Source organism: Rugamonas brunnea (assembly GCF_014042345.1).
Taxonomy (GTDB): Bacteria; Pseudomonadota; Gammaproteobacteria; order Burkholderiales; family Burkholderiaceae_D; genus Rugamonas; species Rugamonas brunnea.
The window spans coordinates 170,803-214,486 of record NZ_JACEZT010000011.1 but is presented as its reverse complement, the minus strand read 5'-3'; the positions used below and the strand labels follow the sequence as shown (position 1 = coordinate 214,486).

At 65.9% G+C, this 43,684-nt stretch carries 35 protein-coding genes and 2 tRNA genes (1 of these 37 cut by a window edge); 26 read left to right on the top strand and 11 right to left on the bottom strand.

Translation table 11 applies throughout. From position 1 onward, the window contains the following. Positions 1-137 precede the first annotated feature (137 nt). Positions 138-1,292, top strand: a complete 1,155-nt coding sequence (locus tag H3H37_RS17515) for an MFS transporter (protein ID WP_182164810.1) — start codon at positions 138-140, stop codon at positions 1,290-1,292. Positions 1,293-1,311: 19 nt separating this feature from the next. Here the strand turns inward: H3H37_RS17515 and H3H37_RS17510 are convergent, their stop codons facing one another. After that, complete coding sequence (locus H3H37_RS17510; protein WP_182164808.1) at positions 1,312-2,814, bottom strand: HDOD domain-containing protein; 1,503 nt, start codon at positions 2,812-2,814, stop codon at positions 1,312-1,314. Next, positions 2,811-4,484, bottom strand: coding sequence for a putative bifunctional diguanylate cyclase/phosphodiesterase (locus tag H3H37_RS17505; protein WP_182164806.1), 1,674 nt, complete (start codon positions 4,482-4,484; stop codon positions 2,811-2,813). The genes H3H37_RS17510 and H3H37_RS17505 overlap by 4 nt, the downstream gene beginning before the upstream one ends. Positions 4,485-4,951: 467 nt before the next feature. Between H3H37_RS17505 and H3H37_RS17500 the strand changes: the two genes are divergently transcribed. The 4 genes from H3H37_RS17500 to H3H37_RS17485 all read left to right on the top strand — a co-directional run bounded on the left by H3H37_RS17500 (position 4,952) and on the right by H3H37_RS17485 (position 8,348). Further along, positions 4,952-6,637 (top strand): isovaleryl-CoA dehydrogenase, encoded by a 1,686-nt coding sequence (locus H3H37_RS17500; protein WP_182164804.1) that lies wholly within the window; start codon positions 4,952-4,954, stop codon positions 6,635-6,637. A 155-nt stretch (positions 6,638-6,792) separates the two neighbouring features. After that, complete coding sequence (gene upp / locus H3H37_RS17495; RefSeq protein ID WP_182164802.1) at positions 6,793-7,446, top strand: uracil phosphoribosyltransferase; 654 nt, start codon at positions 6,793-6,795, stop codon at positions 7,444-7,446. A 10-nt stretch (positions 7,447-7,456) separates the two neighbouring features. Continuing rightward, the gene (locus H3H37_RS17490; RefSeq protein ID WP_182164800.1) at positions 7,457-7,810 is read left to right on the top strand and encodes an Hpt domain-containing protein; all 354 of its coding nucleotides are present in this window, start codon (positions 7,457-7,459) and stop codon (positions 7,808-7,810) included. Positions 7,811-8,144: 334 nt separating this feature from the next. Continuing rightward, positions 8,145-8,348 (top strand): cold-shock protein, encoded by a 204-nt coding sequence (locus H3H37_RS17485; RefSeq protein WP_107142119.1) that lies wholly within the window; start codon positions 8,145-8,147, stop codon positions 8,346-8,348. A 76-nt stretch (positions 8,349-8,424) separates the two neighbouring features. Here H3H37_RS17485 and H3H37_RS17480 read toward each other — a convergent pair whose 3' ends face one another. Then, positions 8,425-9,336, bottom strand: a complete 912-nt coding sequence (locus H3H37_RS17480; RefSeq protein WP_182164798.1) for a LysR family transcriptional regulator — start codon at positions 9,334-9,336, stop codon at positions 8,425-8,427. A 204-nt stretch (positions 9,337-9,540) separates the two neighbouring features. Here H3H37_RS17480 and aceB point away from each other — a divergent pair, with 204 nt between their 5' ends. After that, entirely contained in the window at positions 9,541-11,133 is a 1,593-nt protein-coding gene (gene aceB, locus H3H37_RS17475) for a malate synthase A (RefSeq protein WP_182164796.1), read from the top strand. A 140-nt stretch (positions 11,134-11,273) separates the two neighbouring features. On the opposite strand, the gene gloB is transcribed toward aceB, so the two are convergent. Then, entirely contained in the window at positions 11,274-12,080 is an 807-nt protein-coding gene (gene gloB / locus H3H37_RS17470) for a hydroxyacylglutathione hydrolase (protein ID WP_182164794.1), read from the bottom strand. Positions 12,081-12,100: 20 nt separating this feature from the next. On the opposite strand from gloB, the gene H3H37_RS17465 reads away from it, so the two are divergent. From H3H37_RS17465 to H3H37_RS17440, 6 genes are all read left to right on the top strand, one after another. After that, positions 12,101-12,895, top strand: coding sequence for a class I SAM-dependent methyltransferase (locus H3H37_RS17465; RefSeq protein WP_182164838.1), 795 nt, complete (start codon positions 12,101-12,103; stop codon positions 12,893-12,895). Then, a complete protein-coding gene (gene rnhA / locus H3H37_RS17460) occupies positions 12,888-13,331 on the top strand; it encodes a ribonuclease HI (protein ID WP_182164792.1) in 444 nt (147 codons plus the stop codon). Before H3H37_RS17465 ends, rnhA begins: the two co-directional genes overlap by 8 nt. 83 nt (positions 13,332-13,414) lie before the next feature. Beyond that, a complete protein-coding gene (dnaQ, locus tag H3H37_RS17455; RefSeq protein WP_182164790.1) occupies positions 13,415-14,131 on the top strand; it encodes a DNA polymerase III subunit epsilon in 717 nt (238 codons plus the stop codon). Positions 14,132-14,200: 69 nt separating this feature from the next. Continuing rightward, positions 14,201-14,275 (top strand) — tRNA-Val (locus tag H3H37_RS17450). 167 nt (positions 14,276-14,442) lie between these two features. Next, positions 14,443-16,032, top strand: a complete 1,590-nt coding sequence (locus H3H37_RS17445) for a hypothetical protein (RefSeq protein ID WP_182164788.1) — start codon at positions 14,443-14,445, stop codon at positions 16,030-16,032. A gap of 84 nt (positions 16,033-16,116) precedes the next feature. After that, positions 16,117-16,191: transfer RNA gene (locus H3H37_RS17440), tRNA-Val, on the top strand. An 81-nt stretch (positions 16,192-16,272) separates the two neighbouring features. On the opposite strand, the gene H3H37_RS17435 is transcribed toward H3H37_RS17440, so the two are convergent. Genes H3H37_RS17435 through nirK form a run of 3 tightly spaced genes read right to left on the bottom strand, consistent with a single transcriptional unit; the run spans position 16,273 to position 19,203 of the window. Continuing rightward, a complete protein-coding gene (locus H3H37_RS17435) occupies positions 16,273-16,896 on the bottom strand; it encodes an SCO family protein (protein ID WP_182164786.1) in 624 nt (207 codons plus the stop codon). Then, the gene (locus tag H3H37_RS17430) at positions 16,893-17,660 is read right to left on the bottom strand and encodes a formylglycine-generating enzyme family protein (protein WP_182164837.1); all 768 of its coding nucleotides are present in this window, start codon (positions 17,658-17,660) and stop codon (positions 16,893-16,895) included. Before H3H37_RS17430 ends, H3H37_RS17435 begins: the two co-directional genes overlap by 4 nt. Positions 17,661-17,706: 46 nt before the next feature. Further along, entirely contained in the window at positions 17,707-19,203 is a 1,497-nt protein-coding gene (gene nirK / locus H3H37_RS17425; RefSeq protein WP_182164784.1) for a copper-containing nitrite reductase, read from the bottom strand. 137 nt (positions 19,204-19,340) lie between these two features. On the opposite strand from nirK, the gene H3H37_RS17420 reads away from it, so the two are divergent. The 6 genes from H3H37_RS17420 (at position 19,341) to fabG (ending at position 24,903) form a co-directional block, all read left to right on the top strand. Continuing rightward, the gene (locus tag H3H37_RS17420) at positions 19,341-19,535 is read left to right on the top strand and encodes a hypothetical protein (protein ID WP_182164782.1); all 195 of its coding nucleotides are present in this window, start codon (positions 19,341-19,343) and stop codon (positions 19,533-19,535) included. Positions 19,536-19,549: 14 nt separating this feature from the next. After that, on the top strand, positions 19,550-20,602 hold the full coding sequence (locus tag H3H37_RS17415; protein WP_182164780.1) for an OmpA family protein: 1,053 nt from the start codon (positions 19,550-19,552) through the stop codon (positions 20,600-20,602). 67 nt (positions 20,603-20,669) lie between these two features. Next, on the top strand, positions 20,670-21,242 hold the full coding sequence (locus tag H3H37_RS17410) for a glycine zipper 2TM domain-containing protein (RefSeq protein WP_182164779.1): 573 nt from the start codon (positions 20,670-20,672) through the stop codon (positions 21,240-21,242). A gap of 135 nt (positions 21,243-21,377) precedes the next feature. Beyond that, on the top strand, positions 21,378-22,511 hold the full coding sequence (locus H3H37_RS17405) for a CaiB/BaiF CoA transferase family protein (protein ID WP_182164777.1): 1,134 nt from the start codon (positions 21,378-21,380) through the stop codon (positions 22,509-22,511). Positions 22,512-22,816: 305 nt separating this feature from the next. Beyond that, a complete protein-coding gene (locus H3H37_RS17400; protein ID WP_182164775.1) occupies positions 22,817-23,998 on the top strand; it encodes an acetyl-CoA C-acyltransferase family protein in 1,182 nt (393 codons plus the stop codon). A gap of 161 nt (positions 23,999-24,159) precedes the next feature. Next, a complete protein-coding gene (gene fabG, locus H3H37_RS17395; protein WP_182164773.1) occupies positions 24,160-24,903 on the top strand; it encodes a 3-oxoacyl-ACP reductase FabG in 744 nt (247 codons plus the stop codon). A gap of 28 nt (positions 24,904-24,931) precedes the next feature. Here the strand turns inward: fabG and H3H37_RS17390 are convergent, their stop codons facing one another. Together H3H37_RS17390 and H3H37_RS17385 are read right to left on the bottom strand one after the other, a co-directional pair. Beyond that, positions 24,932-25,633 (bottom strand): hypothetical protein, encoded by a 702-nt coding sequence (locus H3H37_RS17390; RefSeq protein WP_182164771.1) that lies wholly within the window; start codon positions 25,631-25,633, stop codon positions 24,932-24,934. An 18-nt stretch (positions 25,634-25,651) separates the two neighbouring features. Further along, on the bottom strand, positions 25,652-28,015 hold the full coding sequence (locus H3H37_RS17385; protein ID WP_182164769.1) for a bifunctional serine/threonine-protein kinase/formylglycine-generating enzyme family protein: 2,364 nt from the start codon (positions 28,013-28,015) through the stop codon (positions 25,652-25,654). Positions 28,016-28,293: 278 nt separating this feature from the next. Here H3H37_RS17385 and tagH point away from each other — a divergent pair, with 278 nt between their 5' ends. The 3 genes from tagH to tssM are packed head-to-tail and all read left to right on the top strand — an operon-like array spanning position 28,294 to position 35,080. Continuing rightward, positions 28,294-30,105: a type VI secretion system-associated FHA domain protein TagH gene (gene tagH / locus H3H37_RS17380; protein ID WP_182164767.1), complete on the top strand. Its 1,812-nt coding sequence runs from the start codon at positions 28,294-28,296 to the stop codon at positions 30,103-30,105. Between the two features lie 52 nt (positions 30,106-30,157). Then, positions 30,158-31,504 (top strand): type IVB secretion system protein IcmH/DotU, encoded by a 1,347-nt coding sequence (gene icmH / locus H3H37_RS17375; RefSeq protein ID WP_311197533.1) that lies wholly within the window; start codon positions 30,158-30,160, stop codon positions 31,502-31,504. A gap of 45 nt (positions 31,505-31,549) precedes the next feature. Next, entirely contained in the window at positions 31,550-35,080 is a 3,531-nt protein-coding gene (tssM, locus tag H3H37_RS17370) for a type VI secretion system membrane subunit TssM (RefSeq protein ID WP_182164763.1), read from the top strand. Between the two features lie 79 nt (positions 35,081-35,159). Here tssM and H3H37_RS17365 read toward each other — a convergent pair whose 3' ends face one another. Next, positions 35,160-36,434: a putative glycoside hydrolase gene (locus H3H37_RS17365; RefSeq protein WP_182164762.1), complete on the bottom strand. Its 1,275-nt coding sequence runs from the start codon at positions 36,432-36,434 to the stop codon at positions 35,160-35,162. Further along, the gene (gene ftsH, locus H3H37_RS17360) at positions 36,431-38,377 is read right to left on the bottom strand and encodes an ATP-dependent zinc metalloprotease FtsH (protein ID WP_375540012.1); all 1,947 of its coding nucleotides are present in this window, start codon (positions 38,375-38,377) and stop codon (positions 36,431-36,433) included. Before ftsH ends, H3H37_RS17365 begins: the two co-directional genes overlap by 4 nt. A gap of 296 nt (positions 38,378-38,673) precedes the next feature. Between ftsH and H3H37_RS17355 the strand changes: the two genes are divergently transcribed. The 5 genes in view from H3H37_RS17355 to H3H37_RS17335 are tightly spaced (each overlapping or abutting the next) and all read left to right on the top strand, a layout consistent with a single transcriptional unit that may run on beyond the window. Beyond that, positions 38,674-40,176, top strand: coding sequence for a wax ester/triacylglycerol synthase family O-acyltransferase (locus H3H37_RS17355; RefSeq protein WP_182164760.1), 1,503 nt, complete (start codon positions 38,674-38,676; stop codon positions 40,174-40,176). Continuing rightward, positions 40,173-41,147, top strand: a complete 975-nt coding sequence (locus H3H37_RS17350) for an HlyD family secretion protein (protein WP_182164758.1) — start codon at positions 40,173-40,175, stop codon at positions 41,145-41,147. Before H3H37_RS17355 ends, H3H37_RS17350 begins: the two co-directional genes overlap by 4 nt. Further along, positions 41,144-42,109 (top strand): ABC transporter ATP-binding protein, encoded by a 966-nt coding sequence (locus tag H3H37_RS17345; RefSeq protein ID WP_229218892.1) that lies wholly within the window; start codon positions 41,144-41,146, stop codon positions 42,107-42,109. The genes H3H37_RS17350 and H3H37_RS17345 overlap by 4 nt, the downstream gene beginning before the upstream one ends. Continuing rightward, on the top strand, positions 42,106-43,089 hold the full coding sequence (locus H3H37_RS17340; RefSeq protein WP_182164756.1) for an ABC transporter ATP-binding protein: 984 nt from the start codon (positions 42,106-42,108) through the stop codon (positions 43,087-43,089). The genes H3H37_RS17345 and H3H37_RS17340 overlap by 4 nt, the downstream gene beginning before the upstream one ends. Then, positions 43,086-43,684, top strand: the 5' portion of a protein-coding gene (locus tag H3H37_RS17335; RefSeq protein WP_182164754.1) for an ABC transporter permease. Its footprint extends 538 nt past the window's final position; the window shows 599 of its 1,137 coding nt (coding positions 1-599); its start codon is at positions 43,086-43,088; its stop codon lies beyond the right edge, outside the window. Before H3H37_RS17340 ends, H3H37_RS17335 begins: the two co-directional genes overlap by 4 nt.

Below are 43,684 nucleotides of genomic sequence, written 5' to 3'. Positions count from 1 at the left end.
GACCGACAGGCGCGACTCTCATCGTGGCGCGGAGTACATCTCCAATTAGACGCCGGATAGATTTAAGCGAGCCTTCTTACAGCATACAAAAAATCAGCTTGCAAAAAAGAGGGTGACCATAGATTTTATTGCACTCTATGCCAGCCCAAGCCATCAGCTTCGCCCTGTTCCTGTGCGCCTACTATGCGCACGCGGGCACCTTCTCGACCTACGCCACGCTGTTTTTCGCCGGCAAAGGCATGAGCGTGGGCCAGATCGGCGTGCTGATGTCGATGATCCAGGTGCTGCGCATCGTCGGCCCGAACGTGTGGGGCTACGTGGCCGACCACAGCGAGCGGCGGGTGTGGGTGCTGCGCATGACGGGTGTGGCGGCGCTGACGGCGTTTTCCGGTTTCTTCTTCGGCCAGACCTTCGTCCAGTTCCTGCTGGCGATGGTGCTGCTGAACCTGTTCACCAGCGCCCAGGGGCCCTTATGCGAGGCGTTGATGCTATCGGAAATGCGGGGCGACCTGACTTACTATGGCCGCATCCGGCTGTGGGGATCGATCGGCTTCATCGCCAGCGTGATGGCGGCCGCCTACGCGCTCGACGCCTTTGGCATCATGGCCCTGCCGTGGATCGCGGGCGGGCTGCTGGTGTGCGTGGTGCTGGCCAGCCTGCGCCTGAAGGAGGTGAAGCGGCTGGAGCACAAGACGGCGCCGCCGCCGTTGTGGACGCTGCTGCGCCGGCGCGAGGTGATCGCGTTCTTCTGCTCCACGGCGCTGATGGTGTCGGCCCACACGGCGCTGTACACCTTCTACTCGCTGTACCTGGAACGCCATGGCTACAGCAAGGCCTTCATCGGGACAATGTGGTCGCTGGGGGTGACGGCGGAAGTACTGCTGTTCTATTTCCAGGCGCCGCTGTTCCGGCGCTGGGGCGCGCGGCGGCTGATGTATGCGGCGCTGGGCGTGGGCGTGCTGCGGTTCGCGCTGATCGGCGCCGCGCCGCAGCAGGTGGCGCTGCTGGCGGGCGCCCAGTTGCTGCACGCGGCCACGTTCGCGCTCCATCACTCGGCCTCGGTCACCACCTTGCAGCGCTGGTTCTCCGGACCGCTGCAGGCGCGCGGCCAGGCCTTGTTCATCAGCTTGTCGTATGGGATAGGGGGCTCGCTCGGAGGCCTGTTCCTGGCCCAGTGCTGGCAGCGCCTGGGGCCGCAGTCCGTGTATTACGTGGCGTCGATGATGGTGGCCGGCGCCGCCGTGGCGGCGGGCCTGTCGTTCCGCTGGCAGCGTGAGGATGGCCCGCGCTAGCGCGCCGCTGGTCCGTCGCTTAGCCGCCGCGGTTGACCACCACCGCTTCCAGCCGGTGCCGCCGTTCGACGGCCTTCACCACCAGCGCCCGCATGTCGTTAAGCAGCGCGAATTCCGTCTGGCTCAACTGGATCGGCGGGAAGCTCTCGTCCCAGTCGCCGTACAGGAAGCCGGCCGGCTGGCCGTTCGATGACAGCGGCAGGATCACGAAGCTGCGCGCGTCGGCCAGGGTATTCTTCCACCACAGGGGCAGCTTGGCGGCGAACTTGGCGTCCTTGGCGTTTTCGATGAAGATCACGCGGTCGCTGTTGAGGGCCGCGTGGAACACGTTGGGTTCATAGCTGTCGGAGAAGGTCATGTCCGGCAGGCGTTCCTTCACGCCTTCGCCAAAGCAGATCTTGGCCGCGTACTGGCCTTCCTTGCGGTTGCGCACAAAGGCCACGGCGCGCGAGAAGTCCAGGCCCTGGTACACGGTTTCGAGCGCGATCGACACCATCTGGCCGGGGCTGGCCGTATCGAGCACGTCGCGCATGTCGGCCAGGCCGGACAGCAGGATCTTGTTGCCCTCGGCGCGCTGGCGGGTGGTGGCCAGCGCCTTGGCGCGCCGTTCGGCCGGGCGCGACAGCGGGGCGATGGTGAGGTCTTCGGCGGCCACGATCTTGGCTTGCTCGATGGCGGCCATCAGGTTGTCCGGCTCCACGCCCAGCATGCCGGAATAGCGTTCCGTCAGTTTCTGCACGGCGGCCGCGCCGGCCGCGTCGTCGTGCCACAGCGAGTCGGCGCACAGGGCCGACATGGTCGACAGCCCGGCGATCCAGTCCGTGGGGCTCACTTCCTCGCCCGGTTCCACCGGCTCCAGCTTGCGCATGCCGTTGATCAGGCTTTGCGGCAGGCCCCAATGGCGGGCGGCGGCGTGGCCGATGTCTTCCAGGCTCAGGCCCAGCACTTCCGGCGCGATGTCGTCCACCGTCAGGCCTTCCGCGTCGGCCCGCTGTTGCAGGTCGTGCCAGCGTTCGGGCATGTAGAAGGTCAGCATCATGCGGCCCAGCGTGTGCAGCATCGAGCACACCACGGCTTCCTCGGCATGGCGGCTCTCGGCGCTGGTGGCAATCTGCTGGGCCACGATCCCGGCCAGCACCGCCTTTTCCATTTCGATGTGGGCGATGCCCGTGTCGGGCGAGGAGGCCGACAATTCTTCGATCAGCTTCAGGCCCAGGGCCAGGTGGCCGATGGCTTCCGTGCCCAGCACCAGCACCGCCTTGGAGACCGTATTGACGTGCTGGCCGAAGGCCGAATACATGCCGCTGTTGGCTAGCCGCAGCACCTTCTGGGTCAGGACGGGGTCCGACAGCACGGTGCGCGCCATGTCGAATTCCTGCTCGTCCTCGCCGCGCATGGCGCCCAGGATGGCGGTGATGGCCTTGGCGAAACCGGGCATGTCTCCCTGGCGGCGGGTGCAGTCCCACATCTCGGACAGGGTTTTGTCGCCCAGCGGGGTGGGGGCCTTGAAGCCGGCGTTCATTGGTGCACCTGGCGCAGTTCTTCCGGCAGCAGGTTGGCGTAGGTGCTCTCCTTGAGCGCCGTCATCGCCACATTGGCCGGCATGGGTTTGCCCGTCAGGTAGCCCTGGATGTACTGGCAGCCGCGGTCATCGAGGTAGCGCAGCTGTTCTTCCGTCTCCACCCCTTCTGCCACCACCGACAGGTCCAGGTGCTTGGCCAGGTCCAGTACGGCGTTGCAGATGGCGCCGTCCTTCTGTGAACCGGGCAGGTCGCGGATGAAGGTGCGGTCGATCTTGAGCACGGAGATGGGGAAGCGCTTGAGGTAAGCCAGCGACGAATAGCCGGTGCCGAAATCGTCGATCGCGATGCGCGCCTTGCGCAGCGCCATTTTCGACAGGATGGTCTCGGCATGGACCGGATCGACCATCAGGGTGCCTTCTGTAATTTCTAGAACCAATTGCTCACCAGATAAGCCAGAGAATGCGAGCGCGTCATCGAGCACGTCAAGGAATTTGTCGTTGCGGAATTGGCGCGGGCTGATATTAACGGAGATGTACAGGCGCCGCTTGCACACTTCTTCGAACTGTTTGAGCTGCACGCTGGCCGCCTTCAGCGCCCACGCGCCGAGCAGGTTGATCAGGCCATTGGTCTCGGCGATCGGAATGAAGCGCGCCGGCGGCACCATGCCCAGCGTGGGGTGCTTCCAGCGCATCAGGGTCTCGAAGCCCTGGATCTCGCGCGTGCGCGCGTCCACGATGGGCTGGTAATAGAGCAGGAACTCGCCTTCGCGCACGGCCTGGAACATGGCCGCTTCCAGCGAAATATCGTGTTCGGGCGGGCCGCTGTGCTTGGGGCTGTAGACCACGCAGCGGGCCTTGCCGGTTTCCTTGGCGCGCGACATGGCGGCGTCGGCCAGCGCCACCAGCCGCACTTCATCCTCGGCATGGTGGGGGTAGACCGACACGCCGACCGAGGCGCCCACATAGATGGTGTGGCTGTCGACTTCGAACGGCGATTGCAGGGTGGCGATCAGGCGCCCCGTGACCAGCTTGATCTGCGCTTCCGTGCTGGTGCCGGGCAGTACGGCCACGAATTCGTCGCCGCCCACGCGGGCCAGGGTGTCGCTGTCGCGCAGCGTCTTGCGCAGGCGCGCGGCGGCCATGCGCAGCACGGCGTCGCCGACCGGGTGGCCGAGGCCATCGTTGACTTTCTTGAAACCGTCGAGACCCACTGTGGCCACGGCGAAGCCCTGGCCGGAGCGGCGTGCGTTGGCGATCACCATCCGGATGCGGTCCGACAGCAGCAGGCGGTTGGGCAGTTCCGTCAGGCCGTCGTGGGTGGCCATGTGGCGCAGGCGCTCCTCGGTCGCGTGCTGGACCGACATGTCGCGGCCCACCACGAGGAATTCCGGCGCCTGTTCCAGATTGAGGAAGCACGATACGCGCAGTTCGAACCACACTTCATGTTCCGGGGTCTTCAGGCGCACTTCGACCAGGCTGGGCGCGAGCGATTGCAGTACCTCGGCCAACGCCGCCTTGAGCGCCGGCTGGTCGGCGGCCGCCACGTGGGCCGTCAGCAGGTCGCCGTGCAAGTCATGGGGGCTGGCGAGCAGGGCCACGGCGCGCTTGCTGGCGAACAGCAGCTGGCCTGGCTGGTTGAGTCTGAAGACAACATCGCCTGCCTCTTCCATGAGGTGATCTAATTCATGCCGCGAATCGCGCTGAGGCAGGGATGGGGAACTGGAAAGCATTGTAACGATCTAATCTCTCATTTTGTCGCGTAACAAATTTTACAACGTTTGGTGGCGGTCCATCAGGGCTGCGGCACGGCTGACTTGCAAAACCAGAACGAAATGTATCACTGATGGGAATGGATTTACATGAAAAAAGACAACATCTGCGCATGTTTTGATGAAATCGCGCCAGTTCTGCAGAAAAATCAGGCGCCAGAGGGGAAACGGCGGAATATTTCTTGAATTTCCGTCTACTTGACGAGCAATTGCTCGGTATTTGCGGCCGGGCCACGCTTGTCTAAAATCAAGGCAACAGGTGGACGTCGCGCCATATTCAAGCATTTGCTTGATTATGAAAAAATTCTCGATTAGGCTGTCAGCATCGCCACCCCGGCCCTGGACACTTTCCGCTTATGGAGTCAATGATGAATGCCTTCGATACCCACGCCGTCAGCAACACGGTCCCGCCGTTCGAGAACGTCAACCTGTTTGCCTGCGATCCCGCCTTGCGGGAAGCGCTGGAACGGGAGGGCGGCGCCAGCCAGGCTGCGTCGCTGCGTGCGCTGGGCGAGCGCCTGGGCCGCGCCGAGGTGCTGGACCTGGCCCGGCTGGCCAATCTGCACACGCCGCGCCTGCACAATTTCGACCGCGGGGGCCACCGCATCGATGAAGTGGAATTCCACCCGTCCTGGCACAGCCTGATGGCGCTGCTGATTGAAAACGGCGCCCACGCATCGCCGTGGGAGGAGCAGGGCGCGGGCGCACAAGTGGCGCGGGCGGCCCGCTACATGCTGTTTGGCCAGCTTGAGAACGGTTCCCAATGCCCGGTGACGATGACCTACGCCTCGGTGCCGGCCTTGCGCCAGGCGCCCCGGATCGCCGCCCGGTGGCTGCCCAAGATCTTGTCGCGCGAATATGATCCGCGTTCGCTGCCGGTTGAACAGAAGCGCGGCGCGCTGGTCGGCATGGGCATGACGGAAAAGCAGGGCGGCTCCGACGTGCGGGCCAATACCACGATGGCCGAGGCGCTGTCGCCCGACGAAGGCCGGCGCCTGTTCGGCGACGATGGCGAGGACGCGTGGCGCATCGTCGGCCACAAATGGTTCTTCTCGGCGCCCCAGAGCGACGCCCACCTGATCCTGGCGCAGACCGAGGCGCAGGGCAGTGCCGGCCTGAGCTGCTTCTTTGTGCCGCGCTTTTTGCCCAACGGCCAGCGCAACGCCATCCGTGTGCAGCGCCTGAAGGACAAGCTGGGCAACCGCTCCAACGCCTCGTCGGAAGTGGAATTCACGGGCGCCTACGGCTGGCTGGTGGGCAAGCTGGGACGCGGCATCCCCACCATCCTGGAGATGGGCAGCCATACCCGGCTCGACTGCGTGCTGGGCAGCGCCGGCACCATGCGCGCCGCGCTGACCCATGCGCTGCACCACGCGCGCCGCCGCCACGCGTTCGGCAAGGCGCTGTCCGAGCAGCCGCTGATGCAGAATGTACTGGCCGACCTGGCGCTGGAATCGGAGGCGGCCACCGCGTTTGCGCTGCGCCTGGCGCGCTGCTACGACGAGAGCGCCGAGCCGGCCCAGGCGCTGCTGGCGCGCGTGCTTACGCCGGCCGGCAAATACTGGATCTGCAAGCGCGGTCCGGCTTTCGGCGCCGAAGCGATGGAAGTGATCGGCGGCAGCGGCTACGTGGAAGACAGCCCGCTGGCGCGGCTGTACCGCGAACTGCCCGTCAATTCGATCTGGGAAGGCTCGGGCAACGTCATGTGCCTGGACTTGCTGCGCGCGCTGGGCAAGACGCCGGCCGCGCGCGACGCGCTGGCGGCCGAACTGGCGCTGGCCGGCGACGCCCATCCCGACTACGCGCGCTACACCGGCGCGCTGCTGGCCGACCTTAGCCAGCCGCAGACGGACGAATACGGCGCGCGCCGGCTGGCCGAACGCATCGTGCTGGCGGTGCAGGCCGGGCTGCTGCTGCGCCACGCGCCGGCGTACGTGTCGCAGGCGTTCGTCGCCTCGCGCCTGGCGCAGGGCGTGGCCGGCGCCTTCGGCCACCTGCCGGACGGCGTCGATTGCGCCGCCATCCTGGCGCGGGCACTGGTGGAGCCGGCATGATCTGAATTAATTTTCGTGAAACAGTTCCATCGCGGCGTGCGGGCTGGGATAATGCGGCTTACCCCCGTGCGGCTGACCACCGATAAAACGGCAACGCGCCCCGTCCCGTACCCCTGGGAGTGGCGGCGCCGTCCTGACACTGCGAGCTCATCACGATGAAACAAGATCCGCGTTTTCCCAACCTCTACATCACCAACCATCCCCTGATCCAGCACAAACTGAGCCACATGCGGGCCAAGGACACGTCCACCCGCACGTTCCGCGAGCTGCTGAAGGAAATCACGCTGTTGATGGGCTATGAGATCACGCGCGACCTGCCGCTGACCACCCGCACCATCGAAACCCCGCTGATGACGCTGGACGCGCCCGTGATCGCCGGCAAGAAGCTGGCCATCGTGCCCGTGCTGCGCGCCGGCATCGGCATGAGCGACGGCCTGCTGAACCTGATCCCGTCGGCCCGCGTGGGCCACATCGGCGTCTACCGCGATCCGGAAACCCATCAGCCGGTGGAATACCTGGTGCGCCTGCCCGACCTGGCCGAGCGCACCTTCATCCTGTGCGATCCGATGGTGGCGACCGGCAATTCGGCCGTGCACGCGGTGGACGTGCTCAAGTCGCGCGGCGTGAAGGACGAGCAGATCATCTTCCTGGCCCTGGTGGCCGCGCCGGAAGGCATCACCGTGTTCCAGAACGCCCATCCGGGCGTGAAGATCTATTGCGCCGCGCTGGACTCGCACCTGAACGACCATGCCTACATCGTGCCGGGCCTGGGCGACGCGGGTGATCGCATCTTCGGCACCAAGGGCTGACGGACGCGCCATGGCCACACTGAGCGACCAGGAATTCCATGCGCGCATGCAGGCGCTGAGCGACAAGTTCGCCGCCACCGTCCCCGTCACGCTGGACAAGATCACGGCCGCGCTGGCCGCCTGCCGCGCCGACGGGCCGGCCGGTCCCAGCCCGGACCACTTGCACGTTCTGCATGAGCTGCTGCATGGGGTGGCCGGTTCCGCCGGCACCTTCGGCTATGGCACGCTGGGCCAGTATTGCCGCGTCGTCGAGCAGCAGTTGCGGGCCGTGCTGGGCGGGCAGGCCGAGTGGCCGGTGGTGGCGCCCCAGGTGGATGCGCTGCTGCGCTGGGCGGCCCGCGATCCGCGTGCGCCGTCGTGGTAAGAAGAACAGCAAGTGTGGCGCGCTTGCTATTCTTTTTGACGCATCTCAAACCTAACGCTGTTTTTCAGGCTATAGTGACATCGTTACCTGTTAAAAGAGCAAGGTTGAGGTCGCTAAACGGTGCTAAAAGGCATGTCAGAATGCTGTAAGTGTCGGTTTTTACAGCTATTTTCAGCCTCTCGCATTTATTTTTGCGAAAACGTGCTTTTCTCTTGTAATTGGGTATAATGCGGCATCGTTTAGATTCAAGAGTAGTGCAGTTTGTCTGTCATTTCTTTCTTGCCTCAAACGATATCACGGGCGCAAGCCCAACTTAACTGAAATAGGAATTGTAATGGCAACTGGTATCGTAAAATGGTTCAATGACTCGAAGGGTTTCGGCTTTATCACCCCTGACGAAGGCGGCGAAGATCTGTTCGCTCACTTCTCGGCGATTCAGACGACCGGCTTCAAGTCGCTGCAAGAGAACCAACGTGTTTCTTTTGAAGTGACCGCTGGCCCTAAGGGCAAGCAAGCTTCGAACATTCAGCCACTGTAATACGCTGAGTCAAACGACATAAAGAAATCCTCGGTATCCGAGGATTTTTTTTCGTCTCAAGCTTTTGTTTTTGCCATTATTTCCATGCCTTGCGCCAATAATCGGGCTGGGCATAGGTGTGGCGCAGGAAGTCCACGAAGGCGCGGATGCGCAGCGGCAGGTGGCGGCGTTGCGCGAACACGGCGTAGATATCGTTGCCCGGCGCTGAATGCTGGTCCAGCACCGTCTGCAGCTGGCCCGACTCGATCTCGCTGCCCACTTCCCACATCGAACGCCAGGCCAGGCCCTTGCCAGCCAGCGCCCAGTCGTGCAGCACCTGGCCGTCATTGCAGCCCATATTGCCCGTCACTTTCAAGGTTACGATCTTGCCGCCGTCGCGGAAGGTCCAGCCGCGCTGGCTGCCTTCGCTGCTGATGGCCAGGCAGTTGTGCTTGGACAGGTCGGCCAGCGTCTTCGGTTCGCCGTAGCGTTTTAAATAGGCGGGCGCGGCCACCAGTACCCGCTCGTTGTCGGCCAGCTTGACGCTGACCAGGTTGGAGTCCGACAGGCTGGCGATGCGGATCGCCACGTCCACGCCTTCGCCGATCAGGTCCACCACGCGGTCGTTCAGGTTCAGCGTGCATTGCACGTCGCGGTGCTCGGCCAGGAAGGAGGGCAGCAGCGGCGCCACGTGCTGGCGGCCGAAGCCGGCCGGCGCCGAGATCATCAGGTGGCCGCTGGCGCGGGCGCTGCGCTCGGCCACGGCCGATTCCGCATCCTCCAGTTCGGCCAGGATGCGCTGGCAATCTTCAAGAAAGGCGGCGCCTTCGTTGGTCAGGGCCAGCTTGCGCGTCGTGCGTTGTAAAAGCTTCACACCGAGGCGCGCCTCCAATGCATCGAGCCGACGGCCTATCATGGCCGGCGCGATGCCCTCGGCACGGGCGGCGGCCGACAGGCTGCCCTTGGAAACGACTTCGACGAAGGTGGAGATTTGCCTGAACTGACCCATGGATGCCTGTTGCCCGTCACTTGTGTGAAAAACGCAAAGATGAAGTGATTTTTAGTCTTGTTTGCATAACTAAATAGTGAATATACTTGAAAACAGATCGTGATGTAACCGAGTCTGGACACTAAAAGATTCGGTTAGCAACAAGATTAGCAACGCTTATACTTTCGGATAGCAGTTCACTTTACCTTATACGGAGAGACATCCATGACGACCATCAACGTACCGGCTGGTATGCAAATTACGGGCGAGATCAAGCCCGGCTACGAACAGATTTTGACGCCGGACGCGCTCGCCCTGGTGGTCAAGCTGTCGCGCGCGTTCGAGTCGCGCCGCCAGGAACTGCTGGCCGTGCGCGTTGAGCGCGCCAAGCGCCTGGACGCCGGCGAGCGTCCTGACTTCCTGCCAGAGACGGCCCACATCCGTAACGGCGACTGGAAGATCGCCCCGATTCCGAAGGCGCTGGAATGCCGCCGCGTGGAAATCACCGGCCCGGTCGAGCGCAAGATGGTCATCAACGCCTTCAACTCGGGCGCCGACAGCTACATGACCGACTTCGAAGATTCGAACACCCCGAACTGGGACAACCAGATCACCGGCCAGATCAACATGTTCGACGCCGTGCGCCGCACCATCTCGCTGGAGCAGAACGGCAAGTCGTACAAGCTGAACGACAAGATCGCCACCCTGGTCGTGCGTCCACGCGGCTGGCACCTGGATGAGAAGCACGTGCTGGTTGACGGCAAGCGCATCTCCGGCGGTATCTTCGACTTCGCCCTGTTCATGTTCCACAACGCCAAGGAACAGCTGGCCCGCGGCGCCGGCCCATACTTCTACCTGCCGAAGATGGAATCGCACCTGGAAGCCCGTCTGTGGAACGACATCTTCGTCATGACCCAGAACGAACTGGGCCTGGCGCAAGGCACCATCAAGGCCACCGTGCTGATCGAAACCATCCTGGCTGCGTTCGAGATGGACGAGATCCTGTACGAACTGCGTGAACACAGCTCGGGCCTGAACGCCGGCCGTTGGGACTACATCTTCTCCTGCATCAAGAAGTTCAAGCTGGACAAGGACTTCTGCCTGGCCGACCGCGCCAAGGTGACGATGACCTCGCCGTTCATGCGCGCTTACGCCTTGCTGCTGCTGAAGACCTGCCACAAGCGCAATGCACCTGCCATCGGCGGTATGGCCGCGCTGATCCCGATCAAGAACGATCCGGAAAAGAACGAAGTGGCGATGGGCGGCGTGCGCAACGACAAGGCACGCGACGCGACCGACGGCTACGACGGCGGCTGGGTGGCGCACCCAGGCCTGGTGGACCTGGCCATGGCCGAGTTCAAGAAAGTGCTGGGCGACAAGCCTAACCAGATCGAGAAGCAGCGTCCTGACGTGAACGTCACGGCCGCCGAACTGCTGGACTTCAAGCCAGAAACGCCGATCACGGAAGCAGGCCTGCGTTACAACATCAACGTTGGTATCCACTACCTGGGCAGCTGGCTGGCAGGCAATGGTTGCGTGCCTATCCACAACCTGATGGAAGACGCCGCCACGGCCGAAATCAGCCGCTCGCAAGTGTGGCAGTGGATTCGTTCCACCAAGGGTGTGCTGGAAGATGGCCGCAAAGTCACGGCCGAGATGGTCCGCGCCATGATTCCGGAAGAGCTGGCCAAAGTGCAGCGTGACGCGCCAGGCGGCGAAGGCCCGACCTACCCACGCGCCGCGCAGATCTTCGAGGAAATGTCGACGTCCGAATCGTTCGCCGAGTTCCTGACCCTGCCGCTGTACGAAGAAATCTAAGTTTCACAGCATGCCGCCCCCGGGCGGCATCAAAACAAAGGGCAAGTCCGCCAGTGCGGACTTGCCCTTTTTTTGTCGGCCGGTTCGGTCGGCGCAGACCCTGGCGCCAGGGCGGAGAGTCTGCTCCTAACGGCAAGCTCTCAGAAGTCGTTCTTCCACAAGCGCAATGCCGTGAACGTGGCCAGCGCCGTGTCGCCCGGCGACAGGCGGTCGGCCTTGACCAGTTGCGCGGCGATGGCCGGGTCACGGTAGCGCAGGAAGGGGTTGGTGGCCTTCTCGACGCCGAGCGTGCTCGGCACGGTGGGCAGGTCATGCTCGCGCCGGTCCGTTTCCACCACGACGCGCTCGCGCAGGGCTTCGTTGTCCGGGTCCACCACGCGCGCGAAGCGCAGGTTGGACAGGGTGTACTCGTGGGCGCAGAAGATCTTGGTGTCGTCGGGCAGGGCGGCCAGCTTGCCAAGTGAGCTGATCATCTGCGCCGGCGTGCCCTCGAACAGGCGGCCGCAACCGCCGGCGAACAGGGTGTCGCCGCAGAACAACCACGTCGGTTCGTCGTCCGTCGCCTCGCGCACGTAGGCGATGTGGCCCATGGTGTGGCCCGGCACATCCAGCACCGACAGGTGCAAATCCAGTCCCGGCACGTCGATGCGCTTGCCTTCGCCCACCGGCAGCGTGACACCGGCGATGCGTTCGTTGCGCGGTCCGAAAACAGGAACCGGATAATGCTGTAATAATGCAGGCACGCCCCCGATATGGTCAGCGTGGTGGTGGGTGAGTAAAATGGCAGTCAGCTTGAGGCCGTTTTCCTTCAGCGCCGCCAGGATGGGCTTGGCATCACCGGGGTCGACCACGGCGGCATGCGTGCCATCATGTATCAGCCACAGATAGTTGTCTTGAAAAGCAGGTACCGTGAGGACGTGTAACGTGTGGGGAGTTGAGATGGTCATTGGGTCACGAAAGGCTAGGCATGGATAACGCTGCATCCGACCAATCCATTATAGCGCTGGACGGCTGGCTGCAAACCCCGGCAGGCAGGTACTTGTGTGAGTGGGAACAAACCTGCCTCGATAATCTGACGGCGGATATCTTCGGTTTCAATGCCCTGCAGATCGGCATGCCGCAAATTAATGCGCTGGCGGCCAACCGTATGCCTTACCAGTGGCTGGCCGACAACCGCGTGCGCCCGCGCAGCGTGGGCGCCGCGCCGGAAGATGTGCCGCGCCAGGTGGCCGTGGCGCTCGACTACACGGAACTGCCGTTCGCGTCGCAAAGCATCGACCTCGTCGTGCTGCCCCATGTGCTGGAATTTTCCCCTGAACCGCACCAGGTGCTGCGTGAGGTGGAGCGGGTGCTGATACCGGAAGGGCAGGTCATCATCTGCGGCTTCAACCCGGCCAGCCTGTGGGGCGCGCGTCAGGCGGTGGGGCGGGTGACCGGGTCCGATTTCCTGCCGCGGGCGCAGGAGCTGATCTCTATGCCACGCATGCGCGACTGGTTAAAATTATTGAATCTGGGCGCCAGCCAGAGCCACTTCGGCTGCTACGCGCCCGCCTGTCGCACGGAAAAGTGGCTGCACCGCTACGCCTTCATGGATAATGCGGGCGCGCGCTGGTGGCCGTATCTGGGCGGCGTGTATATCGTGCAGGCCATCAAGCGCGTGAAAGGCATGCATTTGATCGGTCCGGCATGGACCAAACGAACGGCGGCGGCCCCGGTGGCCGTGCCGGTAACCAACAAGAGGCGGAAACAGCAGGATGGATAAAGTCGATATTTTTGCCGATGGCGCATGCAAGGGTAACCCCGGCACGGGCGGCTGGGGCGCATTGATGGTGGCCGACGGGGCAGAAAAGGAAATTTTCGGCGGCGCGTTGAATACCACCAATAACCGCATGGAATTGCAGGCCGTGATCGAGGCGCTCAACGCGCTCAAGCGCCCTTGCGCCGTGACGCTGTACACGGACAGCCAGTATGTGCAAAAAGGCATCAGCGAGTGGATACACGGCTGGAAGGCGCGCGGCTGGAAGACGGCGGCCAAGGAGCCGGTCAAGAACGAGGATTTGTGGAAGGCGCTGGACGCGGCCCAGGCCGTGCACCAGGTCGAATGGCGCTGGGTGCGCGGCCACAATGGCCACCCCGGCAATGAGCGGGCCGACATGCTGGCCAACCGTGGCGTGGATTCCGTGCGCAACAAGCGCTAGGCAAGCGCGTCCGCGCCAGCGCCGGGCCGCGCTTTGTTATACTGCGCGGCTCGCTTCAGCAACCGTTCATTCAGGCAGACCTCATGCGTCAAATCGTACTCGATACCGAAACCACCGGCATCAATCCCAAACTGGGCAACCGCATCATCGAAATCGGCTGTGTCGAATTGCACAACCGCATGTTGACGGGTAATAACTACCACGTCTACATCAACCCGGAGCGCGATTCGGAAGAGGGCGCATTGAACGTCCACGGCCTGACGACCGAGTTCCTGAGCGACAAGCCCAAGTTCCATGAGATCGTCGAGGAGTTGCGCGCCTACGTGGCCGGGGCCGAAGTCATCATCCACAACGCGCCGTTCGACCTGGGCTTCCTGAACCACGAATTCAAGCGCCTGAACCTGCCGGACTTTACCGACCACGTGGGCAAGGTGATCGACACGCTGGTGCAGGCCAAGGAACTGCATCCGGGCAAGCGCAACTCGCTGGACGCGCTGTGCGACCGCTATGGCGTGTCGAACTCGCACCGCAAATTGCACGGCGCATTGCTGGACGCGGAGCTGCTGGCCGACGTCTACCTGGCCATGACACGCGGCCAGAACAGTCTGGGCATGGATGTGGAGGAAGAAGTGAGCGCGGGCGGCGCCAGCCTGGAACAGGTGGCGCTGGCCGACATCATCGTCGTGCCTGCCTCGGAAGCCGAACTGGCGGCCCACGAGGATACCTTGAACGGGCTGGACAAGGCCGTCAAAGGCAGCTGCATCTGGCGCGCCTTGAGCGCCCCGCCGGCCGCAGCGTGAAATTTTAGGGAATTTTCGCTGCAACCCTTCCATTTTCCTAAAGTTGTATGCGATAATTCGCCCCGCTTCGGGAGGTTAGCTCAGGGGTAGAGCACTGCATTCACACTGCAGGGGTCGCAAGTTCGAAACTTGCACTTCCCACCAGGATTCAAGACGAAAAGGCTTACGAGAATACTCGTAAGCCTTTTTTGTTTTGGGCGGCGCGCCTCGCGCGAGGGGAGAATGCTTGAGAATTCAGTGCGTGCCACGTAGTTATAATGGAACAATTGATTTAAAGTCACCCTCCATCAACCTCTACCGGCTCCCTGCGCATGCCCAACCTCGTCGTATCACCCACCGGCCGTTCGGCGGCCTACGCGCCATCGGCCGCTTTGGCCGTGGAGCAAGCGCTTCCTGCCGCTGCCCCTGCGGCGCCCGCCGGCGGCGTCAAGCTCAGTCCTGAAGGCCTTGCCGCCATCCGTCAGGACGCGGTACAAGGTCCGGATCCGGACGCCACGCCTTTGCAGTGGGAATCGCCCGCGCGCGACAAAATCACTTCCCTGCTTGCTCGCAACTTTTTCCAGCCATCGCTGGCCGGGCGGCTGCATGGCCTGGGCAGCGCCTTGCTGGCGCGTTTCTATGGTGATGGCGCCGATATCACGCAGTCGGCGCGTCAGCCGCGCAACGGCGCCGAACTGTATTCGCCGGCGGCGGCAGCCGCATTGGCCAAGCCCGTCGCACACGGCCAGGGCGACAATCGGATTGCGCTCAGTATTGCCACCACCAGTGGCGCGCAAGTGTCGTTAACGCTCGACAGCGGTGACGATGGCCTGGCCGTGCAGATGAAGACCACCGGCACGCTGAATCCGGCCGAACGCGCCGCGCTCGCCAAACTGTCGGACGCATTCCAGGAGGCGGTGGATGGCATCGCCCAGAGTCCGCCGCAACTGAAGCTGGGCGGTATGCTGCAATTCGATCCGGCCGTGCTGGCGTCGGTGGACCTGCACAGCGTGGTCAAGGTGGCGACCGAACCGGAAACCACGCAAACGCTGGACTTGCATGCGGACGGCGCGCATCGCAAAGTCAGCTTCAGCGGCGCTGCCGGCGCTGTGAACGTCAACGTCGACATGAGCCAGATCGCGGCCCTGGGCAACAAGGCGCAGCAGGCTGCGGCCGTGGGCAGCTATTTGCAGCAGGTTGACCTTGCTGCTGCGCGCGGCCATGGCGATGCGTCACTGGTGGCGATGTTCAAAGATGCGTTCGCTGAGATGAACAGCGGCTATGACGCGGCCAGCGTGCCGGCGACGCAGGGCGCCGGTGTGGGCGGGCTCACACTGTCCGGCGAGGACCATGCGCTGCTGACGGGCCTGGCTGATTTCGATGCGGGGATTACGCAAACGTCGAAGTCGGTCAACCGCATGCGTCCCGCCGAGCACGATGGTTTTTCGTATCAGGTCTCGCAAAGCACGAGCATCGGCGGGCGCAGCCAGGGCAATCGCTTTATCGCCCAGCATCAGCGTTCGCAACTGAGCGCCAGCTACCACATGCCCGCCGTGCCGGGCGGCCAGTTGCGCCTCGACGGCGGCCCCGAAGATCAAAACTATGATTATTACCAGATCGACGACAACGCCAGTTCGGACGCCATGATGGCGTATGACCAGGGGCATCTGAAAACGGCCTCGTTGCGCCAGTCCGCCGAGCAATCTACCCACGTGATGAAGTATGCGATGGGCAAGCTGATCGCGGATCGCACGACGCCGAACCAGCACAGCTTGCAGCGCGACCTGGTGGAAGCGCTGGCGCCCGATCTGAAGGGGGAGCGCCCGCGCTCGCTCGATGAGATCCAGCGTCGTCAGCAGCAGTTGCGGGAGGTCGCAGGACTGGTGCCGTTACAGGCTTACGGCACTGCACCTGGCGTTTAAGCCAGCGATCCACACTTTTTTCTGTCATGTTGAAAAATGGTCTTCCCAAGCTGGCTGTTTATGTGTGATAATTCGCCCCGCTTCGGGAGGTTAGCTCAGGGGTAGAGCACTGCATTCACACTGCAGGGGTCGCAAGTTCGAAACTTGCACTTCCCACCAGAATACAAAAAGGCTTGCGCGCAAACGCAAGCCTTTTTTCATTGGCGCCCGCAAATTGATGCGGGCAATGCTGCGCACGAATCAGTGCGCCGCCGGCGCCGCCACCGTATCCTTGATCAGTTTGACGAACTCGGGATCGACCGCGCCGATCTTGCCGGTGCGGCCCAGCACCCGGCCATCGCCGTCGAGCAGCACCAGCACCGTGGTGTGGTTGTATTCGCCGCTCTCCAGCCGGCGATACTGGATATCGAGCGTGGCCGCGATCTTGCGCACGCTGGCCGCGTCTGTGCGGGCCACGGTCCAGTGGCTCGGGTCCAGTTCGCGCTGGCGCGCCACCTTCTTGAGCGCCTTGAGATCGTCGCGTGCGGGATCGAACGTGATCAGCAGCATGGAGAGGCGGTCGCGGGTGTCCTGGTCCAGCGCCGCCTGCGTCTGGCGCATGGTGTCGATCAGCATCGGGCAGACGAATTCGCACGAGTTGTAGAACATGCTGACCAGCACCGGGTGGCCGCGCAGGTCGCGCAGCTTGAACGGCTTGCCATCCTGGTTGTTCAGGGTGGCGGGCAGTTGGTAGAGCGAGGTGGCCGGCAAGGCCGATGCCGGTGCCGGGGCCGCTGGCGCATCCGTGGCCGACGCGGGCAGGGCCAGCGCGCACCAGGACGACAGCAGCAGGGCGGACAGATGGGTGCGGAGCGTGGTGTTCATTTCTTTTCCTTGGTCAGGCTACGCGCGCAGCGAAAGCCCAGGTCGTTGGTGCTGTCGGCGCCTTTGAGCGAGGACAGCAGCGCCACCCGCATCAGGATGGCGAAATTGTCGCGGTCTTGCAGGCTGATGGCGCCGGCGCCGCAGTATTGCAGCTTCTCCGGGTCGCCCTGGTCACGGCTGTCGGCGCTCACCAGCAGGGCGTTGAAATCATCGACCCATTCCCAGATCAGGCCGTGCATGTCGCGGATGCCATAGAAGTTCGGTTTGCCGCCGATCGGTCCGTGGCTGCCGTTCGACGCCTGTGAATACCAGGCCAGGATGCGGGCGCGCCAGGCCGGGTCCTTGCGCGCGTCGCGCCGGTGCTCGTCGGCCGCCGCCACGTATTCCCACTCATACCAGGTGGGCAGCCGGGCTTGTTCGCTTTCGCAAAAGGCTTGCGCCGCGAACCAGCTGACGTTGGTGACCGGTTGTTTGCCGAGATCGCCGGCGTCAGCGGCGTCGGCGGCCTCGTACTGGCGCAGGTAATTGGCGTCGACGAAGATGGGCGGCGCCGTGCCCCGTTGCCATTCCGGGTGCGCGGCGAGGAAGGCCTGGAACTCGCCATTGGTGACCGGTTCGCTGCGCATGGCGAAGCGGTCCACCTTGACGGGCGGGTTGCCCGCGTTTCCGCCCGAGAGCACGGTGACAAGCCGGCCCGCCGGCACAGCCACATAATCGGCCGCGCCGGCGTCGCCTCCCCATGCCAGCAGCGCTGCGGCCAGCATGGGGAGGAGCTTGCTTGTCAGTGGCAGCTTCACGTCGCGACCCGCGTTAGTGGCCAGCCTGTGCCTTGGGTGCCGGCTTGGCGCGGGCTGCCTTGACGTCGGCAGCCTTGATCTGGCCGCCCTTGTTGTCCCAGCTGTTGAGCACGTAGGTCAGGATGTTGGCCACCTCGTCGTCGTTCAACTGGTTCATCGGAGGCATCACCGAGTCATACTGCTTGCCGTTCACCTGGACCTTGCCCGTCAGGCCGTGCAGCACAATGCCCACGGCGCGCTTGGGATCGGCGTTCAGGAAATCGGACTTGGCCAGTGGCGGGAACACGCCCGGCAAGCCCTCGCCATTGGCCTGGTGGCAGACCGAGCATGTACCGGCGAACAGCGCCTTGCCGGCGTTGCTCTGTTCTTGCACGGTCAGGTTGCCACTGGCGGCGGCGGCCGTGGCCGTCGCGACGGCTTTCAGGTTGGGCGCGGCGCGGTCGCCCAGGTAGACGGAGTCAACTTCCTTGCCGGAGTAGATGGTCTTGTCTTCAGGGCCGTCCACCTTGAGGATGGCCAGCGCGCCCTTGTTGAACGCGCGGAAGATCGAGTGGTCCACCATCACATAACTGCCCGGCACCTTGGTGGTGAATTCCGCGATGGCGGCGCCGCCGGCCGGAATCAGCGTGGTCTGGACGTTGGTCTGGCTGTTGGTGCCGCCTTCGAAGCGCACCCGGTCGAAGATGGCGCCGATCACGTGGAAGCTGGACACCATGTTGGGGCCGCCATTGCCGATGAACAGGCGCACCGATTCGTTGGTCTTGGCCTTGATCGCGTTGTCGCCCGTGAGCGCGCCCTCGGCGCCGTTGAACAGCACGTAGGTGGGCTTCTCGTCGATGGCTTTTTCCATGTCGAACGGCTGCAAGCCTTTTTCGCGGTATTTGCCGGTGGTGTAGAAGTCACCCTGCATCACGTAGTACTCGTGGTCGACGGGCGGCAAGCCTTCCGGCGGTTCCACCAGGATCAGGCCATACATGCCGTTGGCCACGTGCATGCCGACCGGCGCCGTGGCGCAGTGGTACACATAGATGCCCTCGTTGAGCGCCTTGAACGTGAATTGCGATTCATGGCCTGGCGCGGTGAAGCTGGAGGCGGCGCCGCCGCCCGGGCCCGTCACGCCGTGCAGGTCTATGTTGTGGGGCATCTTGCTGGACGGATGGTTCTTGAGGTGGAACTCCACCGTGTCACCCTGGCGCACACGGATGAAGCTGCCCGGCACGGAGCCGCCGAAGGTCCAGAACGTGTACGTGACGCCTTCCGAGATCGGCATCTGCTTTTCCACCACTTCCAGGTTCACGATGACCTTGGCCGGATAGTGGCGGTTGGTGGGCGGCGGCACCATGGGCGGGCTGGTCAGCACGGCCGTGATCGGTGCGCCCTGGGGCGGGCCGAAGTCGCCAGGATATTTGCTGGCTTCGGCCGCGTGGACCGAGGGCAGCCCGGCCATCAACGCTGCGCATAGTCCGGCGGCGCGTAGCAGGGTAGACAAGGACAAGGTGGAAGTTTGCATGGCGATACCCTTTTCTTATAGTCCCGGCCTGGCAGCGCCGGATTCGTTGGGAAGCATTCAAATAATATTTCTACAACGTCGGTCTTGATGCGTGTCAAAGACTGCTACAGGTATACCTGATGGTATATGGAAAATAGTTGACCCAGATCAAATTGGCAACAAATCAAGCCGTTCAGAGGGGCGGTGGCGGCGTCAAAGATACAATCTATTACATCTTTCAAATAAAACCTTGTCTACCTGAAATGTTTGGATTTCGTTTAGTCATTAACCAAGCCGCAAGCAGGGCAGCCGCCCGCCGCGGACTGGGCATGACAAACAGCCACAATATTTAAGAATGGGAAACCACATGTTGAAATCCAAGAAAATCGCGCTGGCGGCACTCGCCCTGTGCGCCTCCTTCTCCGCCCTTGCCGCCGACGAGGCGATCAATCCGTCCTGGTACGTCCAGCCCAGCGTCAGCGCCTTCAAGCCTGACGGCGACTTCGGCGTGGACAAGCATGGCTTCGGCGCCGGCCTCAAGTTCGGCAAGGCCGTGAGCGACAACTGGGACGTGCAGATGGGCACCACCTACGCCCGTTCCCGCGACAACGGCGAGCGCTACCAGCAAAACACCTTCGGCGTGGATGGCCTGTACCTGTTCTCCCGTTCCGCCTTCCGCCCCTTCGTGCTGGTGGGCGCCGGCATGGAGCATGACAAGGCCAACCTGAACACGCTGGGCCAGTTGTCGAAGAACTCGCCGTTCCTGAGCGCCGGCCTCGGTTTCCAGGCCTCGCTGAACGACCAGTGGGCTATGCAGGCCGACCTGCGCGACGTGCACGGCTTCATCCGCGGCAACGAGTTCGCCACCAGCAAGTCGAACAACTACTACCTGACCGTGGGCCTGAACTACGCGTTCAGCAAGCCAGCCACGCGCCCTGTCCCTGTGGCGCCCGTGGTGGCCCCGCAGCCGGTGGCCGAAGTGGCGCCGCCGCCACCCGCACCGGTGGCACCGCCGCCACCACCACCCGCCCGCTTTGAAAAAGTGACGATGTCGGCCACCGAACTGTTCGACTTCGGCAGCGACAAGCTGCACGCCGGCCAGCCCAAACTGGACGACATGGCCAAGTTCCTCAACGAGAACGCCAGCGTGGAACACGTGGTGGTGACCGGCTACGCCGACCGCCTGGGCAGCAGCAAATCCAACCACGCGCTGTCGCTGCGCCGCGCCGAAGCCGTCAAGGCTTACCTGGTGGGCAAGGGCGTTGCCGCCAGCCGCATCAACACGGCCGGCAAGGGCGAGGAGCAGCCAGTCGTCAAGTGCGACAACAAGAAGCAAAAGCGCGCTGAGCTGATCAAGTGCCTGGAGCCGAACCGCCGCGTCGAGATCGAACAGATCACCGTGGAACGCCGCGTCAACTAAGAAGTCCAACGGCCCGCGCCCAGCGATGGCGCGGGCCGCAACCACCCGAACCAATCAGGAGCAACACATGAACAAGCACACCATCTTGCTGGCCGCCATGCTGGCCACTGGTTTCATCTCCTCGCACGCTTCGGCGGCCGGCCAGGGCGCCCAGGACGCCGCCGCCCGCTACGACAGCGACAAGAAACTGTGCGCCGATGAGCGCGAAGCGTCGCTGCGCATGCAGTGCCTGCGCGACGCCAAGGCCACCTATACCAAGGCCATGGAAAGCGCCAAATCCAGCACGCAAGGCAACGGCCATGCTGTGTGCGCGACCTGCGGCAAGGTCACCTCGGTCCATGTGACGGAGCAGGCCGGCCAGGGCGGCGCGCTGGGCGTGGTCGCCGGCGGCGTGGCCGGTGCGCTGCTGGGCCACCAGGTGGGCGGCGGCACGGGCCGCGACCTGGCCACCGTGGCCGGCGCGGCTGGCGGCGCCTACGCGGGCAACCAGGTCGAGAAGAAAATGACCGCCAAAAAAGTGTGGACCGTGGCGGTGCAGTACGAGAACGGCCACCAGGCCAAGTTCACCTTCGACAAGGACCCTGGCATGGTCGCCGGCGACAAGGTCAAGAACGCCGGCCACAGCATCGTGCGTTACTGACCGGCAGGAGTGGGCCGGGCCGCGCGGCCTGGCCCGTTTGCCCGGCTATTCGTCCGATGCGACGATGTGCGTGTCCACGCGTGCGGTTACACTGCTGGTATCAGCCAATAACCACACCAACAGGGGACACATCGCATGGGCATACTGTCGGGCATACGTATCATCGAAATCGCGGGCATCGGGCCGGCGCCATTCTGCGGCATGCTGCTGGCTGACATGGGCGCGGACGTGATCCTGGTCGAACGGGCGGCCGGCAAATCCGGCGATCCGCTCGATATGGGCGACAAGAACATCACCAACCGTGGCAAGCGCTCGCTGGCGCTCGACCTGAAAGACCCGCAAGCCATCGCCACGCTGCTCAAGCTGATCGACGGGGCCGATGCGCTGATCGAAGGCATGCGCCCCGGCGTGATGGAGCGCCTGGGGCTGGGCCCCGACACCTGCCTGGCCCGCAATCCCAAACTGATCTACGGCCGCATGACCGGCTGGGGCCAGGACGGCCCGCTGGCCAAGGCGGCCGGCCACGACATCAATTACATCGGCCTGTCCGGCGCCCTGTGGTACAGCGGTGCGCCCGAGCAGCCGCCGCTGGCGCCGCCCACGCTGGTGGGCGACATTGGCGGTGGCGCGCTGTACCTGGCCATGGGCGTGCTGGCCGGCGTGCTCGGGGTGCGCAACGGCGGCGCCGGGCAGGTGGTGGACGCGGCCATCGTCGACGGCAGTGCCAACATGATGAATCTGCTGCTGTCGCTGCACGCGGCCGGCATGATGCCGACGCGGCGCGGCGAAGGCCTGCTCGATGGCCCGCACTGGTACGGCAGCTACGTCTGCCAGGATGGCCTGAGTGTGACCATCGGCGCGCTGGAGCCGCAGTTCTACGCGCTGCTGCTGGAAAAACTGGGCCTGGCCGGCGACCCCGAATTCGCCCGTCCCTACGACAAGCGTTGCTGGCCGTCGCTGCGCCTGAAGCTGACGGCGCTGTTCCTGTCCCAGCCGCGCCAGCACTGGACCGATCTGTTGGAGGGCAGCGATGCCTGCTATGCGCCGGTGTTGTCGCCGGTGGAAGCGCAGGCCCATCCCCACATGGCGGCCCGCGCCATCTACAGCGAACGCGATGGCGTGCTGCAGGCGGCGCCCGCGCCGCGCTTCTCGGCCGCTGCGCATACGCCGGGCGCCGTGCCGCGTCGCGGCGCGCATGGCGCGGAGATCCTGCGCGAAGCCGGTTGCAGCGAGGCGCAGATCGCCGGCCTGCTGGCGCCGCGCGACTGACGGGCCACGCAGTGCAGCATCAGTGCCCACGGGGCTAGTCAACTTGTCATGAAAAGCGAAGTGCGCGTCATGAAATGGATGGCGATGCGGCAGGGCAGGGGCGCTATCATGGAGGGAACTTTTCGCAACACCTTACAGGGGAATTACAACGAGCGGCCCGGAACAGGGGCCGCGAAATTGACATCGGGCCGCGAAAGCCCCAGACTTCCTGTCGGAAATGACGCACTGCGGCATAATATGCCGGATCCGGCGCCTGCGCGCCGGCGTGCACCAGCCCTTCGATTACCCGCTTTTAAGGAATTATCATGACTAAAGACGTAGTTGTACTGAGCGCCGCCCGTTCCCCCATTGGCGCCTTCGGTGGTTCGCTGTCGGAGATGGAGCCGGCCGAACTGGCGGGTATCGTGATGAAGGAAACCATCGCCCGCTCCGGCGTCGAGGCCTCGGCCATCGGCAACGCCGTGGTTGGCACCTGCATTCCGACCGATAGCCGCTACGGCTACGTGTCGCGTGTCGCGTCCGTGCAGGCCGGCATGCCGATGGATTCCATCGCCATGCAGGTGAGCCGTCTGTGCTCGTCCGGTCTGCAAGCGATCGTGACGGCCGCGCAGGGCGTGATGCTGGGCGACTTCGAATACGGTATCGGCGGCGGCGTGGAAGTGATGTCGCGCGGCGGCTACATGCTGCCGGCGCTGCGCTCGGGCGCGCGCATGGGCGACACCAAGGCCATCGACCTGATGACCTCGATCCTGACCGACCCGTTCGGCGTGGGCCACATGGGCATCACGGCTGAGAACCTGGCCGTCAAATTCGGCATCACCCGTGAACAGCAGGACGCGTTCGCACTGGAGTCGCAGCGCCGCGCCGCCCTGGCCCAGGCCGAAGGCCGCTTCAAGTCGCAGATCGTGCCTATCGTGCGCCAGACCCGCAAGGGCGAAGTGGTGTTCGACGCCGACGAGCACCTGAAGCCAGCCACCACGCTGGAATCGCTGGCCAAGATGAAGCCCGCCTTCAAGAAGGATGGCACGGTCACGGCCGGTAACGCCTCGGGCATCAACGACGGCGCCGCCTTCATGGTGCTGGCCGACGCCGCCCTGGCAGCCCAGCGCGGCCAGACCCCGATCGCCCGCATCGTCAGCTACGCCGTCGCCGGCGTGCCGAACGACGTGATGGGCGAAGGCCCGATCCCTGCCAGCCGCAAGGCCCTGGCCAAGGCCGGCCTGAAGATGGACCAGATGGACGTGATCGAATCGAACGAAGCGTTCGCGGCCCAGGCGCTGGCAGTGACCAAGGTGCTGGAACTGGACCCGGCCAAGACCAACCCGAACGGCGGCGCGATCGCGCTGGGCCACCCGGTGGGTTGCTCGGGTGCCTTCATCGCCACCAAGGCGATCTACGAACTGCAACGCACCAACGGCCGTTACGCCCTGGTGACGATGTGCATCGGCGGCGGCCAGGGCATCGCCGTGGTGTTCGAACGCTGCTAATCGTCGGCCGTTAAGACCGCACCGGCGCCGCGCCGGATGTCCGCCCCAGGCGGCATCCCGCGCGGCGTCTTTTTTTTCCGTGGCTCGAGCGGTCGGCTATACTGCCCCGCAGGCCCGGCGAACCACCCGGGCGACGTTCAACCAATTGAAGGAACTGCAGCATGAATTTGACTGACAAGGTAATCATCGTCACCGGCGGCGCCCAGGGCATCGGCCTGGCCATCGCCGAGCGCTGCGCCGTCGCTGGCGCCAGCGTGGCCATCTGGGACCTGCGCGCCGACGCCATCGAGGCGGCCGTGGACCAGGTGCGCGCCAAGGCGCCAGGCGTGGAAGTAGCTGGTTACGCGGTGGATGTGTCGGACCTGGCCAGCGTGCAAGCGGCCGCCAAGGCCACGCGCGAGCACTTTGGCCGCGTCAATGGCCTGGTCAACAACGCCGGCGTGGTGGCCGACGCCCAGCTGACCAAGATGAGTGAGGCCCAGTGGGACCGCGTGATCGACATCAACCTCAAGGGCGTGTTCAACTGCGCCAGCGCCAACGTGGACGCGCTGCTGGCCACGGCCGGCGCCATGGTCAATATCTCGTCCATCGTGGGCTTGTCGGGCAACTTCGGCCAGACCAACTACGCGGCCGCCAAGGCCGGCGTGCTGGCCATGACCAAGACCTGGACCCGTGAACTGGGCCGCAAGGGCGTGCGCTGCAACGCCGTGTGCCCCGGCTTCGTCAACACCCACATCGTCAAGGATATCCCGGCGCCCGTGGTCGAGGAGATGCTCAACATGATCCCGCAGCGCCGCATGGGCCAGCCCAGCGAGATCGCGTCGGCCGTCGTGTTCCTGCTGTCGGACGAGGCCAGCTACATCAACGGCGCCACGCTGGAAGTGGCGGGCGGCCTGACGCTGTAAGGCTTGGCGTCCGCCCCGGCCCGTCAGGTTAATCGGACTGGCGGGTCGGCAGCGGCGAGGCGGAAATACGCTGCACCGTCATCACCAGGTCGGAATAGCTGCTGCGGTAGTTGCGGTTTTTTGCTTCCACCGACTTGGTGTCCACCAGCGAGACATCCTTGCGGTGCACATAGCCCAGTCGCGGCGCCATGTAGAACTGCACCGTGCGCGGTACGGAGCGCACCACGTTCTGGGTCTTGCCTTCGCAGGTGCTGGCGACGCATTCGAGCGTCTCCACGTAATCGATCACCACGTCCACGTTCACGTTGTAGGTGCCCACGCTCAGGTGCACCGGGCTGCCGGGCAGTTGCGTCAGCATCAGCCGCAGCTTGCCGTTCTTGGACGACTTGAGCTCGAACACGCCCAGCGCGTTCGGCCTTTCCTTGAATCCGGCCTGGATTTCCGAGAGCTTGAAGATCTGGAACAGGTTCTTCTGGTACGACATCAGGCGCCGCGTCTCGTCCTCCACCTCCTGCTTCTGCACGGATTGCCGGGCCTTGCTTTCTTCCTCTTCCTCCGTGACCGGCTGTTGCGCGGGCGCGGGCGCCGGCGCTGGCGTGGCGACCGGCGGACGGCGCGGCACATCGGCCGGATTACGGGGCGGCAGACGGGTCACCTGGGGTTCCTGCGTGGCGCAACCGGCCATGAACAGGGCCAGACTGATGCTTGTTGCTCGATACAGGACGTTCATGTAGGCCATTCTCCTTCGTCAATAAGCGTTGGCGGGTGGCGCGGAGGCGGTGGCCGGCTTGGCCGCCGCGGGCGTGCTCCGGGTCCCCGATCTGCCACCGTGCCTTGGCGCTGAAGCAGCGTCGCTGGCGGCTGTGGCGCCTGCGGTGACGGCCCCCGGCGCGTTGGCCGACGACGCCGACGATGCGCCGGTGGCGGGCGCGGACACGCTGGCCGGGGCTGCGGCCGAAGCGGAGGCGCCGGCAGCGGCTGCCGGTGCAGGCGGTGGCGGCGGCGTGCGGCCGATGCGGAAGCCGACGCGTGGATCGGTGCTGGCGCGGTCGCCGAAGGTGCGGGCCACCGGGCGCACATCGCCGGCCGTGGAGTCGAAGGCGCCGCCTTTCTGCACGCGTTTCTTGCAGGCCGCCGTAGCCTGGGCCGGCGTCATTTTCGGATCATCGGCGTGGTTGGGATGCCAGCAGTCGTCCACCCATTCATACACGTTGCCCACCATGTCGTACAGCCCGGCGTACGCCTTGAAGCTGCCGACCGGCGCCGGGCGATGGAAGTCCATGTGGCTGCCGCACTGGCCGCAATGGGCGTTGTCCTGGCCCGCGCGGTCGCCCCATGGGAAGGTGGTGCTGGCGCCGGCCCGTGCCGCGTATTCCCACTCGGCTTCCGTGGGCAGGCGGTAGCTGCCGCCCGTTTTCTTGGACAGCCAGTCGGCGTAGCCCTTGGCCGCATCCCAGCTGATGCCGGTCACGGGCAGCTTGTCGAGGTCAGGCCCGGACATGCCTTGCGGTGCGGGGCAGGCGCGGTCCTTCACGCACAACTGCCACTGCGCGTAGCTGACTTCCTGTGCCGACAGCTCGAAGGCGGCGATGGGCGCGGGCTTGCCGCCTAGTTCTTCGGGCAACGCACCCGGTTCGCCAGCTTGGGAGCCAATGCGGTAGGTGCCTGCCGGGACGGCGACCATGGTGGGGCAGCCAGGTGTCCCGTCGGCCAGTTTCAATGGACAAGGCGGCGGCGGTGGCGGCGCGGGCGGGGCCTCGGCAACAGGCGCTGCCGCTTCGGCGGAAGCAGAGGCCGACGCGGCTGGCTCCGCAGGCGTGGGTTCGGGCGCGGGCGCGGGCGCGACCACGGGAGGCGGCGCCACGGCCACCACGGGCGCGGGTTTGGCGCCGGGAGGAGGGGGCAGGTAGGGAATGTCGAACGGCAGGGCGTTGTTCCACCACAGCCAGCCGCCACCACCACCGGCGCCCAGCAGGGTGAGGCCAAATAAACTGAGCAGCACGGTCTTCATGCGGCTCTTGCGCGGCGGCGTGGCCGGGGTTTCCTCTTTGGCCGGCTGTCCCGTGGCGCGCGACTGGGTAGGACCGCCGGTGCGGCCCGCGCCGCCCTGGGTGGTGCCACCTGGCTGCGTCGCCGCGCCGGCTTGTCCGCCGGCGGTCCGTGGCGCCGTCGCCCGCTGCGGTTGCTCGATGCCCAGCAGCGCGCGGAACTCGGCCACGTTCTGCGGCCGCTGTTCCGGCCGCACGCCCAGGCCCGCGTCGACGGCGCGCAGGAATTCCTGGCTGTAGCGGTCGGCGGCGGTTTCGCTCAGCGGCACCAGCGAATCGGAGACCAGGCGGGTGAGGGCCGCTGGCGGCACCTTGTCGGTGATGATGAAGTAGACCACCGAGGCCAGCGCGTAGAAATCCGTCCACGGTCCCTGCGACATATTGGTCATGTCGCCATACTGTTCGATGGGCGCGTAGCCGGGCTTGAGGATCACGGTCAGCGCCTGCGTCATGTCGCCGATCACGCGCCGCGCGGCGCCGAAGTCGAGCAGCAGCGGGCGGTCGTTCTCCAGCATCAGGATGTTGTCGGGCGCGATATCGCGGTGGTAGCACTGCTTGGCGTGCAGCACTTCGAGCGCGTCGAGGATGTGGGCCAGGAAGTTGCGCAGCCAATCCTCCTGCGCCAGCATCTGGTGGTCTTCCTTGAGCAGCTGCTTGAGCGTGGGGGCCTGGTAGAACGGCATGGCCATGTAGCCGGTGCCATTGGCCTCCCAGAAGCGGTAGACCTTGACCAGGCAGGGATGGTCGAACTGGGCCAGCAGTTGCGCCTCGTTGACGAAGCTGTGCAGGCCGACCTGGAACGTCTCCGCGTAATGCTCGGACAGCATGGTGACCTGGGTGCCGCCCACGCGGCCGGCGAAAGCGGCCGGCATGTATTCTTTCAGCGCGACGTCGCGTCCCAGCGAATGGTCCTTGGCGTGATAGACGATGCCAAAGCCGCCCTGGCCGACCACGCACGTGATCTCGAACTCGCCCAGCTTGGTCCCGGGCTGCAGCGCATTGGGAAAGGCGGCGCCCGGCGCCAGGACCGTGTGGTCATTGTCACTGTTAGGTGGTGGGTTCATGATGACACTTGCCGTTAAAGGTGAATTCATCTTCAACGACCGGGCCAGCCTGACTGCACCCGGACGTACTCAAAACCGGCGCTACCAGTACCAATTGCTTGCAGACGTGAGCATGGTGTTCAAATGCTCACATGGTCTGTCAGACACGAGTATAAACGAAGACTTGCCCGCCTAAACGAGTTGTGCGCATAATTGCTGCGAATATAAGAAAAGCAATGGAGCAGGCCGGCTCCCCGCCCGGAACCGGCTTACCATCCTCTAGCCACACGGACCGATCGATGCCCATTACATTGACCGTGCAAACCCATCGTGCCGCGCCCCCGGCGGAACCGTTGTCGGCCGTCTTCGACCGGCTGGGCGGCACCATTGGACGTTCTCCCGGCAATGGCCTGGTGCTCGACGACCCGGGCAAGTACATCTCCCGCAACCACGCCAAGATCGAATTCCAGGACGGCGGCTACTGCCTGCTCGACATCGGCGCCAATCCCAGCATGGTCAATGGCCGGCCCGTGGGTAACGGCCGCCAGGCGCCCCTCAACGACGGTGATACCGTGGTGATCGGGCCTTACCTGCTGGCGGTGGTGGTCACGCCGGAACCGGGAATGGCCGGGCGCGGCGCCGCCGGCGGCGCGACCATGTATGGCGCGGCGGCGCCGTCCGGTCAGCCGGTGCTCGATGCATTGGCCGCCTCCAGCCTGCTCGACTGCGCCGTGGCGCCGGGCGCCGATCCGTTGAACGTGGACTGGCTGGCGCCGCAGGATGCGGTGACGCGGCAAGTGACGGTGGCCCGGCCCGTGACCAGGGTGGAGGTGCGGCCGCAGTCGCCGGCCGCCGCCAGCCCTGTGGCGCCCGCCCAACAGCTGTACCCGCAGCCTTCGCCCGTCACGCAAGCGCCGGCCCCGTCGTTCGCCATTCCCGACGATTACGATCCGCTGGCGGACCTGCTGCGGCCCGCCGCGCCGGCGCCGCCATCTGCGCCCCTGTCGGCGCCGCAAGCTGCGCCACTGTCGGCGCAGCCATCTGTGCAGGCATCCATGCCGTCTGCACTGCCGCCAGATGCGGCGCCAACAGCCGGCGCCGCGGCCGCTGATGTGCTCGGACTACCTGCCGGGTTACCGGCTGCCGCCGCGTCACTGCCGCAAGCAGATGTGGCGATTGCGCCTGTCGTCGGCGATGAGCTAATGCCCGCTGAACCGGCTGCACCCGCTGCCCTGAACGTCGCGCCGCCTGTAGCGCGCGCGGCGGAACCGCCGCCTGTCGCGCCGTTGCCGACCGCCGTCCAGGCGTCGCCGCACCCGGTCGGCTCCGCGCACGCGCAGGTGACGCCAGTACCAGTGGCGGTGCAAGCGCCGGTGTCGGCGCCCGAACCCATGGCCGCGCCGGCGCCCGTGCCACATTCTGCGGCCGTGCCGCCGCAGGTCCAGCAACCCATGGCTCCGCCGGCGCCGGTATCACAGCCCGCAGCCACGGCCGCCGCGCCGCAAAGCGCCGCCGATGCCGTGCTGCTCGACGCGCTGCTGCGCGGACTGGGCATGACGGGCATGAAAGTCGAGCGGCCGCCCGCCGAATTCGTTGAACTGGTGGGCGCCATGCTGCGCGCGGCCACGGCCGGCACCATGGGGGTGCTGCTGGCGCGCACGCTGACCAAGCGTGAAAGCCGCATGGCCGTCACCATGATCGCCAGCCAGGCCAACAATCCGCTCAAGTTCTTCCCCGATCCCACCAGCGCGCTGTTCCAGATGCTGGGCAAGCCGGGCAAGGGCTATATGCCGCCGGTGGCCGCCTTCGACGGCGCGTTCGACGACATGAAGGCGCACGAAATGGCGCTGCTGGCCGGTATGCGCGGCGCACTGGAAGGCATGCAGGCCCATTTCGACCCTGCCGAGATCGAGCGCACCATGGCGCTGCCGTCCGTGATGGACAAGATGCTGCAGGCGAACCGCAAGGCCAAGCTGTGGGACCGCCATGTGGAGTCCTACCGCCAGTTGGTGCAGGACGCCGACGAGGAATACCAGCGCCGCTTCAGCGAACAGTTCGCGCGCGCTTATGAGGAGCAGATCGCGCGCATGCGCAAGAATCGGACGCCTTAGGACATCAACGAGTACGTACTGCCGTCATCCGCCTACCGGAGGTTATGTCATTGTGAGTACCAACGATCCGCAGCAGCCGTCGCCTGACGACGAGCGTACCATCCTGATTCCCAGTCCCGGCGGCAAGCGCGGTGCCGCCGCGCCCGCACCGCAAGCGCCGGCCCCCCAGGCTGCGGCGCCATCGCCCGCGCCCGCCGACAATGGTGGCGCTCCTGCCATCCCCCGGATTGGCGGCCACGGCCTCAATCCACTGGTGGCGGCGGCCAGTCCCTTGCTGGACCTGGTGCTGCCACTGCGTCACATGGCCGCCTATCCGCAAGTGGAGCATCTGCGCCAGCAGCTGGTGGCCGGCATCAAGAGCTTCGAGCAAACCGCCAAGGCCGCGCAGGTGCCCACCGATGCGATCGCGGTGGCCCGCTATTCGCTGTGCACTTTTCTCGATGAGACCATTTCAGCCACGCCATGGGGTAGTGGCGGCGTATGGTCCAGCCGCAGCCTGCTGGTGACGTTCCATAACGAAGCCTCGGGCGGCGAAAAATTCTTCCTCGTCCTGCAGAAGCTGTGCCAGGACCCCGGCACCCATATCGATGTGCTGGAACTGATGTACCTGTGCCTGTCGCTGGGGCTGGAAGGACGCTACCGTGTGCTCGATGGCGGCCGGGGCCAGCTCGACATCCTGCGCGAACGGCTGCTGGAACTGATCAGCAGGCAGCGCGGCGTCGTGGAACCGGCATTGTCGCTGCACTGGCAGGGCGCTGGCGGCAAGGGCGAGGCCTTGTGGCGCATGCTGCCCGTGTGGGTGGTGGCGGCCATCGCGCTGTCCGTGCTGGTGCTGCTGCACATGGCGCTTAGCTTCAGCCTGAGCCGCGCCTCCACACCGGTACATACGCGGCTGCATGGCATCGCCGTCGCGGCCTGGCCGGCATCGGCCGCCGCCGCGCCGCTGCCGGCGCCGGCCGCCCCGGCCAGGGTGGCCAAATTCCTCGCGCCGGAAATCGAACAGGGACTGGTGAGCGTGAGCGAGCTGCCGGACCGTTCCATCATCACCCTGATGGGCAACGGCGTGTTCGCACCCGGCAGCGCCGAGGTGACGGCAAGCTTCGTGCCGTTGCTGCAGAAGATTGGCGATGCGCTGCGTCCCGTCGACGGCAAGGTCAAGGTGGTGGGCCATACCGACAATACCACCGGCTTCTCGACCCGCTATCCGTCGAACTGGGATTTGTCCAAAGGCCGCGCCGCCACGGTGGCGCGCATGCTGGGCGAACGCGCCGGCCCGCCCGAGCGCTACAGCGTGGAGGGACGGGGCGACACGGAACCGGTCGCGCCGAACGACAGCGCCGCAAATCGCGCCCGTAACCGGCGCGTGGTGATCATGCTGCTCGCGCCGCCGTCGGCCTGATGGCCTGACGCTTCCCGCAACCGAATACTGGACGAATACAACAATATGAAGCGACTCTTTTCCTGGTTGTTGCGGCCCGCGCCGCTGTCGTTTATCGGCGTGCTGCTGCTGTCGCTGGTGATCTGGTTCGAAGGCCCGCTGCTGGCCTTCAATGGCAAGGAGCCGTTCGCCTCGACCGGCGTGCGCTGGTTCTGGATCATTTTGCTGTTCGTGATCTGGGCCGGCTACTTCCTCACCAAGTGGATACTGGCCCGCATCGCCAACGCCAAACTGGCGGCCGGCGTGGCAGGCGCGCAGCAGGCGCCGAGCCCCGAAGCGCTGGAATCGCAGGCCGAGGTCGCGCTGCTGGGCAAGCGCCTGCAGGAGGCGATGGAACTGCTGCGCAAGAGCAGTGGCCGGCGTGGCGGCCAATACCTGTACCAGCTGCCGTGGTATATGTTCGTCGGCGCGCCCGGCGCGGGCAAGACCACGGCGCTGGTGCAATCGGGCCTGAACTTCCCGCTGGCGGACGCGCTGGGCAAGAACGCCATTGGTGGCGTGGGCGGCACCCGCAATTGCGACTGGTGGTTCACGGACGAAGCGGTGCTGCTCGATACGGCCGGCCGCTACACGACCCAGGACAGCCACGAGGAAGTCGATCAGGCCGCGTGGCGCGGCTTCCTGCAATTGCTGCGCAAGCACCGGCGGCGCCGGCCCATCAACGGCGTGATCCTGGCCGTCAGCGTGGCGGACCTGCTGCAACAGGGCGAGGCGGCCCGCAAGCAGCAGGCGCTGGCCATCCGCGCCCGCATCCAGGATCTGCACGAACAGCTGGGCATGCGCTTCCCCATCTACGTGATGGTGACCAAGTGCGACCTGCTGGCCGGCTTCACCGAATTCTTTGGCGAGATGGGCAAGGAAGACCGGGGCCAGGTGTGGGGCATGAGTTTCCCGCTGGTGGAGCCGGAGCAGGTGATGGCGTCGCTGAACGCCTTCCCGGCCGAGTTCCAGTCGCTGGAGCGTCAATTGCAGGCGCGCCTGCTGCAACGCATGCAGGGTGAGCGCGACATCCAGCGCCGCGCCCTGTTGTACGGTTTCCCGCAGCAGTTCGCCGGCCTTGGCGACGTGCTGCAAACGTTCCTGACCGACGTGTTCCAGTCCACCCGTTACGAGACGGCGGCCTTGCTGCGCGGCGTGTACTTCACCAGCGGCACCCAGGAAGGCCACCCGATCGACCGCGTGATGGGCGCCATGGCGGCCGCCTACGGCCTGGAGCGGCAAGTCCTGCCGGCCAACGCCGCCAGTGGCCGCAGCTACTTCCTCACCCGGTTGCTGCGCGAGGTGATCTTCGCGGAGGCGGAAGTGGCGGGCGTCAACCGTCAGTTCGAACGCCAGCGCCGCCGCCTGCAATGGGGCGCCACGATCGCCATCGGCCTGGTGCTGGTGCTGGGCACGGCCGGGATGGTCACCAGCTACGCCCGCAACAGCCGCCTGGTGAGCCAGGTGGACCACAAGGTGCCCGAGATCGCCAAACTGGCGCAAGCCGTCACGCCCGATACCAGCGCCGCGCAGATCCTGCCGCTGCTGGACGCCGTGCGCGACCTGCCGGCCGGGTACGCGGCCCAGGGCCAGGACGTGCCATTCCTGATGACCCTGGGCCTGTACCAGGGCGACAAGCTGGGCGCCGGCGCCCAGTCGCTGTACCTGCGCACGCTGCGCGCCACGCTGCTGCCGCGCATGGTGTACCGCATGGAGCAGCAGCTGCGGCGCGGCAGCGCCAACAACCTCGATTACCTGTACGAAGTGCTGCGCCTGTACCTGATGCTGGGTGACACCCGTCATTACGACGCCGCCTCCATCGCCGGCTGGGCGGAACTGGACTGGCTGCGCAACATGAGTGACGCCAGCCCGGCCCAGCGCGAGGCGTTGATGGGCCACGTGGCCGCGCTGCTGAAAGCCTACCCCAGCTTCGAACTGCCGCAACAGCTGGATGCGCAACTGGTGGCCGACACCCGCCTGGCGCTGGCCCGCATGCCGTTGGAGCAGCGCATGTACAACGGGCTGAAACGCGCGCTGGCCCGTGCCCAGCTGCCCGAATTCAGCGCCACGGCGGCCGGCGGGCGCGATGCGCCGCAAGTGCTGGTGCGCCGCAGCGGCGAAGCGCTCACGCGCGGCGTGCCGGGCATGTTCTCGGTGGCCGGCTACGCCAAGTTCCTGGAGCTGAGCGGACAGGCGATGGATGATGTGAGCCGCGACAACTGGGTGCTGGACCGCCAGGAAGCCGTCACGGGCAAGGCCGGCAATGAACAGATCCGGGCTGCGCTGCTGCAGCTCTACTACAACGACTACATCGCGGAATGGGACCGCTACCTGGCCGACCTGAGCATTGTGCCGTTCGCCACGCTGGACCAGGGTGCGCGCGTGACGGGCATCCTGTCGGGCCTCGATTCGCCACTGCGCAAGGTGCTGGTGGCGGCCGCGCGGGAAACGACGCTGGCCGCCAGCGCCGCCAAGAAGCCCGAATCGTCCGTGCTCGCCTCGCTCAAGGACAAGAGCGACAGCTACAAGAAGAAACTGGAAGGGGTGCTGGGCATGGGTGATGGCGACGGCGCGCCGGCCGCCGCCGCCCAGCAGATCCCGGTTGACGTCCATTTCGACGACCTGCACCGCATGGTGGCAGGTTCGCCCGCGCCGCTGGACGGTCTGCTGGCCATGCTGCGCGACGTGGCCACCTATTTCGACGCCGCCGCCGCCGCCAAGCGCGCAGGCCAGCCGCCGCCGCCGGGCGACGCGCTGGCCAAGTTGAAGCGGGAAGGGGACGGCAAGGCCGCGCCGCTGGGCCAGATGCTCAAGAATATTGACAGCGGCGGCGCCGGCCTGACCATGGGCAGCGAGCGCGAACGCCTGAACGCCTTGTGGACGGCCAGCGCCGCCCAGTTCTGCCGTCAGGCCATCGCCGGCCGCTACCCGCTGGTGCGCAGCGCCGCGCAGGAAGTGACGCAGGACGACTTCGGCAAGTTCTTCGCACCCGGCGGACTGGTGGACCAGTTCTTCCAGCAAAACCTGCTGCCCTACGTGGACATGGGCGGGCGCCAGTGGCGCTGGCGCCCGAACGGCGACAAGGTCACGCTGGGTATTCCGCAGGATGTGCTGGATTCGTTCCAGCGTGCGGCGCTGGTGCGCGATGCCTGGTTCGGCAATGGCGGCAAGCAGCCGTCGATGCGCTTCGACCTCAAGCTGCTCAGCGCCGACCCTGCGCTGAGCCAGGTGATGCTGGATATCGACGGCCAGCCCGTGCCGTTTGGCCCGCCGGCCACGGTGCGCGCGGCGTCGTTGCAGGTCCCCAGCGGCAAGGGCTCGGGCCAGGTACGGCTGGAGGCCACGCCTGCCGGCCGCACGCTGCGCACGGAAGGCGCGTGGGCCTGGCTGCGCATGATAGACCAGGGCACGCTGGAACCGACGCCGCAGGGCGAGCGTTTCAAGCTCACCTACGATCTCGACGGCCACAAGATCAGTTACAGCCTGACCGCCAGCAGCGTGATCAACCCGTTTCGGCGCGAGGCGCTGGAGGGCTACCGTTGCCTGGACCGCCTGTGATGGCAATCCTGGCGTGAAAAACGTTTCAACAGCACCGTGGCCGGGCACGACGCCGCCACCAGTTGCTTGAGACGCGTTGTCAGGGCGGGCAGCCGCCGTCGTCGCATGGCAGGCCGTCGCTCCCGTAATGGTTGCGCGGGTTCCACAGCATCCAGCCGTTGCTGCCGGCTGCGCGCGCGGCCTCGATCTGCGCCTGCACTTCGTCGCCGTCGAACTTGCGGCGGTCGAAGGCATAATCCGAGAACTCCTGCAGCCACGGTCGGAACCGCGAGCCGGGCAGGCCGGTGCGCTGCTTGGCCTTTTGCAGCGAGCGGAACACGATGTCGTACGGATGTTCGACCGGGTTTGGCGTGCCGGGCAAGCCCCACGTGAAGCCGGACGGATACAGCATCGGGCATACATAGTCGACGGCCTGCACGAGCAGATTGATGTCCTGGCCGATGGCCGTGTCATCCGGGTTCCACAGCACGTAGCCGAAAATGTCCGCCGCCACGAACACGTTGTACGGCGCCAACCGCTTGCGGGCCGCGTTCAGGAAGCCGGTAATGGCGGCCACGCGGTTGGCCTGGGTGTTGGGCTGGGCGAAGCGCAGGCCGGCCGCATCGGGGAAGCGGACATAATCGAACTGGATCTCGTCGAAACCGAGGCGCGCTGCTTCCTCGGCCACGTCCAGGCTGTAGCGCCAGCCTTCTTCGCGCATCGGGTCCAGCCAGGCCAGGCCTTCCCGGTCATGCCATAGCGCGCCGTCGGCGCCATGCAGCGCCAGTTCGGGGTGGGCCGTCGCCAGCAGGTCGTCCTTGAAGACGACGATGCGTCCGATCAGGTAGATGTTCTTCTGCCGTAGCAGCTTGATCATGGCCGGCATGTCGCTGATCGTGCGTACCTTCTGCGCGCCGATGGTGCTGGCCAGCGGCAGGGCGCTCAGGTAGGGGATCAGGCCACGGTCGCCCTTGACGTCGATCACCAGTGCGTTGAGCGCCGTCTGGTCCTCCAGCTTGAGCGCGGCGTCGCGCAGCGCGCCGCTGCCGATGCCGTAGACGGACAAGTACACGGCCTTGGGCTGGAACGGCGCCAGCGCAATATGCTGCGGCTGCTCCGGCCCGGCCGCCACGGCCACTTGCCTGCGTTCGTAGCCGGGCGCGCGGACGGCCAGCGCGCCGTTCGACAACGGCAGCTGGAAGTGGCCCGACGCATCGGTGCGGGTGGTCTGCGTGCCGGAGGTAACGATGGCACCAGCCAGCGGTGCTTGATCCACCTTGCTGACCACCGAGCCCTCGATGGCCAGTGCAGGGCTGCCGATGGCGAGGAAGGACAGGGCGGCAACGGCAAGCCGGCAGGCGCACCGCCACGTCATTGCAGCAGCGGCGGCGCGCCGCCCGTATCGGCGCCGGCATGGGCGCCATTGCTTTCCAGGAGCGCCGTCAAGGTGGTGCGGTCCACCACCTCCGTCTCCAGCAGCCGTTTGGCCAGCGCATCGAGCACCGGACGGTGCTGCTCCAGCGTGGCGCGCACGCGCGTGCGCGCGTCGGCCAGCAACTGTGTCACTTCGGCGTCGATCATGCGCGCCGTGCGCTCGCTGTAGCCCTTGCGCGCGCCGGGCATGCCGCCCATGCCGTTGTACCAGCCGTTCTGGCCCGCTTGCTCGTACGTGGCCAGGCCTATCCTGCTGCTCATGCCGTACTGGCTCACCATCTGCACGGCCAGTTCCGTGGCCCGTTGCAGATCGTTCTGCGCGCCGGTCGAGACGTCGCCGTACACCAGTTCCTCGGCCACGCGCCCGCCCAGCAGCACGTCCAGCCGTTCCAGCAGTTCGCTGTAGCGCATCAGGTACCGGTCCTCGGTGGGCGTTTGCTGGGTGTAGCCCAGCGCCGCCACGCCGCGCGGAATGATGGAAATCTTGGCCACCCGGTCGGCATGGGGCCGCAGTTCGGCCACCAGCGCATGGCCCGATTCGTGGTAGGCGACGGTTTCCTTTTCGGTCCGGTTCATCACCCGCGTCTTCTTCTCGATGCCGCCCACGATGCGGTCCAGCGCCTGTTCGAAGTCGTTCATGTCGATCTGGTCCTTGTTCGCGTTGGCCGCGTGCAGGGCCGCTTCGTTGACCAGGTTGGCCAGGTCGGCGCCCGCGAAACCGGCTGTGGTGGCGGCCAGCCGTTCCAGGTCCACGTCCGGCCCCAGCTTGACTTGCTTGACGTGCACGCCCAGGATCTGGCGCCGGCCGTTCAGGTCGGGCCGGTCCAGCGCGATGTGGCGGTCGAAGCGGCCGGGCCGCAGCAGGGCCGGGTCCAGCACTTCCGGGCGGTTGGTGGCGGCCATGATGATGACGCCTGTGTTGGCGTCGAAACCATCCATCTCCACCAGCAACTGATTGAGGGTCTGCTCGTGTTCCTGGTGGCCGCCCATGGAGGCCAGGCCGCGCGCCTTGCCTAGCGCATCCAGTTCGTCGATGAAGATGATGCAGGGCGCTTGTTGCTGCGCCTGTTCGAACAGGCTGCGCACGCGTGCCGCGCCCACGCCGACGAACATTTCCACGAACTCGGACCCGCCGATGGAGAAGAACGGCACGCCCGCCTCGCCGGCTACCGCCTTGGCCAGCAGCGTCTTGCCCGTGCCCGGCGCGCCCACGATCAGCACACCCTTGGGGATGCGGCCGCCCAGGCGCCGGTAACGCTCGGGGTGTTTGAGGAATTCCACGATCAGCATCAGCTCATCGCGCGCCTCGTCGATGCCGGCGATATCCTTGAAGGTGACGCCGGTATCCTTTTGCATGTAGACGCGGGCCTTGCTCTTGCCGACCTCCATCAAGCCGCCGATGCCGCCGCCGGCCGGCATGGCCAGGCGCCAGAACAACAGCAACAGCAGGCCAGGGGCCAGCCATGACAGCAGCATGGGCAGCCGGCTTTCCTCCTCGGCGGTGTAGCTCACATGCGACGCTTCCAGGTCCTTCACGAGGTCGGGGTCGGTCACGCGCAAGGTGGTGAAGCCGGGATGGGTCTTGGTGGCCGCGCGCAGGGCGTTGGACCGTTCCTCGGTCAATGGCGGGGCGAGCGACCCGTCCGCCAGCGCGCCACTGACCTGCCGTTCGCTGACCGACAGGTCATGCACCTTGCCCGCGTGGAGCAGCGCCTTGAATTCGCTGTACGGGACCGGCACGCCGGGCGGCGCGTTGCCAAACAATAGCCACAGCGACATGGCCAGCAGGCCGATGGCCCAGTACCACGACGCGCGCGGGATGCGGTTGGGGTTGGGGTTGGCGGGGGAGGGCAAGGGCGGGCGATTAGGTGGCTGGTCGGTCACATTCATTTCCTGAGTGTCAAGCGTTGTCTACCTGTCGAAGTTAGTGTATCCGCAAGCGGCGCAAACTGACGCAAATCATGCGCAGCGTGATGAAAATTGTTGTGTTGGTAAGATATCCTGCTATTTGTGTATTTGATACAGGTCAATGCAATATCATTTTCATCAGTCCACCATGTGCGGATGACTTGACAAGACCGGAACCCAAAAATGGAGCCGGCCCAACCCAGCCACGAGGAGAGATGCGATGACGGATCAACCATGCAACGGCCTCGCGGCCGCCACGCGGATGCAGCGCCATGGTCACTGAACGCGAACCGCTGTCGGTGGTCGATCATGCCTGGCTGCGCATGGACCGTCCGACCAACCTGATGATGATCTGCGGCCTGATGACCTTCGCGGGGCGCCTGGACCTGGCGCGGCTCAAGGCCCTGGTGCGCACGCGCATGCTGTGCTTCCACCGCTTCCGCCAGCGCGTGGGCTGGGAGGGCGGCGATGCCTACTGGGAGACTGACCCCGGCTTCGATCTGGACTGGCACGTGCGCCAACTGGCCCTGCCGCGCGGCGCCGGCCAGCGCGGCCTGGACAAGCTGGCCGGAGAGCTGGTCAGCACGGCCCTCGACCCCAGCAAGCCAATGTGGCAAATGCACCTGATCGACATCGACGCCAATCACAGCGCGTTGATGCTGCGCATCCACCACTGCTACGGCGACGGCTTCGCCCTGTCGCACGTGATGGGCGCGTTGACCGACAACAGCGCGACCCACCACGCGCTGCCGTCGCCGGACCTGGACGGCACGCCGCCGCCACGGGCCGCGTGGGAAAAGGTGCTGGGCCAGGTGACGGAACTGGCCGGCGATGGCGTGCGCCTGGCCCGCACGGCTTACGGCCTGGCGGCCGACTGGAGCGGCCATCCCGACCGCGCGCTGGCGGCGGCCCGGCGCGGCATCGACCTGGCCACGGAGCTGGGCGTGATCGCCACCATGGAGCCGGATTGTCCCACCCGCTACAAGGGCCCGTTGGGCGTGATGAAGCGGGTCGCCTGCGCCCGCCCGCTGGCGCTGGAGGAGGTCAAGGCCGTGGCCAGCGCCTTGTCGTGCTCCGTCAATGATGTGTTGTTGTCGTGCGTGGCGGCCGCCCTGCGCGGCTACCTGCTGGACCAGGACGATCCCGTGGACGGCGTGGAAGTGCGGGCGCTGGTGCCCGTCAACCTGCGCCCACCCGGCCCGGTGCAGGAACTGGGCAACCATTTCGGCCTCGTGTTCCTCGATCTGCCGCTGGGCGAGGCCGATGCCTTGCGCCGCACCAGGGCCGTGCATGAACGGATGGAGGCGCTCAAGCATTCGCAACAGGCGACGGTGGCGCTGGGCATCCTGGCCTGCATGGGCGCCGCCCCCGACGGGCTGCGCGAAACGCTGGTGCAGGCGCTGGCCGCCAACGCCAGCGCCGTCGTCACCAACGTGCGCGGCGCACCGGAGGCGCGCTACATGGCGGGCCAGCGCATCGAGCGGCAGGTGTTCTGGGTGCCGCAATCGGGTGGCATCGGCCTGGGCATCAGCATCCTCAGTTATGCGGGCCAGGTCAACCTCGGCGTGGTGGCGGACGTGCAGCGCGTGCCCGATCCCGAAGTGCTGGCCAAGCACATGGTGACGGAATTCGAAGCGCTGCTGCTGCGCTGCCTGACCATGCCGTGGCCGGCGCGCTTCGCTGCCGACGTAGGCAAGGCTTCCGTGACCGCGACGCCACGGCGCAAGCGCAGCACCGCGAAAACATCCCGTCCCGGAGCAGAACCTATTCCATGAATAAGAAAAAACTGACGATCGCCAGCGGCGCCGTATTGGCGCTGTCGGCCCTGTATTTCAGCGGCGTGCTGCCGCAATGGCACCGCGAAGCGCCGTCGCAGACCATCCACCTGTCGGGCAATATCGAAGCCCATGAGAGCGTGCTCAGCTTTAATGGTTTGCAGGCGCGCGTGGTGCAACTGCCGTTCAACGAGGGCCAGTGGGTGGCCAAGGGCACGGTGCTGGCCGTGGTGGACCAGCAGGAGTTGAACCAGCAGGTGGCGGTGGCGGCGGCCGGCGTGGCCGTGCAGCGCAGCCAGCTCGATATGGCGCTGGAAAACGTGGCCGCCAGCCGTAAGACGGTGGAGGCCGACGTCGCCACCGTGGCCCAGCGCAAGCTGGACCTGGAACGCAGCCAGGCCTTGCAGCATCAGGGCTTCCTGGCGACGGCGGCACTCGATAACGCGGCCACGGCGCTCAAGCAGGCGCGCGCCCAGCTTGACCGCGACCGCGCGCTGGAGGTGGTGGCGCAACGCAGCGTCAAGGTGGCGCAGGCCGGCGTCCACAGTGGCGAACAGACGGAACAACTGAGCCGCATCATGGCCAGCTATGCCACGCTGGCCGCGCCGTTCGACGGCGTGGTGCTCACGCGCCAGGCGGAACTGGGCGAGGTGGTGGCGCCCGGCACGCCCGTCATTACGCTGGCCGACCTCGATCACGTGTGGCTGCGGGCCTACCTGAACGAGACCGACCTGGGCCGCGTGCGCCTGGGGCAGGAGGTGGCCATCACCAGCGACAGCTTCCCCGGCCAGCGTTTCAGCGGCAAGCTGTCGTTCATCGCGGCCAAGGCGGAATTCACGCCGCGCAGCGTGGAAACCCATGCCGAGCGCGTCACGCTGGTGTACCGCGTGAAGATCGACATCGACAACCGCGACCGCAAGTTCGTGCCCGGCATGCCGGCCGATGCCGTGCTGGCGGCGGCCCGGCCATGATGGAGCCGACCGGCCAAGGGACGTCACCGCCGCCGCTGGCGCTTGATGTGCGCGGCGTGAGCAAGCGTTTCGGTTCGCTGACGGCCGTGGACAACGTCAGCTTCTCCGTGCGCCAGGGCGAGATCTTCGGCCTGGTGGGCCCCGACGGCGCCGGCAAGACCACCACCATGCGCATGCTGGCCAGCGTGATGCGGGCCGACGCCGGCGCGATCCGCATCGACGAGGTGGACGTGGTGGCCGATCCCGAACGCACCAAGCGCCACGTCAGCTACATGCCGCAGCGCTTTGGGCTGTACGACGACCTGACGGTGGACGAGAATATCCGCTTCTTCGCCGACCTGTTCGACGTGCCGCGCAAGCTGTGGGAGGAGCGCGCGGTGCAATTGCTGACGGCCTCGCGCATGCTGCCTTTCCGCCAGCGCCTGGCAGGGCAGCTTTCGGGCGGCATGAAGCAGAAGCTGGGCCTCACGTGCGCGCTGGTGCACGCGCCCCGCGTGCTGCTGCTGGACGAACCGACCACCGGCGTCGATCCCGTGTCGCGGCGCGAGTTCTGGCAAATCCTGTATTCGCTGCGCGCCACCGGCGTGGCCATGGTGATCTCCACCGCCTACCTGGACGAGGCCGAACGCTGCGACCGGCTGGCCCTGTTCGATGAGGGCAGCATGATGTACTGCGACACGCCGCAGCAGCTCAAGCGCGAGCTGCCAGGCGCCATCGTGCGCGTGGCGAGCGCGCGGCCGCGCGAGGCGGCGGCGGCCATCGAGCCCGTGGCCGGCGTGCGCGGCGTGCTGCTGGTGGGCGACGGGGTGCACGTGCACGTCGACGACGCCGAGGCCAGCCGCGCGCCGCTGGCGCAGGCCTTGCAGGCGGCCGGTGTGTCCGCCGGCCCGGTGGAGACCATCGAGCCCACCATCGAAGACCTGTTCGTGGCCCTGCTCGAACGCAAGCACAAGGCGGCATGATGGACGCGCAGCCAGCCATCGAAGTGGACCGCCTGAGCAAGCATTTCGGCGCGTTCCGGGCGCTCGATGAGGTCAGCTTCAACGTGGGTCGGGGCGAGATCATGGGCTTCCTCGGCCCTAACGGCGCCGGCAAGTCGACGTTGATCCGCGTGCTGTGCGGCCTGCTGCGCCCCAGCGGCGGGCGGGCCGTGGTCGATGGCATCGACATCGCCAGGGACCCGGAAGCCGTGCGTCAGCGCATCGGCTACATGTCGCAGAAGTTCTCGCTGTACGGTGACTTGAGCGTGACGGAAAACCTGCGCTTTTTCGGCGGCATCTACGGCGTGGCGCGCAACGCGATCGAGGAAAGGGTGGCCTACGCGGTGCGCATGGCGGGCCTGGAGGGCAGGGAGGACGCGCTGGTCACCACCCTGGCCGGCGGCTGGAAGCAGCGGCTGGCGCTCGGTTGCGCCATCCTGCACCGGCCGCGCGTGCTGTTCCTGGACGAACCGACGTCCGGCGTCGATCCCGGCTCGCGGCGCCGGTTCTGGAACCTGATCCACGACCTGAGCGCGGATGGCGTGAGCGTGCTGGTCTCCACCCACTACATGGACGAGGCGGAGTACTGCATGCGCATCGCCATGATCGAATCGGGCAAGCTGGTCGCGCTGGGCACGCCCCACGAACTGAAGCAGCAGTCGATCGGCGGCGCGCTGTTGGAACTGGCGTGCCCTGATCCCGGCGCCGCCCTGGAACTGCTGGCAGATGCGCCCGGCGTGCATGATGCGGCCGTATTCGGCAACGCGCTGCACCTGCTGGTCGATGATGCGGAACGCGACGGCGCCGCCATCGTCGCCTTGCTGGCGCAGCACGGCCAGCCGGACGCGCGCTGGCGCGCCATCGAACCGGGCATGGAGGACATGTTCGTGCACCTGGTGCGCCAGTCGCGCCAGCGCAACGGCAAGGCGCCTGCGGGAGCGCCTGCGGGAGCGACGTCGTGAAGCTGCGCCGCATCGCCGCCATCGCCCGCAAGGAGAGCTTGCAGGTGCTGCGCGATCCGCGCAGCCTGATGATCGCCTTGCTGCTGCCGTTGATGCAGATGTTTATGCTCGGCTACGGCGTCAATCTGGACGTGGACGCCATCCCCATCTGCGCGTTCGATCAGGAAGGCAGCCAGCAAAGCCATGACCTGCTGGCCCGCTTCGCCAGTTCGCGCTATTTCCAGCCGCCCGTGACGGCCACCAGCCATGCCGAGGTGACGCGCGGCCTGGACGCGCGCGTCTGCACGGTGGCGCTGGTGATCCCGTCTGGCTTCACGCGCAACCTGGCCGACCAGGGCGCGGCCACGGTGCAGTTGCTGGTTGATGGCACCGACTCGAACACGGCAAACATCGCCGCCAACTACGCGCGGCTGGTGGTGGGCGGCTACGCCAGCGAAGTGCAGTTGAAGGCCATCCAGCGCCAGGGCGGCCGCATCCAGACCCAGACCCCGGTGCTGGTGCAGGCCCGCGTGTGGTTCAACGAGGAGCTTGAAAGCCGCAACTTCATCATCCCCGGCGTGGTGGCGCTGGTGATGGCCATCGTCGGCGCCCAACT

Coding starts and splice junctions, on each gene's coding strand:
- H3H37_RS17515 (WP_182164810.1), top strand. CDS start 138: ATGCCAGCCCAAGCCATCAGCTTCGCCCTGTTCCTGTGCGCCTACTAT.
- H3H37_RS17510 (WP_182164808.1), bottom strand. CDS start 2,814: ATGAACGCCGGCTTCAAGGCCCCCACCCCGCTGGGCGACAAAACCCTG.
- H3H37_RS17505 (WP_182164806.1), bottom strand. CDS start 4,484: ATGGAAGAGGCAGGCGATGTTGTCTTCAGACTCAACCAGCCAGGCCAG.
- H3H37_RS17500 (WP_182164804.1), top strand. CDS start 4,952: ATGAATGCCTTCGATACCCACGCCGTCAGCAACACGGTCCCGCCGTTC.
- upp (WP_182164802.1), top strand. CDS start 6,793: ATGAAACAAGATCCGCGTTTTCCCAACCTCTACATCACCAACCATCCC.
- H3H37_RS17490 (WP_182164800.1), top strand. CDS start 7,457: ATGGCCACACTGAGCGACCAGGAATTCCATGCGCGCATGCAGGCGCTG.
- H3H37_RS17485 (WP_107142119.1), top strand. CDS start 8,145: ATGGCAACTGGTATCGTAAAATGGTTCAATGACTCGAAGGGTTTCGGC.
- H3H37_RS17480 (WP_182164798.1), bottom strand. CDS start 9,336: ATGGGTCAGTTCAGGCAAATCTCCACCTTCGTCGAAGTCGTTTCCAAG.
- aceB (WP_182164796.1), top strand. CDS start 9,541: ATGACGACCATCAACGTACCGGCTGGTATGCAAATTACGGGCGAGATC.
- gloB (WP_182164794.1), bottom strand. CDS start 12,080: ATGACCATCTCAACTCCCCACACGTTACACGTCCTCACGGTACCTGCT.
- H3H37_RS17465 (WP_182164838.1), top strand. CDS start 12,101: ATGGATAACGCTGCATCCGACCAATCCATTATAGCGCTGGACGGCTGG.
- rnhA (WP_182164792.1), top strand. CDS start 12,888: ATGGATAAAGTCGATATTTTTGCCGATGGCGCATGCAAGGGTAACCCC.
- dnaQ (WP_182164790.1), top strand. CDS start 13,415: ATGCGTCAAATCGTACTCGATACCGAAACCACCGGCATCAATCCCAAA.
- H3H37_RS17445 (WP_182164788.1), top strand. CDS start 14,443: ATGCCCAACCTCGTCGTATCACCCACCGGCCGTTCGGCGGCCTACGCG.
- H3H37_RS17435 (WP_182164786.1), bottom strand. CDS start 16,896: ATGAACACCACGCTCCGCACCCATCTGTCCGCCCTGCTGCTGTCGTCC.
- H3H37_RS17430 (WP_182164837.1), bottom strand. CDS start 17,660: ATGCTGGCCGCAGCGCTGCTGGCATGGGGAGGCGACGCCGGCGCGGCC.
- nirK (WP_182164784.1), bottom strand. CDS start 19,203: ATGCAAACTTCCACCTTGTCCTTGTCTACCCTGCTACGCGCCGCCGGA.
- H3H37_RS17415 (WP_182164780.1), top strand. CDS start 19,550: ATGTTGAAATCCAAGAAAATCGCGCTGGCGGCACTCGCCCTGTGCGCC.
- H3H37_RS17410 (WP_182164779.1), top strand. CDS start 20,670: ATGAACAAGCACACCATCTTGCTGGCCGCCATGCTGGCCACTGGTTTC.
- H3H37_RS17405 (WP_182164777.1), top strand. CDS start 21,378: ATGGGCATACTGTCGGGCATACGTATCATCGAAATCGCGGGCATCGGG.
- H3H37_RS17400 (WP_182164775.1), top strand. CDS start 22,817: ATGACTAAAGACGTAGTTGTACTGAGCGCCGCCCGTTCCCCCATTGGC.
- fabG (WP_182164773.1), top strand. CDS start 24,160: ATGAATTTGACTGACAAGGTAATCATCGTCACCGGCGGCGCCCAGGGC.
- H3H37_RS17390 (WP_182164771.1), bottom strand. CDS start 25,633: ATGAACGTCCTGTATCGAGCAACAAGCATCAGTCTGGCCCTGTTCATG.
- H3H37_RS17385 (WP_182164769.1), bottom strand. CDS start 28,015: ATGAACCCACCACCTAACAGTGACAATGACCACACGGTCCTGGCGCCG.
- tagH (WP_182164767.1), top strand. CDS start 28,294: ATGCCCATTACATTGACCGTGCAAACCCATCGTGCCGCGCCCCCGGCG.
- tssM (WP_182164763.1), top strand. CDS start 31,550: ATGAAGCGACTCTTTTCCTGGTTGTTGCGGCCCGCGCCGCTGTCGTTT.
- H3H37_RS17365 (WP_182164762.1), bottom strand. CDS start 36,434: ATGACGTGGCGGTGCGCCTGCCGGCTTGCCGTTGCCGCCCTGTCCTTC.
- H3H37_RS17355 (WP_182164760.1), top strand. CDS start 38,674: ATGGTCACTGAACGCGAACCGCTGTCGGTGGTCGATCATGCCTGGCTG.
- H3H37_RS17350 (WP_182164758.1), top strand. CDS start 40,173: ATGAATAAGAAAAAACTGACGATCGCCAGCGGCGCCGTATTGGCGCTG.
- H3H37_RS17345 (WP_229218892.1), top strand. CDS start 41,144: ATGATGGAGCCGACCGGCCAAGGGACGTCACCGCCGCCGCTGGCGCTT.
- H3H37_RS17340 (WP_182164756.1), top strand. CDS start 42,106: ATGATGGACGCGCAGCCAGCCATCGAAGTGGACCGCCTGAGCAAGCAT.